General features: G+C 58.2%; 53 protein-coding genes (1 of these 53 cut by a window edge). 41 read left to right on the forward strand and 12 right to left on the reverse strand.

Annotation, left to right across the window (positions count from 1 at the left end; genetic code table 11):
• The 14 genes from I6F38_RS17660 to I6F38_RS17725 all read left to right on the forward strand — a co-directional run.
• Positions 1–284: SufD family Fe-S cluster assembly protein (locus I6F38_RS17660; protein WP_225161249.1), on the forward strand; the 284-nt coding region annotated here is incomplete at its 5' end.
• Between the two features lie 69 nt (positions 285–353).
• The gene (sufC, locus tag I6F38_RS17665; RefSeq protein WP_028343124.1) at positions 354–1,106 is read left to right on the forward strand and encodes a Fe-S cluster assembly ATPase SufC; all 753 of its coding nucleotides are present in this window, start codon (positions 354–356) and stop codon (positions 1,104–1,106) included.
• A gap of 19 nt (positions 1,107–1,125) precedes the next feature.
• Positions 1,126–2,445, forward strand: a complete 1,320-nt coding sequence (gene sufD, locus I6F38_RS17670) for a Fe-S cluster assembly protein SufD (RefSeq protein WP_016848149.1) — start codon at positions 1,126–1,128, stop codon at positions 2,443–2,445.
• A complete protein-coding gene (locus I6F38_RS17675) occupies positions 2,442–3,689 on the forward strand; it encodes a cysteine desulfurase (RefSeq protein ID WP_225161250.1) in 1,248 nt (415 codons plus the stop codon). Before sufD ends, I6F38_RS17675 begins: the two co-directional genes overlap by 4 nt.
• A 476-nt stretch (positions 3,690–4,165) precedes the next feature.
• Positions 4,166–5,668 carry a nitrogenase molybdenum-iron protein alpha chain gene (gene nifD, locus I6F38_RS17680; protein ID WP_026192298.1) on the forward strand — a complete coding sequence of 501 codons (1,503 nt, stop codon included), beginning with the start codon at positions 4,166–4,168 and terminating at the stop codon, positions 5,666–5,668.
• A gap of 87 nt (positions 5,669–5,755) precedes the next feature.
• Complete coding sequence (gene nifK, locus I6F38_RS17685) at positions 5,756–7,312, forward strand: nitrogenase molybdenum-iron protein subunit beta (protein WP_018269909.1); 1,557 nt, start codon at positions 5,756–5,758, stop codon at positions 7,310–7,312.
• A gap of 96 nt (positions 7,313–7,408) precedes the next feature.
• Positions 7,409–9,055 (forward strand): nitrogenase iron-molybdenum cofactor biosynthesis protein NifE, encoded by a 1,647-nt coding sequence (nifE, locus tag I6F38_RS17690; RefSeq protein WP_225161285.1) that lies wholly within the window; start codon positions 7,409–7,411, stop codon positions 9,053–9,055.
• 9 nt (positions 9,056–9,064) lie between these two features.
• Positions 9,065–10,465, forward strand: a complete 1,401-nt coding sequence (gene nifN, locus I6F38_RS17695; RefSeq protein ID WP_225161251.1) for a nitrogenase iron-molybdenum cofactor biosynthesis protein NifN — start codon at positions 9,065–9,067, stop codon at positions 10,463–10,465.
• Positions 10,462–10,857 (forward strand): nitrogen fixation protein NifX, encoded by a 396-nt coding sequence (gene nifX, locus I6F38_RS17700; RefSeq protein WP_018269911.1) that lies wholly within the window; start codon positions 10,462–10,464, stop codon positions 10,855–10,857. Before nifN ends, nifX begins: the two co-directional genes overlap by 4 nt.
• A 6-nt stretch (positions 10,858–10,863) precedes the next feature.
• The gene (locus I6F38_RS17705) at positions 10,864–11,334 is read left to right on the forward strand and encodes a NifX-associated nitrogen fixation protein (protein WP_225161252.1); all 471 of its coding nucleotides are present in this window, start codon (positions 10,864–10,866) and stop codon (positions 11,332–11,334) included.
• Between the two features lie 8 nt (positions 11,335–11,342).
• Complete coding sequence (locus I6F38_RS17710; protein WP_016848159.1) at positions 11,343–11,543, forward strand: CCE_0567 family metalloprotein; 201 nt, start codon at positions 11,343–11,345, stop codon at positions 11,541–11,543.
• A gap of 13 nt (positions 11,544–11,556) precedes the next feature.
• The gene (gene fdxB, locus I6F38_RS17715) at positions 11,557–11,856 is read left to right on the forward strand and encodes a ferredoxin III, nif-specific (protein WP_018269913.1); all 300 of its coding nucleotides are present in this window, start codon (positions 11,557–11,559) and stop codon (positions 11,854–11,856) included.
• A gap of 595 nt (positions 11,857–12,451) precedes the next feature.
• Positions 12,452–13,303, forward strand: coding sequence for a host specificity protein (locus tag I6F38_RS17720; RefSeq protein WP_225161253.1), 852 nt, complete (start codon positions 12,452–12,454; stop codon positions 13,301–13,303).
• A gap of 649 nt (positions 13,304–13,952) precedes the next feature.
• Positions 13,953–14,348, forward strand: coding sequence for a Rieske 2Fe-2S domain-containing protein (locus tag I6F38_RS17725; RefSeq protein ID WP_026192300.1), 396 nt, complete (start codon positions 13,953–13,955; stop codon positions 14,346–14,348).
• A 9-nt stretch (positions 14,349–14,357) separates the two neighbouring features.
• On the opposite strand, the gene I6F38_RS17730 is transcribed toward I6F38_RS17725, so the two are convergent.
• Positions 14,358–14,948, reverse strand: a complete 591-nt coding sequence (locus I6F38_RS17730) for a hypothetical protein (protein WP_016848163.1) — start codon at positions 14,946–14,948, stop codon at positions 14,358–14,360.
• Between the two features lie 276 nt (positions 14,949–15,224).
• On the opposite strand from I6F38_RS17730, the gene I6F38_RS17735 reads away from it, so the two are divergent.
• From I6F38_RS17735 to I6F38_RS17805, 15 genes are all read left to right on the forward strand, one after another.
• Positions 15,225–15,545 carry an iron-sulfur cluster assembly accessory protein gene (locus I6F38_RS17735; RefSeq protein ID WP_018269916.1) on the forward strand — a complete coding sequence of 107 codons (321 nt, stop codon included), beginning with the start codon at positions 15,225–15,227 and terminating at the stop codon, positions 15,543–15,545.
• A gap of 19 nt (positions 15,546–15,564) precedes the next feature.
• Positions 15,565–15,843, forward strand: coding sequence for a hypothetical protein (locus tag I6F38_RS17740; protein ID WP_026192301.1), 279 nt, complete (start codon positions 15,565–15,567; stop codon positions 15,841–15,843).
• Positions 15,844–15,861: 18 nt separating this feature from the next.
• On the forward strand, positions 15,862–17,055 hold the full coding sequence (gene nifS / locus I6F38_RS17745) for a cysteine desulfurase NifS (protein ID WP_225161254.1): 1,194 nt from the start codon (positions 15,862–15,864) through the stop codon (positions 17,053–17,055).
• A complete protein-coding gene (nifT, locus tag I6F38_RS17750) occupies positions 17,052–17,276 on the forward strand; it encodes a putative nitrogen fixation protein NifT (protein ID WP_018269919.1) in 225 nt (74 codons plus the stop codon). The genes nifS and nifT overlap by 4 nt, the downstream gene beginning before the upstream one ends.
• Positions 17,273–18,136, forward strand: a complete 864-nt coding sequence (locus I6F38_RS17755) for an SIR2 family protein (RefSeq protein WP_225161255.1) — start codon at positions 17,273–17,275, stop codon at positions 18,134–18,136. The genes nifT and I6F38_RS17755 overlap by 4 nt, the downstream gene beginning before the upstream one ends.
• 340 nt (positions 18,137–18,476) lie before the next feature.
• Positions 18,477–20,033, forward strand: coding sequence for a nitrogenase cofactor biosynthesis protein NifB (gene nifB, locus I6F38_RS17760; RefSeq protein ID WP_225161256.1), 1,557 nt, complete (start codon positions 18,477–18,479; stop codon positions 20,031–20,033).
• An 8-nt stretch (positions 20,034–20,041) separates the two neighbouring features.
• Positions 20,042–20,266, forward strand: a complete 225-nt coding sequence (locus tag I6F38_RS17765; RefSeq protein WP_075968411.1) for a 4Fe-4S binding protein — start codon at positions 20,042–20,044, stop codon at positions 20,264–20,266.
• 517 nt (positions 20,267–20,783) lie between these two features.
• Entirely contained in the window at positions 20,784–21,104 is a 321-nt protein-coding gene (locus tag I6F38_RS17770; protein WP_026192302.1) for a nitrogen fixation protein NifZ, read from the forward strand.
• Positions 21,101–21,340 carry a nitrogen fixation protein NifZ gene (locus I6F38_RS17775; RefSeq protein WP_016848172.1) on the forward strand — a complete coding sequence of 80 codons (240 nt, stop codon included), beginning with the start codon at positions 21,101–21,103 and terminating at the stop codon, positions 21,338–21,340. The genes I6F38_RS17770 and I6F38_RS17775 overlap by 4 nt, the downstream gene beginning before the upstream one ends.
• Positions 21,341–21,355: 15 nt before the next feature.
• Entirely contained in the window at positions 21,356–21,715 is a 360-nt protein-coding gene (locus tag I6F38_RS17780; protein ID WP_016848173.1) for a DUF3024 domain-containing protein, read from the forward strand.
• Positions 21,716–21,747: 32 nt separating this feature from the next.
• Entirely contained in the window at positions 21,748–22,017 is a 270-nt protein-coding gene (locus I6F38_RS17785) for a hypothetical protein (protein ID WP_016848174.1), read from the forward strand.
• A 44-nt stretch (positions 22,018–22,061) separates the two neighbouring features.
• Positions 22,062–23,216: a DegT/DnrJ/EryC1/StrS family aminotransferase gene (locus I6F38_RS17790; RefSeq protein WP_225161286.1), complete on the forward strand. Its 1,155-nt coding sequence runs from the start codon at positions 22,062–22,064 to the stop codon at positions 23,214–23,216.
• 245 nt (positions 23,217–23,461) lie between these two features.
• Complete coding sequence (locus I6F38_RS17795; RefSeq protein WP_075968410.1) at positions 23,462–23,683, forward strand: hypothetical protein; 222 nt, start codon at positions 23,462–23,464, stop codon at positions 23,681–23,683.
• Between the two features lie 8 nt (positions 23,684–23,691).
• Entirely contained in the window at positions 23,692–24,150 is a 459-nt protein-coding gene (locus tag I6F38_RS17800; RefSeq protein WP_016848177.1) for a Rieske 2Fe-2S domain-containing protein, read from the forward strand.
• 961 nt (positions 24,151–25,111) lie between these two features.
• Positions 25,112–25,459 (forward strand): (2Fe-2S) ferredoxin domain-containing protein, encoded by a 348-nt coding sequence (locus tag I6F38_RS17805; RefSeq protein ID WP_035632565.1) that lies wholly within the window; start codon positions 25,112–25,114, stop codon positions 25,457–25,459.
• A 549-nt stretch (positions 25,460–26,008) separates the two neighbouring features.
• Here the strand turns inward: I6F38_RS17805 and I6F38_RS17810 are convergent.
• Both I6F38_RS17810 and I6F38_RS17815 read right to left on the reverse strand, forming a co-directional pair.
• Positions 26,009–26,752, reverse strand: coding sequence for an OmpW family outer membrane protein (locus tag I6F38_RS17810; RefSeq protein WP_016848180.1), 744 nt, complete (start codon positions 26,750–26,752; stop codon positions 26,009–26,011).
• A 453-nt stretch (positions 26,753–27,205) separates the two neighbouring features.
• Positions 27,206–27,619 carry an ArsC/Spx/MgsR family protein gene (locus tag I6F38_RS17815; RefSeq protein ID WP_018269929.1) on the reverse strand — a complete coding sequence of 138 codons (414 nt, stop codon included), beginning with the start codon at positions 27,617–27,619 and terminating at the stop codon, positions 27,206–27,208.
• A 788-nt stretch (positions 27,620–28,407) separates the two neighbouring features.
• Between I6F38_RS17815 and nifH the strand changes: the two genes are divergently transcribed.
• From nifH to I6F38_RS17850, 7 genes are all read left to right on the forward strand, one after another.
• A complete protein-coding gene (gene nifH / locus I6F38_RS17820; protein WP_026192307.1) occupies positions 28,408–29,292 on the forward strand; it encodes a nitrogenase iron protein in 885 nt (294 codons plus the stop codon).
• Between the two features lie 136 nt (positions 29,293–29,428).
• Complete coding sequence (locus I6F38_RS17825) at positions 29,429–30,142, forward strand: nitrogen fixation protein NifQ (protein ID WP_210291207.1); 714 nt, start codon at positions 29,429–29,431, stop codon at positions 30,140–30,142.
• Positions 30,143–30,520: 378 nt separating this feature from the next.
• Entirely contained in the window at positions 30,521–31,708 is a 1,188-nt protein-coding gene (nifV, locus tag I6F38_RS17830) for a homocitrate synthase (RefSeq protein WP_016848184.1), read from the forward strand.
• A gap of 191 nt (positions 31,709–31,899) precedes the next feature.
• Positions 31,900–32,241, forward strand: coding sequence for a nitrogenase stabilizing/protective protein NifW (gene nifW, locus I6F38_RS17835; protein WP_016848185.1), 342 nt, complete (start codon positions 31,900–31,902; stop codon positions 32,239–32,241).
• A 986-nt stretch (positions 32,242–33,227) separates the two neighbouring features.
• The gene (locus tag I6F38_RS17840) at positions 33,228–34,334 is read left to right on the forward strand and encodes an electron transfer flavoprotein subunit alpha/FixB family protein (RefSeq protein WP_016848186.1); all 1,107 of its coding nucleotides are present in this window, start codon (positions 33,228–33,230) and stop codon (positions 34,332–34,334) included.
• A 13-nt stretch (positions 34,335–34,347) separates the two neighbouring features.
• Positions 34,348–35,655 (forward strand): FAD-dependent oxidoreductase, encoded by a 1,308-nt coding sequence (locus tag I6F38_RS17845; protein WP_016848187.1) that lies wholly within the window; start codon positions 34,348–34,350, stop codon positions 35,653–35,655.
• Between the two features lie 39 nt (positions 35,656–35,694).
• Complete coding sequence (locus I6F38_RS17850) at positions 35,695–35,991, forward strand: ferredoxin family protein (RefSeq protein ID WP_016848188.1); 297 nt, start codon at positions 35,695–35,697, stop codon at positions 35,989–35,991.
• A 233-nt stretch (positions 35,992–36,224) separates the two neighbouring features.
• On the opposite strand, the gene I6F38_RS17855 is transcribed toward I6F38_RS17850, so the two are convergent.
• From I6F38_RS17855 to I6F38_RS17875, 5 genes are all read right to left on the reverse strand, one after another.
• A complete protein-coding gene (locus I6F38_RS17855; RefSeq protein WP_016848189.1) occupies positions 36,225–36,773 on the reverse strand; it encodes a carboxymuconolactone decarboxylase family protein in 549 nt (182 codons plus the stop codon).
• A gap of 6 nt (positions 36,774–36,779) precedes the next feature.
• Positions 36,780–37,334, reverse strand: a complete 555-nt coding sequence (locus tag I6F38_RS17860) for a peroxiredoxin (protein ID WP_225161257.1) — start codon at positions 37,332–37,334, stop codon at positions 36,780–36,782.
• Between the two features lie 370 nt (positions 37,335–37,704).
• Positions 37,705–38,382, reverse strand: coding sequence for a DUF2478 domain-containing protein (locus I6F38_RS17865; RefSeq protein ID WP_016848191.1), 678 nt, complete (start codon positions 38,380–38,382; stop codon positions 37,705–37,707).
• The gene (modC, locus tag I6F38_RS17870; RefSeq protein ID WP_077230995.1) at positions 38,366–39,562 is read right to left on the reverse strand and encodes a molybdenum ABC transporter ATP-binding protein; all 1,197 of its coding nucleotides are present in this window, start codon (positions 39,560–39,562) and stop codon (positions 38,366–38,368) included. Before modC ends, I6F38_RS17865 begins: the two co-directional genes overlap by 17 nt.
• A 28-nt stretch (positions 39,563–39,590) precedes the next feature.
• Positions 39,591–40,073 (reverse strand): hypothetical protein, encoded by a 483-nt coding sequence (locus tag I6F38_RS17875; RefSeq protein ID WP_225161258.1) that lies wholly within the window; start codon positions 40,071–40,073, stop codon positions 39,591–39,593.
• A 1,813-nt stretch (positions 40,074–41,886) separates the two neighbouring features.
• On the opposite strand from I6F38_RS17875, the gene I6F38_RS17880 reads away from it, so the two are divergent.
• Positions 41,887–44,214: a S9 family peptidase gene (locus I6F38_RS17880; RefSeq protein WP_225161259.1), complete on the forward strand. Its 2,328-nt coding sequence runs from the start codon at positions 41,887–41,889 to the stop codon at positions 44,212–44,214.
• Between the two features lie 432 nt (positions 44,215–44,646).
• On the opposite strand, the gene I6F38_RS17885 is transcribed toward I6F38_RS17880, so the two are convergent.
• Entirely contained in the window at positions 44,647–45,789 is a 1,143-nt protein-coding gene (locus I6F38_RS17885) for a cytochrome-c peroxidase (RefSeq protein ID WP_016848196.1), read from the reverse strand.
• A gap of 1,319 nt (positions 45,790–47,108) precedes the next feature.
• Here I6F38_RS17885 and I6F38_RS17890 point away from each other — a divergent pair.
• The 4 genes from I6F38_RS17890 (at position 47,109) to I6F38_RS17905 (ending at position 53,093) form a co-directional block, all read left to right on the forward strand.
• A complete protein-coding gene (locus I6F38_RS17890; protein ID WP_155258682.1) occupies positions 47,109–47,531 on the forward strand; it encodes a hypothetical protein in 423 nt (140 codons plus the stop codon).
• A gap of 867 nt (positions 47,532–48,398) precedes the next feature.
• Complete coding sequence (locus I6F38_RS17895; RefSeq protein WP_018269934.1) at positions 48,399–50,060, forward strand: hypothetical protein; 1,662 nt, start codon at positions 48,399–48,401, stop codon at positions 50,058–50,060.
• A gap of 124 nt (positions 50,061–50,184) precedes the next feature.
• Positions 50,185–50,430, forward strand: a complete 246-nt coding sequence (locus tag I6F38_RS17900) for a hypothetical protein (RefSeq protein WP_225161260.1) — start codon at positions 50,185–50,187, stop codon at positions 50,428–50,430.
• An 830-nt stretch (positions 50,431–51,260) separates the two neighbouring features.
• Entirely contained in the window at positions 51,261–53,093 is a 1,833-nt protein-coding gene (locus tag I6F38_RS17905) for an NEL-type E3 ubiquitin ligase domain-containing protein (protein ID WP_016848203.1), read from the forward strand.
• Positions 53,094–53,296: 203 nt separating this feature from the next.
• Here the strand turns inward: I6F38_RS17905 and I6F38_RS17910 are convergent, their stop codons facing one another.
• The 3 genes from I6F38_RS17910 to I6F38_RS17920 form a co-directional block, all read right to left on the reverse strand.
• The gene (locus I6F38_RS17910) at positions 53,297–54,052 is read right to left on the reverse strand and encodes a hypothetical protein (RefSeq protein WP_018269935.1); all 756 of its coding nucleotides are present in this window, start codon (positions 54,050–54,052) and stop codon (positions 53,297–53,299) included.
• A 60-nt stretch (positions 54,053–54,112) separates the two neighbouring features.
• Positions 54,113–54,862, reverse strand: coding sequence for a hypothetical protein (locus I6F38_RS17915; RefSeq protein WP_018269936.1), 750 nt, complete (start codon positions 54,860–54,862; stop codon positions 54,113–54,115).
• Positions 54,863–56,220: 1,358 nt separating this feature from the next.
• Positions 56,221–57,550 carry the 3' portion of a pitrilysin family protein gene (locus I6F38_RS17920; protein ID WP_016847909.1) on the reverse strand. It continues 56 nt past the right edge of the window, so only the last 1,330 of its 1,386 coding nucleotides appear in the window; its start codon lies beyond the right edge, outside the window; it ends in the stop codon at positions 56,221–56,223.

Genomic DNA, 57,550 nt, shown 5'->3' on the forward strand with positions numbered 1-57,550 from the left:
ACACCGCCTGCGACTCGCTTCTGATCGGCGACAAATGCGGCGCGCACACCGTGCCCTATGTCGAGGCCAAGAATTCCTCGGCGACGTTCGAGCATGAAGCGACGACGTCGAAGATTTCCGAGGACGTGCTGTTCTACTGCGTGCAGAGAGGCTTGAGCGAGCAACAGGCCACTGGCCTCGTCGTCAACGGTTTCGCGAAAGACGTGCTGCAAAAGTTGCCGATGGAATTTGCGGTGGAGGCGCAGAAGTTGATCTCTATCTCGCTCGAGGGATCCGTCGGGTAACTAAACGTTTCCGCGAGCCCTTGCGATTGCGGCTTGCGTTCTGGATGACGCATTTCAGGGGCAGGTTAAATGGCGCTACTCGAAGTCCGAGATTTGCATGTTGGTATCGAGGGCTGCGAAATTCTTCGCGGCCTCGATCTTGCGGTCAATGCGGGTGAGGTGCATGCAATCATGGGGCCGAACGGCTCCGGAAAGTCCACACTCAGTCACGTTATCTCCGGCAAGCCCGGCTATCAAGTTAGCGCTGGCCAAATCCTATTCAACGGTGAGGACCTGCTCGCGATGGAGGCAAGCGAGCGCGCGACTAGGGGCGTATTTCTTGCCTTCCAATATCCGGTGGAAATTCCCGGGGCGACCACCATGAACTTCCTGCGCGCGGCGCTGAACGCGCAGCGCAAGGCGCGAGCACAAACGGAATTCTCCACCCCCGATTTTATAAAACGCGTTCGCGAGGTTGCTAATTCGCTCAATATACCGCAAGGCATGCTCAAGCGCGGCCTCAATGTCGGATTTTCCGGCGGCGAGAAGAAACGCAACGAGATTCTGCAGATGGCGCTGCTCGAACCGAGCCTGTGCATCCTGGACGAGATAGATTCCGGTCTCGACATTGACGCGCTGCGGATTGTCGCGGGTGGCATCAACGCTCTGCGTTCGTCGGAGCGCGCGATGATTGTAATCAGCCACTATCGGCGGCTTCTCGACTACATCGTGCCGGACGTTATCCACGTGATGTCGAAAGGGCAGATAAGAAAGAGCGGCGGAAAAGAACTCGCGCTGGAGCTTGAGGCTTGTGGCTACGCACAATTCGAAGACGCGGCGTGACCGCGCACGAGATTTCCCGATGAAGCAGGTTGTGACCAAAACCGCCGCCGGGCGCGCAACGGACAATGTCTTTGCCGCGGCGCATGGACGGTTGCCTGGCTCCGGGCTCGTCGCTCATATCCGTGCGAGGGCGTTCGAAGCCTACGAGCGTGCCGGCCTCCCGCAACGCATCGAGGCCTGGAAATACACCGATCTGCGCGCGCTGATGGGCGCGGTCCTGCCGCTCGCTCCGCGACCCGATGCGGCTGCGCTGGTGCGCGCAGCGGCGTCGGTTAAGCAAACAGCAGTCGATCGGGCGGTCAAACTCGTCTTGGTGGATGGTGTATTCGTACCGGAGCTTTCTGATGTGGACAGTCTGGAAGACGGGGTCGCTGTGCGGTCGCTCCGAGAGGTCCTGGAAGATACGACCGACAGTGCGATGGCCGGCCTGGTGCTGTCGACGACGACTGATGCGGTGATCTCGCTCAATGCGGCAATGGCGACCGATGGCTTCGTGATTACGATCGCTGACGGCGAAGCGGTGAAGCGTCCGATTCAGATCGTTCACGTCACGACCGGATCGTTGGTGTCCAACTTCACGCGTTCCTATCTGCAACTTGGCCAAGGCGCGCATGCGGCCTTAGTGGAGAGTTTCGTCTCGGCTGAAGGCGCGAGCGGCTATCAGACCAACGATGCGACAATTGCCCTGGTTGGTGACGAGGCGAACCTGTCGCATATCCGACTGGCGGCCGACGCCGCTGACGCCGTGCATATCTCATCAAGCATCATCGCGGTCGGCGCAAAAGCGAAGCTCGATTTCTTCAGCATGACTTGTAGCGGCTCCGTCAGTCGCTACCAGGGATTCGTCACGCTGACTGGCGAGGGATCCAAGCTCTCGGCGAACGCCGTCAATCTCATCAGGCACAAGCAGCATGTCGACACGACAATGGTCGTCGATCACGCCGTGCCACATTGCACCAGTCGGGAGAAGTTCCGTGCGGTGATCGACGAATGCGGCCGTTCGGTGCTCCAAGGCCGGATTGTCGTTCGTCCTGGCGCGCAGAAGACGGACGCCACGCTGACGACGCGGGCGCTGCTTCTGTCCGACGAGGCCCGGGCCGACAACAAGCCCGAACTCGAAATCTTGGCCGACGACGTGACTTGCGGCCACGGATCGACGTCAGGTGCGCTGGACGGTGCACTCGTATTTTATCTGCGTGCTCGCGGTCTATCCGAAAAGGACGCGCAGGCGTTGCTGATTGGAGCATTCCTGGGCGAGGCGATTGAGGAAATCGTCCCCGAGAGCCTGCGCGATTTTGTGACCGCGCAAACTGAACACTGGATGCAGGCGCGGAGATGAGCGTGCATCCCGCGATGAGCAATGGCAGGTACGAGGTCAACCGTCTGCGTGCGGACTTTCCTGCGCTGAGCATGACGGTTTATGGCAGGCCGCTGGTCTATCTCGACAATGCCGCCTCGGCTCAGAAGCCGAAGGCGGTACTTGACCGCATGATGCAGGTCTACTCAAGCGAATATGCCAACGTTCATCGCGGTTTGCACTACCTCGCTAACGCTGCGACCGAGGCGTATGAAGGCGCGCGTGCCAAGCTGGCGCAATTTGTGAACGCCCGTCTAAACGAAGAGATCATCTTCACCCGCAGCGCCACCGAGGCAATCAATCTGGTCGCCCAGACCTTCGGCCGTGAACGCGTCACCCCGGGGGATGAGATCGTTCTCTCGATGATGGAACATCATTCCAACATCGTGCCGTGGCATTTTCTCAGAGAGCGCCTCGGCGCGGTGATCAAATGGGCACCAGTGGATGATGACGGCAACTTCCTGCTGGATGCCTTTGAGCAGCTCCTGACCCGGCGCACCAAGATGGTTGCGATCACACAAATGTCGAATGCTCTGGGGACCGTCTTACCGGTAAAGGAGGTGGTGAGGATCGCTCATGCTCGCGGTATCCCGGTGCTGATCGATGGTTCGCAAGGATGCGTCCATCTGAACGCCGACGTCTGCGACATCGATTGCGATTTCTACGTGATGACGGGCCACAAACTCTATGGTCCGACCGGCATCGGCGTGCTCTACGGCAAATCTGAGCATCTGGCGTTGATGCCACCCTTCAATGGCGGGGGCGAAATGATCCGTGAGGTCTCACGTACCGGCGTCATCTATGGTGATCCGCCGCACCGCTTCGAGGCGGGTACGCCACCGATCGTCGAGGCGGTCGGTCTGGGGGCGGCTGTGGACTACATCAATTCAATAGGCAAGAAGCAGATCCGCGAGCACGAAAGCGCACTGCTTGCTTACGCTCAGCAGCAGCTGGCGGACATCAACTCCGTGCGCTTGATCGGCACACCAGCCGAGAAGGGGCCGATCATCTCCTTTGATATGAAGGGTGCGCATGCGCATGATATTGCCACCGTCATCGACCGCGCAGGTGTGGCGGTGCGGGCAGGGGCCCATTGCGCGATGCCGCTGCTCAAGCGCTTCGGTGTTCTGGCGACATGCCGTGCGTCCTTCGGCCTCTACAACACACGTGAAGAGATCGATACGCTCGTCGGTGCGCTCATCAAGGCGCGGCAGCTGTTCTCGTGAGACGGCGAGTGGGCCACGTCTAAGTGGCTAGGGAGCTTGCATCGAACTCGGCGGGCGATGACGTCATGCACAAGACCATCATCGTCTTCGCTGAAGGTAAGCATCCGTCGTGCCCGGCAGCATAGATGGTATTGGCAAGCCGGAGCCGCCAGCCACCCACTCGTCCATGTTAGCGGCCGTCCCGCCGCGCGCGATCGCAAAATCTTGCAATCGGCGGCAACTGCGCGTCTTCGAGAACTGCGCGGCGCAACTTCGCGCATAGCCGGCACTTGTTCCATTTCGAACAGGGTCAACGAAGAAGTCTCCGCGCAAAGCGCGATGTCGCGTTCGCAACAACAACCAGCCTCATCGGACGGGCCGCGCTAACTGTGTCTATTTGTTCTGGTTTTTGCGCTCCCGACGGACTGGCATGCTCGTTGCAAAAGTCTTGGTCAGCAAGAAGCACTTCCAACCGCTAACCCTTGAAGGACATCAGCATGAGTCTCGCCACGACCCAGAGCATTGCAGAAATCAGGGCTCGTAACAAACAGCTGATCGACGAGGTGCTGAAGGTCTATCCAGAGAAGACCGCGAAGCGGCGTGCCAAGCATCTCAACGTTCACCAGTCCGGGAAGTCCGATTGCGGAGTCAAGTCCAACATAAAATCCATACCTGGTGTGATGACAATCAGAGGCTGCGCCTATGCAGGATCCAAGGGGGTGGTCTGGGGGCCGATCAAGGACATGGTCCATATCAGCCACGGCCCGGTTGGCTGCGGCCAGTATTCGTGGGGCTCGCGTCGTAACTATTACGTTGGCACAACGGGCATCGATAGTTTTGTAACCCTGCAATTCACCTCCGATTTCCAGGAGAAGGACATCGTATTCGGTGGCGACAAGAAGCTGGTCAAAGTCCTTGACGAAATCCAGGAGCTTTTCCCGCTCAACCACGGCATCACCATCCAATCGGAATGCCCGATCGGATTGATCGGGGACGACATCGAGGCCGTGTCAAGGTCGAAATCCAAGGAATATGGTGGCAAGACCATCGTGCCTGTCCGCTGTGAGGGCTTTCGCGGCGTGTCGCAGTCGCTTGGCCACCACATCGCCAACGACGCGGTGCGCGATTGGATTTTCGACAAGCTCGACCCCGACGGCAAACCAAAGTTCGAGCCGACGCCCTACGATGTTGCGATCATTGGTGACTACAATATCGGCGGCGACGCCTGGTCATCGCGAATTCTGCTGGAGGAAATGGGCCTGCGGGTGATTGCACAGTGGTCCGGCGACGGTTCACTCGCCGAGCTCGAAGCAACGCCGAAGGCGAAGCTCAACATTCTGCATTGCTACCGTTCGATGAACTACATCTCGCGTCATATGGAGGAGAAGTTCGGTATCCCCTGGTGCGAGTACAACTTCTTCGGACCTTCAAAGATCGCAGAATCGCTGCGCAAGATTGCCGGCTATTTCGACGACAAGATCAAGGAGGGTGCCGAGCGGGTGATCGAAAAGTACCAGCCGCTGGTGAACGCCGTGATCGCAAAATATCGCCCGCGCCTGCAGGGCAAGACGGTGATGCTGTACGTCGGCGGGCTTCGTCCGCGTCATGTGATTGGCGCCTACGAGGACCTCGGCATGGAAGTCGTGGGAACCGGATACGAGTTCGGTCATAACGACGACTATCAGCGCACCGCACAGCATTATGTAAAGGACAGCACGCTCATCTACGACGATGTCAACGGCTATGAGTTCGAGCGCTTCGTGGAAAAGCTCCAGCCTGATCTGGTCGGCTCGGGCATCAAGGAAAAGTACGTTTTCCAAAAGATGGGTGTGCCGTTCCGGCAGATGCATTCCTGGGACTATTCGGGCCCATATCACGGCTATGACGGCTTTGCGATCTTTGCGCGCGACATGGACATGGCTGTCAACTCGCCGATCTGGAAGAAGATGAAGGCACCTTGGAAGGAAGCCTCGAAAGCCAAGCTCTTGGCTGCAGAGTAACAAGCACTTGGTTTCACAATAGAGCAACCGATCCCGCTCTCTGCGGAGAGTTGGGCGATATCAATTTCGATAGTGAAGGATCCTAACATGGCGCAGAGTGCAGAACATGTGCTCGATCATCTCGAACTGTTCCGCGGTCCAGAATACCAACAAATGCTGGCCGACAAGAAGTTGTTCGAAAATCCCCGCGATCCTGCCGAGGTCGAACGTATCAAGGAATGGACGAAAACCCCCGAATATCGCGAAAAGAATTTCGCGCGGGAGGCGCTTGCGGTAAATCCGGCCAAAGCCTGCCAGCCGCTTGGCGCCGTTTTCGTCTCAGTCGGTTTTGAGGGCACGCTGCCCTTCGTCCATGGCTCGCAAGGCTGCGTGGCCTATTACCGCAGCCATCTGTCGCGGCACTTTAAGGAGCCGAGCTCCTGCGTGTCTTCGTCGATGACGGAAGACGCCGCTGTGTTCGGGGGGCTGAACAATATGATCGACGGCCTCGCCAACAGCTATAACATGTACAAACCCAAGATGATTGCGGTCTCGACGACCTGCATGGCTGAGGTAATCGGCGATGACCTCAACGCCTTCATCAAGACGTCGAAGGAAAAAGGCTCGGTTCCGGCAGAGTTCGACGTGCCGTTCGCACATACGCCGGCGTTCGTCGGCAGCCACGTCACGGGCTACGACAACGCACTCAAGGGCATTCTCGAGCATTTTTGGGACGGCAAGGCCGGAACGGCGCCGAAGCTGGAGCGCAAGCCAAATGAGGCAATCAACATCATCGGCGGCTTTGATGGCAATACCGTTGGAAATCTTCGCGAGATCAAGCGAATCTTGGCATTGATGGGCATCGAACATACGATTCTCGCCGATAACTCTGAAGTCTTCGATACCCCGACCGACGGCGAGTTCCGGATGTATGACGGCGGCACCACGCTGGAAGACGCGGCGAACGCGATTCACGCCAAGGCGACAATCTCCATGCAGCAATGGTGTACGGAAAAAACGCTGCCGTTCGTGTCCGAGCATGGCCAGGACGTCGTGTCTTTCAATTACCCGGTCGGTGTGTCCGCAACAGATGATTTTCTCGTGGCGTTATCACGCATCAGCGGCAAGGAGATTCCGGAGGAGCTCGCGCGAGAGCGTGGCCGCTTGGTTGATGCCATCGCGGACTCCAGCGCGCATATCCATGGCAAGAAGTTCGCGATCTATGGCGATCCTGATCTCTGCTATGGGTTGGCTGCCTTTCTGCTCGAACTCGGCGCCGAACCGACCCATGTGCTGTCCACCAATGGCAACAAGGCGTGGCAGGAAAAAATGCAGGCGCTGTTTGCAAGCTCGCCATTTGGTCAGGCCTGCCAAGCCTATCCGGGGCGGGACCTCTGGCACATGCGCTCGCTCTTGTTCACGGAGCCGGTTGACTTTCTGATTGGCAATACACACGGCAAGTACCTGGAACGGGACACGGGAACGCCACTAATCCGCATCGGGTTTCCAATTTTTGATCGGCATCACCATCACCGCTCCCCCGTGTGGGGCTATCAGGGCGGCCTGAATGTACTGGTGAAGATCCTCGACAAGATCTTCGACGAAATCGACAAGAAGACCAATGTTCTTGGCAAGACTGACTATAGCTTCGACATCATTCGTTGATGGCGGAGAGTGCGCGTGCCATCGCCGGAACACTCGCCGATGGCGCGCGTGCAAGATGGTCGGCAGAGAGTTGCTTTCGCAGAGAGGAAAAAGCTGATGAGTTCGCTAGCGGCCACGGTCCAGGATATCTTCAGCGAGCCGGGCTGCGCCAAGAATGGCAATAAGTCGGAGGCTGAGCGCAAGAAGGGTTGCACCAAGCAACTGCAGCCGGGCGGCGCTGCGGGCGGGTGTGCCTTCGACGGCGCCAAGATTGCGCTGCAGCCCTTTACCGACGTCGCTCACCTCGTGCATGGTCCGATCGCATGCGAAGGCAATTCTTGGGACAATCGCGGCGCGGCGTCCTCCGGCTCTAGTCTGTGGCGCACGGCATTCACAACCGATATGAGCGAAACCGATATCGTATTTGGGGGCGAGAAGCGGCTCTGCAAAGCGATCAAAGAGATCATCGACAAGCGCGACCCGCCCGCAATCTTCGTCTATCAGACCTGCATCCCGGCCATGATCGGCGACGATATCAACGCGGTCTGCAAGGCGGCGTCTCAAAGGTTCGGCAAGCCGGTGATTCCGATCAATTCCCCGGGGTTCGTTGGTTCCAAGAACCTCGGTAACAAGCTCGCCGGCGAGGCCTTGCTCGACTATGTAATCGGAACGCAGGAGCCGGACTACGCCACGCCGTACGATGTAAACCTGATCGGAGAATTTAATCTCTCGGGAGAGCTCTGGCAGGTAAAGCCGTTGTTCGAAGAGCTTGGCATCCGGATTCTGTCTTGCATCTCGGGCGATGGCAAATATCGCGAAGTCGCTTCATCCCATCGCGCACGGGCAGCGATGCTGGTGTGCTCGAAGGCCATGGTCAACGTCGCACGCAAGATGGAGGAACGCTACGGGATCCCGTTCTTCGAAGGGTCATTCTACGGTATTCAGGATTCGAGCTATTCGCTGCGCCAGATCGCCCGCTTATTGGTTGAACGTGGCGCGCCGCAAGAGCTGCTCGGGCGCACCGAAGCGGTGATCGCACGCGAGGAGGCGAGAGCGTGGGCTGCGATCGAGCCGTACAAGCCACGCTTCAAAGGCAAGAAGGCTTTATTGATTACCGGCGGCGTCAAGTCATGGTCGGTCGTTGCGGCGCTACAGGAAGCCGGCCTCGAAATGGTCGGAACCAGCGTGAAGAAGTCGACGAGCGAAGACAAGGAACGCATCAAGCTGCTCATGGGGCAAGATGCCCACATGATCGAGGATATGACGCCGCGCGAAATGTACAGAATGCTGAAGGACGCCAAGGCGGACATCATGCTCTCGGGCGGCAAATCGCAGTTCGTTGCACTGAAGGCGGCGATGCCCTGGCTCGATGTCAACCAGGAGCGTTGCCACGCCTATATGGGCTATGTCGGAATGGTCAAGCTGGTGGAGGAGATCGATAAGTCGCTCTCTAACCCGATGTGGGACCAGCTACGTCGACCGGCGCCATGGGAGGCCTTGGCCAAGGCGATGGTGCATATGCAATCGCCGGTGGCGGCGATCGCGCGCGATCCGGCGCTCGCCGAAGCGGCGCGGCGCGCGAGAAAGATCTGCTCCTGCAACACGGTCGATCTCGGCACGATCGAAGATGCGATCTACGCGCATGGCCTGAAGAGCGTCGAGGCAGTCAGAAATCACACTAATGCCGTCGGTGGCTGCTGCAAGCGACGCATCGAGGACGTCCTGGCGTCCGCGCCGCCCGCCGGGCTGCAGGCCGCCGAATAGGAAGGTGTCATGGCCATCGCGACGTTGCCGACAAAAGCATGCGCGGTTAACCCGTTGAAGATGAGCCAGCCGATCGGCGGCGCATTTGCGTTCATGGGGCTAAGCGGGGCGATGCCGCTTTTGCACGGCTCACAAGGTTGCACCTCCTTCGGGCTCACCCTCTTTGTGCGGCATTTCAAGGAGGCTGTACCGCTGCAGACCACTGCGATGAGCGAGGTCGCGACCGTGCTCGGCGGCTATGAGAATCTCGAGCAGGCGATACTCAATATCTACAATCGTACCAAGCCAAAGATCATCGGAATCTGCTCGACCGGTGTCACCGAGACCAATGGAGACGATGTCGATGCCTACCTCAAGCTGATCCGGGACAAGCATCCGCAGCTTGCGAAATTACCGCTGGTTTATGTCTCGACGCCTGATTTCAAGGGGGCGTTCCAGAACGGCTGGGAGAAGGCCGTGGCGAGCATTGTGGAGTTGCTGGTGGAAGGGCCAAACGTCAATGGCCTGCGCGATCCATCGAGGGTGAATGTTCTTCCAGGATGCCACCTCACGCCGGGTGATCTTGATGAACTTCGTGCCATCCTGGAGGATTTTGGGTTGCGGCCGTCCTTCCTGCCTGATCTGGCGGGGTCGCTCGATGGGCATATCCCTGATGACTTTACCCCAACGACCATCGGCGGCATCGGCGTGGACGAAATCGCGAGCATGGGCCGCGCAGGGTGGACTATCGCGATAGGCGGGCAGATGCGGCGAGCAGCAGAGGTCATGCAGGCCAGGACCGGCGTGCCATTTCGCCTGTTCGAACGGTTATGCGGTCTCGGTCCGAACGACGAATTCGTGACTTTTCTGAGCGAGATCAGCGGCCGCCCCGTGCCATCGAAATATCGGCGCCAGCGCGGCCAGCTCACTGACGCAATGCTGGACGCGCACTTCCATATTGGTGGTCGCAAACTTGCAATCGCGGCCGAGCCAGACCTGCTGTTCGACCTGTCCAGTATGCTGCACGAGATGGGCGCGCAGGTGAGCGCGGCGGTGACGACCACGCAGTCGGCGGTGATCGAGCGGATCAAGACCAAGGAGGTGCTGATCGGCGATCTTGAGGATCTGGAAGAGCTAGCCAGAACAAAGCATTGCGACCTGCTGATCACGCATTCGCATGGCAGGCAAGCGGCGGCTCGGCTGAAAATCCCGTTCTATCGAGCCGGTTTTCCGATATTCGATCGGCTTGGTGCAGGGCACCAGCTATCCGTCGGCTATCGTGGTACGCGCGATCTGATCTTTGATATCGCCAATCTTGTGATCGCGGACCGCGAGGAGAATCATCAGCCGACGCCCGATAGGTGGAGGCCTTCGGCGGCACAGCCGCCAATGTCGGGCCACCGCAGTGCAGCTGAGAGGTCGACTGCATGAAGGTCGCATTCGCCACACAAGACCTAAGACGCGTCGATGCCCATTTTGGTTGGGCAAAGAATATCGCCATCTACGATGTCGCGCCAAACGGGCACGTGTTTCTCAAAGCGGTTGAGTTCGAGGGAGATCTCAAGGAAGACGGTGACGACGATAAGCTGGCGCCGAAGATCGAGGCAATCAAGGATTGTGCAATCCTGTATGTTGCCGCCATCGGCGGTGCCGGTGCTGCGCGGGTGGTGGCCAACAACATCCATCCTATCAAGGTGAATAAGCCAGAGAACATCCTGGCGCTGCTCGAAAAGCTCGAGCGCGTATTGAAGGGCACGCCGCCGCCGTGGCTACGCAAGGCCTTGGCGAAGGACCAACGGCGCACATTCGAGTTCGACGAATGAGGTGAGATGACCGAGGCCACAGAAATGGCGCAGCAGGGCGACCCCCTCGATTCCCCGTTCCTCAAGGAACTGGTCAAGATATGGCGTGCTCAGGATACCAACGGAGCCTGGGAGGCCAAGAGCGATTTCGAGCTGCTTGAACCCTATATCTTGGACAAGGAGAAGCGACGGGCACTGCCGATTGTCGGCGATCCTGATCCCGACACGCTGTGGCGGCTGGAGCTGTTCTTCAATGCAGTCGCACTCTCGATCGAGAGAGCTACCGGCGTGATGATCCAGCCGATGCTGAAGATGCACCATGAAGGTTTTGGCCGCATGGTGCTGATCGGGGGGCGGCTGATCGCCGTGAACAGGCAGCTGCGCGATATGCATCGCTTCGGCTTCGATAACCTCGCAAAGCTCGCGCAGGAGGGTGACAAATATGTCGGGGCCGGAATTGACTTGATTCGGAAATTTCCGGACGTGGCAAACTATTGAGGGCATTCATGAGCGATCGTGAACTACTGAAGGCGGAGCTAAAGAAACTTTCGGCCAAAGCGCTCCAAGCCAAAATGGATCTGCACGACCTCTCGGAAGAACTTCCCATCAACTGGACATCGATCATGGTGGTGGCGCAGAAGGCGCATGATGCCTATGCCGAACTCGAACGCAAGAGCCATGATTTGAAGGCGCTGGAAGTTAATTAGAGGAGGCCGATTCATGTCATTTGCAACGCGTGATGGCCGCGACTGGACGCCGGACTACTTGATTTCGATAGATGCCAACAAGTGCATCGGCTGTGGCCGGTGTTTCAAGGTGTGCGGTCGAGATGTCATGACGTTGAGGGGGATCAACGAAAGTGGCGAACTTGTCGACCTCGACAATGACGATGACGATGAAATTGAAAAGAAGATCATGGTTTTGAATGATCAGGGCGCCTGCATCGGCTGCGGAGCCTGCGCCAGAGTTTGCCCGGCCAGTTGTCAGACCCACGGATCAGCCGCAACCGAAGCTGCGTAAGCCGAAGGCCGGGTCTGTCCCTACGGCAGGCGTGCGGCATGTAGCGGGCGAGAGCCATTGCTGGTCGCGTGCAACACGGGCGTGAAGATCAGGCCGGCCTGCGCTGATAGTCTCGATGGCCTAGACGACCTGCCGCGGCCCGACGATGCCGCTGCACCGAACGGCGGGGACAGCGCAACAGCGCGTCACGAAATGGTCGATATCGGCAGCACACGACTAAAACGCACAGAACTGGAAAACGAGAGCGTAAGGGCGGGCCGGTCCTCGATAGACGTGTGCATTTGTTCAAGTATCTGATCAAACCCCCAGCCTGCAAGTGCTCTAATGAAAGGCGATCGTGCGTGTGGCGATGAGTGGCCAGTCCTTGAGGGATGGACCATCGTCATATGACGTAATGTGCACTCACCGAATGCAATTCGATGAGTAGCGAGTGCGGCGAATGCGCGCGGAGCGCCTGGTCGTAGCGTGCGAGGCGGACAGAGGCTTTGCGCTATCTGGGTCAGCTTGCGGTAAGCTAGGCTGTGTATTCTAGTCGGCAGAGCTTGCGCGGCACGAGCTCAACAGCGTGCAAATTTGCCGATAGGAGAGCGATCTGATGTATGGCAGAATCGTTGGCTCATCGAGCCCGTCCACAGGCGCCAGCCAAGCTGATGAAGCGGGAGAGGCGGGGGACAGCTCGCATTTTGCGGAAATGGTTGCAGGCGTCGGTTCAAGTGGGGCGTCGCCGGCGCGATACTCTCTGGAATCCAATCCGCCCATTTCCGAGATCGATCGCTCTTCCTTCAATGACGGACTGTGGAGATTTCTGGGTTCTGATATCCAGAGCATCGCAAGTAGCCGGGAAGAGTACTCGGATTTCGTATCCAAGAAAGCTGAGCGCGCAGCAACGGTCGCTGGAAGCTATCTCCACACCTACGATGATCTGTCCAGGCCAGCGAAATTTTTCAGCTATAAATTGGGTGACGAAACGGTCGGCCTCTTAAGAGTGGGAGGTCCGGTTCGGATCAAAGGAGACGCCTTCCGGAACCAGTTTGGCCGCAACGATCTGACGTCTGTGGTAGACCTTCGGGTGACACATCCCCTGGTCGAGAATGCGGGCGATATTCTGCTGGAACATCAACTGAGAATTGATGCGCGCAACGGCGCTGAGCCGCTGATCTTGTCAAAACCAGCCTTAGGCGGGATGGAACCCCGCCTGGCGGAAATGGGTTTTGTTCACGTGGGGCGAAACCACTGGGTGCTTGATCCTCACCAGCATCCGGAAGTGTGGACCAAGAATGAGAACGACGAGTGGCAGCGAGTAGGCAAGCCTACAAAGTACCTCGCCAGGGCAGGGGATGGTGATAGCACGACCCAAGCGCCTCGCCAGTTTGACTCTTCTGACGAAGATGATTCGACAGAATACTACTACTTGGAGCGCGCCCTTGCGGGGCTGCACACAGAGTAGAGCAGCTGTAAGTCGCGGGAGCCGGCAGGAAATGGCTGGCGTTTCGTGGATTGCGCGCGCCAGCGAAGGCTATGGCCTGATGAGGCGCACGCTCCCGGTGTGCGCCCAAGGATGATTTTGGCGGTGACCGCGGTTACCGCCAACAGCGGGCACGCCGACTTTAAGGCGTGCCTCGCGGCGAGCTATTAGATCGACTGCAGCAACGACGCGTGCGGCGTTGTTAGCTGGCGGTCAATGCGGCGTCTGCGGAGCATTCAGCAGTCCCTGCATTTTCGCCAGTCTTGGTTGAAATGCATCATTCTCATCAGTCAAGCTGCGCAGGCCCGCAAACGCAAGCACATCTATGCACATGCGAAGATCGAGAATACAAAGAGACGGTGTGCTTCGTCACATACCGTAGACAGCCACACCATTCCGCAGTGCGATGCGACTCGCCTGACTGTGGACGAAAGCGGAACCTTCGAAAGGCTAGAAGATCAATGCTTGCGCGGGATTCGTCTCATCATGCACCAACGCGAGTGAGTTGTTGTACAGGCGAGCTTTTACGTCTCGAGTGCTACAATGCGGAGCCAATCTGGCGAGCTCCTACGGTTGTCGCATTGTTGACACAGGTGATATGAAGCGTGTCGTCGTATTCGACGAGCAATGAATGCAGTCAGACGCCATTTACGCGATTTGCGGTCTTAGCGACATTCCAAGCCGCCGGGCCATGGGATTCCGTCTTATGATCGTCGATCACGACGGCAATCAGCGGCCGTGGTCTATCGTTGTGGTGCGCTGGGGCAAGACGGTGCTCGGTTATCTCAATAGATGCCCGCACAACGGCGTTAATTTGGACTGGGAGCGGAACGAGTTCCTCGATCCATACGGCGTCCGGCTGATGTGCGGTAAACACGGATCGACCTTCGAACTTGGCACTGGCCGGTGCGTCGAAGGTCCGTGCAAGGGCAGAGCGCTCACGCCGATCGCCTTGACAGTTCTGGATGGTGATATCTGTGTCGTCGGCGTGCGTCTTGTCGAAGACGATACGCCTTTTGATGAATGAAGCCAGCGCTCAGACCGGCCGATTTTCGTTTCGATTCTTCACGGGTTCCATCCTCTTCAGCCCATCTTCGTACGAGATCTCATCACAGGACAGATCCAGATTCTTTGCCGCATCGAGCAGGTAATCCAGCTTGCCACCTGAATCGAGCTTCTTGATGTCGTCCTTGTTGATTCCGACCAGGTCCATCATCTCCTTCCAAACTGTGGACTCGTCGCACGGAAGGACGTGGAAAGTGGCATCGCCAAGCCTGACTCGGTATTTCGCCAGCAGATCTATGTTGTTGCAGAACATGAAGTAGCTGCCGTCGGGGCTTAACGCGCCGTCCAGCACGCCTGCAACGTCGGCAAGATAGGCGAAGGAATGCAGATAGCCGGCTAGCACCGGAATGGTTCGCTCTCCATCATGGGCGATGGTCAAAACTTGTTCGATCGAATAGTCCGGCGGCCGCTTCTCGTCCGCGACCTGGGTTTGGAATTTCAGTGCGACGTCACCGCGAAAGCCGAACCGCCCAGGCTTAATGGTCCCGCCTTTGAATACGGCATTGAGCAGGCGACCCTCCTTCTCAAGTCTGCCGAGTGCGGTGTTCTCGATTGCAGTCATTAGAACGTTCCTCGATCTAAGCGTTTCACCAACGCTTCGGCGTCGGTGCGAGATGCAATGCAAATTGCTTGCCGCCCATGTGCAGCGGTCTGCGGCATAGCCGGGAAGGAAAAGGCGTGAAATGGGCACCGACAGCCTGAAGCAGCCTTGTCCGAAATTCGACACGAGTACCAAAGTCAACAGGCGTGGCCCGAAAAGGCAAGCATCATCAAATGTCTGCGCGCTGGCACATGACTTGCCAAGAGCACGCAGTCCTAAGCAGATGAAGGATAAGCCATGATCAACCTGACGGATAGCGCGGTGAATGCGGTCAAGAGTGCGATTTCATCATCGACACAGCCAGCTGGCGGCCTGCGCATTATGGTCGAGGCAGGCGGCTGCAACGGGTTCAAATACACGATGGGTCTGGTTGAGGAACCGAAGCCCGACGACAAAGTGATTGAGTGCGGTGACCTGAAGGTGTTTGTCGACGACAAGAGCCATCAACATCTGGTCGGAACAACCATCGACTTCGTGATGGCGCTGGAGAGCGCAGGCTTCACCTTTCACAACCCGAACGCCACCTCGAGCTGCTCCTGCGGAAAATCGTTCAGCTGATATGGAAGAGACATCGAGCATGTCGGCCGAATCAGAGCAACTCAGGCAATTGCAGGCCGCCGTGAACGGCCGAAGACCGCGCATTCGCGCCGTACTCGAGAAGATCCGATCCATTCTGCAACGGGGTGACAGCAGTCGAGTGATCCGGATCGGTGGCAGCAGGAACATGGTCTGCGTTGGTGGCAGCGCGTTTTGCGAGCTTTTGAGCGGATCGTTGGAAGGCGTTCAGGCGCGGCTTGTCGAGAGACTCGGCGAATTCGTCCGTTTCATCCCGGTTGCTGCAGCAGCCAAGGCGTGAGATTGAGCAGGGAATCAGGTGCCGATTTATCTCGATAACAACGCGACGACGCGGACTGATCCTTCCGTCGTGCAAGCCATGTTGCCTTACTTCACCGAGCGATTCGGCAATGCCTCATCCAGCCACGCCTTTGGCGGCGAGGCCGCAATCGCGCTGAAGCAGGCGCGCCGTAGCTTGCAGGATCTGTTGGGGAATGCCCACGATCATGAGATCGTTTTTACCTCCGGTGGGACCGAGGCAAATAGTGCTGCCATCCTCTCGGCGCTTGCGAACCAGGAAGGCCGTGACGAGATCGTTACCACCTCGGTTGAGCACTCCGCCATCCTTTCGCTGGTCGAGCAATTGGCGCCGAAAGGCGTCAAGACACATATCATACCGGTAGATTCCCGCGGCCGGCTCGACATCGAGGCGTTTCGCTGCGCGCTCGGGCCCCGCACGGCGATCGTCTCGACCATGTGGGCCAATAACGAGACCGGTACGATTTTTCCCGTGGAGTTTCTGGCCGGGTTGACCCGTGAGGCAGGCGCGCTGTTTCACACAGATGCGGTCCAGGCCGTCGGTAAGGTACGCGTCGACCTGAAGGACAGTGCGATCGACATGCTGTCGCTTTCGGCGCACAAGCTGCATGGCCCAAAAGGGATTGGCGCGCTCTATCTGCGCAAAGGGACAAAATTCCGGCCGCTGATTTGGGGCGGATCACAGGAACGTCGGCGCCGCGGCGGTACTGAGAATATCCCTGGCATCGTTGGTCTTGGAAAAGCTGCGGAGCTGGCGGTGGAGCGGCTCGAGCCGGAGCGTGTTCGCATTGGTGCGTTGCGCGACCGCCTGGAGCAGGGGATTTTGCACAGCGGCGAGTGCGCGGTGCTCGGCGATACTAGCAACCGGCTAACCAACACGGCCAACATCGCGTTCGATGATCTTGAAAGCGAAGCAATCGTCCATCATCTCGATCGTGCGGGCATTGCAGTGTCGCTGGGGGCAGCCTGCAAGTCCGGCTCAATGGAGCCATCGCATGTTCTGCGCGCCATGCGGGTGCCGGAGCGGAGTATGCGCGGCGCGGTGCGCTTTTCTCTGTCGCGTGAAACCTCTGTTGCGGAGGTCGATGAGGTCGTGTGCGTACTATGCGACATCGTGGCTCGCCTGCGCGCCAATTTGCGGGGATCGGCCAGTCTGGCCAGCTATGCGCGGCAGTCGAGGGAGTTGAGCTCGTGAAGATCATGATTCGCCGCGCTCCGGACTCGGGCCTGTCGATCTACGTGCCGAAAAAGGATCTCGAACAGTCGATCGTGGAATCCGAGCACGAGACGCTATGGGGCGGCTGGATCAAAATAGCCAATGGCTGGGTGCTCGATTTGCCGCAGATGGCGACCGATACGCGCTTACCGGTGACAATCAATGCCAAGAAACGAGGCGAAAACGGTGACGATCCGTGAATGCGCCCGTGCAAATCGATTTTGTCAACGCAACCGATGCTAAGGCCATTCTCGCGGACGTTGCTGCCGGGCTGAGGGCCGCGAGCATTGTTCCCTATATCGGTCCTGGCCTTGCTGAACTGTCCAGACCCGATGTGCCGACGACGCCTGAGGCGTTATCTGCTTTCTTCGCCAGCAAGGTCGCGCTGCCGCGACGGGCCAACAGCAATGCATGGGCCGCGGCGCAGCACATCGAAATCAGCAAACATCGCTCCACCGTGACGGCATTGATGGCGCAGGCCTTCGCTCGGCCGGTCGAGCCGACCGCCTTGCACGATCATCTTGCGTCTCTGTCGCTGCCCATCATAGTCGATACATGGTATGATGGCGCGATGCGCGGGGCGTTGGATAAGCGCGATGGATGGGGCGAAGTGCAGGGTATCACCCGCGCCAGCATTGGCGAGAATCGCTGGTATCGCTTTTATGACTCGATTGGCCAAGCGGTCGACGGTGTCGTGGCGGATGGCTGGGCGACGGTGCTGTACAAGCCGCATGGCGGTGTGCAGCCGGCAAAGAACTTCCTGATCTCCGACGCGGACTATGTCGAGGTGCTGACCGAAATCGACATCCAGACACCGATTCCGGACATCATCAAAGAAAGGCGGATCGGACAGAGCTTTCTCTTCATCGGCTGTCGGTTCAACGACCAGCTGTTGCGTAGCTATGCCCGGCAAATCATCAAGCGTACAGCCAAAACCCACTATGCGATCGTTGATCTAGATGCGCTCTCACGCAATGAGCTCCGCTTTCTGCGCGAGCAGGGCCTGACGCCGCTTGCGATTGGATTGCCTCGCGCAGTCGAGATACTGCTCACCCATTAGGGCGTTGCGAAGCCGGACCACCAGGTCGCATCGGCCTATTGTCAGATGCCGCATCGCATCAAGGTCAACGGGGAAGGAGCCGGGATCGCGCATGCGTGGCGTTTGAATGAATGCACCCGCCGTGGAGCTCGGCGGCAGGAACATGACGTGCTTGTTGGCTTTCAAACACGCGCATGGTTGCTGTTCTTGCATTCGGTTGCGTTGCTGTTCCAGCTAACTGTTTGGCGCATGGCTACAATCGCATCGACTCTACCATGGCATATGAGTTGCTACTGCTCTTGCTGAGGCTCTCGGGGCTGGTCCTGAGAAACCGATCATTGCCTGCAGGGAGACATGGGAAATGAACGCGGTCGTCGGGCGCGGAAAATGTGCCAAAGCTGCGGTAGGTGCCAGCAAGATGGTGCAGGCCGCCGAGCATAAGGGCTGCCGCACCTCGTCCAACTCCGGGCAGGCGAGTTGCGGCTCGCGGGCAGGGCAAGGCGATCTGCCGACCGAGATCTGGGAAAAAGTGAAGAGCCATCCCTGCTACAGCGAAGAGGCGCATCATCATTACGCGCGCATGCACGTCGCAGTAGCGCCAGCCTGCAACATCCAGTGCAACTACTGCAACCGCAAATACGACTGCGCCAACGAATCACGTCCGGGCGTGGTGAGCGAGAAGCTCACGCCGGAGCAGGCGGTAAAGAAAGCGCTTGCGGTCGCGGCCACTATTCCCCAGATGACCGTGCTTGGCATCGCCGGTCCCGGCGATCCGCTGGCCAATCCAGAAAAGACGTTCAAGACGTTCGAACTCGTCGCCAAAGCGGCTCCGGACATCAAGCTGTGTCTATCAACCAATGGGCTGAGCCTGCCAGATTATGTTGACGTCATCGCCAAGTCCAAGGTTGACCATGTCACGATCACCATCAACATGATCGACCCCGAAATCGGCGCCAAGATCTATCCTTGGATCTTCTTCAACCACAGGCGCTACACCGGCCTCGACGCGGCAAGGGTACTTGCCGATCGCCAGCTGCTAGGCTTGGAGATGCTTAGCGAACGGGGGATCCTGTGTAAGGTCAACTCTGTGATGATCCCGCATATCAACGACGGTCACTTGGTCGAAGTGAACAAGGCGGTGAAGTCGCGCGGCGCCTTCCTCCACAATATCATGCCGCTGATCTCCGCACCCGAGTACGGCACGGTGTTTGGCCTCAACGGTCAACGCGGGCCGACAGCGCAGGAATTGAAGGCGCTGCAAGATGCTTGCGAAGGGGAGATGAACATGATGCGTCACTGCCGTCAGTGCCGTGCCGATGCTGTGGGTCTACTCGGAGAAGATCGCAGCGCAGAGTTTACGACCGACCGAGTCATGAAGATGGACGTCAAATACGATCTCGAGATGCGCAAGGCTTACCAAGACCGGGTAGAGGATGAGCGTGCTGCCAAGGCCGCGGCCAGCAAAGAAGAGCTCGGGGAATTGGGCGGAGCGGCGAGCGAGATCTCGCTTCTGGTGGCAGTCGCAACCAAAGGCTCCGGCCTGATCAACGAGCACTTTGGACATGCGAGGGAATTCCAAGTCTACGAACTTTCCACATCCGGCACTAAATTCGTCGGCCACCGCCGCGTAGACGTCTACTGCCAAGGCGGTGATGGGGAGAAGGATAGGCTTTCGACTATCATTCGCGGCATCAATGACTGCCACGCGGTGTTCGTGGCCAAAATCGGCGGCAGCCCGAAAAGCAACCTGATCAAGGCCGGAATCGAGCCGGTTGATCAATACGCGCATGAGTTGTTTGAGAAGTCGGTGATCTCCTGGTTCCGATCTTATCTCGACCGGGTGAAAAGCGGTGAGATCCAGCACGTGAAGCGCGGCGACGCGTCGATTCGGCAGAAAGCCGTGATCTCTGCGGCGTAGGGGGGGATGTGCCATTCAAGATCATTGCTTCGCAGTGTACGAGCTGCTCAGCCTGCGAACCCTTGTGCCCGAACGTTGCAATCTCTGAGAAGGCGGGGAGCTTCGTCATTGAACCGGCAAAATGTACCGAATGCATTGGCTATTTCGACGAGCCGCAATGCGTCGCCGCCTGTCCAGTCGACAATACCTGCGTTGTTGACACATCCTTGGCGCGATACCAGGCGCCAGCCTAAAGGTGAGCCCAGTGAACGGATTGCCGCCGCTTGATGATGCGAACCGTGCCCAGGAATGAGCCCATGCGCCTGCTCCTGCGAAGCGAGCCCCATCGCAGCCTCGCCGTCTGGCCCGGATCTTCGCTTGATGTGCGAGGAATGGCGCCGATGCTGGCCGGCCAGCACAATGAAGTTGATCGCGCCGTTGCGCGCCGCATCGCTGCAGCTGTTCTACCGATTGATGAGTCATGCGGAGGTCGAGTGCCGCCACTCTCTGGCATGGGTTGTCCGCGATGAGTGGCCGTTAGCCATGGCGAACGACCCGAACGCCTCCGTGCGATTCGAGAATATGCAGGGACTGTTGCCGAGGGTGCGAACTGCACCGCAGCACGGTCCTGACCGGTATCTCCGCCTTGAAATGGCGTGCGGCATTGCCGCTGGTGAATCGCGGGATGTCTTCGAGAATGAGGACAAATCGATGCAGGACCTCGCTTGCGCTGGTATGGCGGCGGCCCTGCGTGTCCATGAGGAGCGCTGCATGAATAAAATCGTTCGCGATAGCGACGTCGTCGAGCTCAGCGGGCCGCCTTTCTTCAGCTTTAGCGAAAAGGTACGGGCCAATCGCACCATCCGTAATGATGGCACCTTTCGCGGCAAAGAGATTGGCGAGGTGTTGGTCAAGAAGGGAGAGGTCGGTTACGTCGTTTCGATCGGAACGTTCCTGCAGCAATTCTACATCTACGGCGTCGAGTTTCTCGAACGTGGCTACCGCGTTGGCATGAAGCGCAAGGAGCTTGAGTCGGTGGACGCGTGCGAGGAGATCGATGATTTGCCATTGCCGGAAGAGGCTGTGTCATGACTGAGGACCGCTTTCCGAAATATCGGCGGGGCCAACGCGTTAAAGCGGCGGTCGACCTCATCAACGATGGCTCTTTTCCCAATACGGAACCCGACGGGATCGTGCTCGGCGCCGGAGCAACCGGCGAGATCGTCAGAGTCGCTATCCATACCGAAGCCGACGTGCCGATCTATACTGTCGATTTTGGTGTGCAACGGCTCATTGGCTGTTTTGAAGAAGAAATCACGGTGCTCTGAAGGGGGGCTTTCGCGATGACTGCCGCGCTGATGAGGAAGGTAAAAACCGGGTTGGTTCCTCACCCAAACGAGCTCGATCGCATGCGGATCGAGCGCGGCTTGAGCTCGCGCAAGCGCTATCTGTATGTCTCGCCGAACGTGACGCCAGTGAGGGGTGGTTATCTGATCGAGAGTCCCTGTTGCTCGCGCAATATCGACCAGGATGGTGGTCTCATTGATGTCGCGCTGATTCTTTACGACACCGTCAGTGGGATCTGGAAGCTGTTTTGCAAGAACCACGCGCAAGGGATCTGGGAATTTTACAGCCTTTACCACCACTTGACTTCAGCAATCGATGAGTTGAACGCGGATCCGGAGCGCCTGTTCTGGCAATGATGACCACCTTAGGGAGTCCTAGAGGAGCCACGATGGCGCTTACTGCGGAGGAATTGATTGAAATCGAAGGGCTGCTTGCTGTCGACGGCGCGGACATGGGCCCCCTTGTCGAGCTGCGGCGCCGCTTTCCGCAGCTTGCATGCGTTCGCTGCGATGCGTCGGATGTGACGGATCAGCCGTTCCGGCGGTTCCCTCGTTTCGACCTGCATTTGCTCGACGGGTCGGATCACTGCGTGCAGATTACGGCCGATCCGAAGCGGGCGACCGGCATCGTGTTGGCAAGAAGGAATGTTGCGCGGTGAGCGGGATTGAACTGGCAGCGCATCGGCCTGATGGTGCGGACAGGATGGAGGCAAATACGTCCTTCATTCCATTGTCCGATCCCGATATCACCTTCGCCGAGCTCTCCGCCGTGGAAACGATTCTGTGCTCGCCGCAGATCTCCAATGGGTCGGTCACTGAGGCGTTCGAGCACGCTTTTGCAGCCTATCTTGGCCGCAAATATGCCGTTGCGGTCTCGAGCGGCACCATTGGGCTCGTGCTTGCGCTCAAGGCGGTCGGCATCGGGCCAGGGCAGGAAGTCATCGCTTCGCCCTATTCCCTCCGCGAGACCGTCCATGCGATCGGTCTTGCAGGCGCGCGGGCGGTATTTGCCGACATCGACTATTGGTCGGGAACATTGGTCCCAGATAAAGCCGAAGAGCGCATCACGGCCCACACGCGGGCGATTGTCACCGGCAATCCCAACGGCCATCCCGCGCCGTGGTCGGAATTGCGGGCGATCGCGCAGCGCCACCATCTGGCGCTTCTAGAGGATTCCACCGAAGCAATCGGATCGCGCTACAAGGGCGAACTCGTCGGCCGGTTTGGCGACCTGGCGGTCTTCGACTTTGCCCAGCCCTTGGCCCTAAGTTGTGGCGAAGGCGCAATGGTGGTAACGGACGATATCGACATCGCGGTTGGCTTGCGTCGCTATCGCGCCCACCGCCTGGACGAACGCTCCTCCGTGATCGTCGGTGCCGCAGCACCATACCAAGCCGGCATGAGCGATCTCACGGCAGCCTTGGGTCTGGCGCAGCTTAAGCGTCTCGATGAAATCCTGGAGCGTCGTCGGCTGGTGGAGCAGCTCTACAACGCGCATATGCAATCATTTGAGGGCATCAAGCCGCCTTACGTCGGTCCCCATGTGACCGAGGTGAATTGGTTGCTCTATCTCGTCCATCTTGGAACACGCTTCACGCGATCCGGCCGCGATGCCATCGTCGATGATCTGCGAGTCGCCCAAATTGAAGCCGTCGCTTATAGCCATCCGCTGCACTTGCAACGCCACTACTTCGAACTCGGCTATCGACGTGGCGATTTCCTTGTTGCCGAAAAGATCGCCGATCGCGCCCTGGCGCTGCCGTTTCACACCCATCTCACGAACGACAGGATCGAGTTCATTGTCGAAGCCGTAAAGGATGCCTCGATCAACGTGGGCGCAGGGGCAGCGATCTACTGAGATGCGCGTCATCCACCACATCGAAGGACCACGATTGAATGCGATGATCCCACTTGCGACGTCGCGCGAGATGAGCGGGGCGACCGAGGGGGGCCGTGGGCACGAAGAAGACCTGCTCGAAAGTAGCGAGGCGCGGTCTCCAAGCCGCGGCTGGAGGCCACGCAAGCTGCCGGAAACGGAGCACGTCGCAACAGAGATCCTCAGTTTCGGCTCGGGTCTTTAAAGTCGGCCAAATAGGGGTTGCCATGACTTCTCAACAGGTCATCATTCACGTCCGCTTCGCTCCAAACGGGAGAGTGATCCAAATCAGCGAGCGCCCGGCGAAGCTCACGCCGAACCAATGGTTTGATGTCCTCAATACCCGTGCCGGCTCGACCTATCGGCCGCTCGCTCGTGGCCGCGGCGTTTTTCGGCTGGCCCGGGCTGCAGTCGAAGCTTTCAAGCAGGAAACTGCGAGGCCTGGATAAGCAAAGGGATGATCGGCCCGATGTGTGATCAGATCGAGGTGTTCGCCGTCTGTCCGGTCGATGCCATCGAGCGGTGTGGCGCCAAGGCCTTTAGCTTGTCGCAGGTAGACGACAGCGGCGAGAGCCGGCCGTTTCCAATTGTTGTGGTTCGCACTTTTGACGATGACTATCTAGGCTACGTCAATCGTTGTCCGCATGACAGCTTATGGCTCAACATCGGCTCCGGCGAGTTCTTCTCCTCCGATCGCTCCTTTCTCAGATGCGCACGGCACGGTGCGAAATTTGAGATCGACACCGGGCTGTGCATCGATGGTCCCTGCACTGGACAAACACTTGAGCCGATCGCACTCGCCGTCATCGAAGGTGACGTCTGCCTGTGTGGCATCAAGCTACTTGAGGATGATCGGTTTTCCGAGCCGTTCGAGGACAGCGACGAAACCATGGATATAACGATCCATCCCGATTAGCAGGCGTCACTTGGCTGTTGCTCAACACGTCTCCGGCGTGTTGTCGCCGAATAATGCCATCGTACCAGCGAGTGCTGGGCGCGGACGCGCGTCAATGCTTTGGCGTTGAGAGGCGAACAGCCGAACCTCGTGCGACCGCGACCTTCGCGGCACCTAGGAGGTGCTTTGGCGCTAGCGCACCAAATCGAGCCAGCAGGCCATTGCCGCCGCTGGATACGATGTCTTTGAGAAGGAAATGCCCTCGGCGGTTACGCCGAGGGCACCGTCTGGGCTGGTTGAAATGGGGGGACCCAGACTGACAGGACCGTTTGGTCTGGAGGAATGACGATCCTGTGTCACAATTCTTGGACGACCGCCGAAGCGGGCGTAGCAATTGCAATGCCAAGCTTTCGTTCATGCGATGCCCTTAGCGAGTGCCGCACCATAGTCAGCCGGTGGCGGCCGCCAAGGTCGAATGCACGAACGGGCGCGTTGGCGTGGTCCGGCTATTGTGCGTGCGAACGGTGCGCAACGCGAAATGCTGAAGCGGGAGCGTATCAAACGCGATGTGCCATATGTCACGCATGGAACAAGGGAGGGCGACAATGTTGCAACCTCGGCATAATTGTCAGTCGCGCCGGATAATCGTCAATCGCGCCGGAGCATAGAATGAGATCGCTGAAGAAATGATCGCTACGCATCTGGTGCGGAACTTGCTTGGAAAAGTTGGATGGTTGCGTAAGTAATGCGGAGGGAGACACCGCGAGGTTGAAGCTGATCAAGGAGGATATTCTAGATGTCGAGTATCGCTGATCGTCAGCGATCATCATCGGCATGTCGCCCGCTTTCGCAAGCTGGAGTGGGAATTAGTAGGATCAATTGGTCGATGCGGCGTTCGACTGAGGAGCAGGTTGTTCGGGCGGATGCGCTCGGATCTTGTCTCTTTTCAGATGACGGAGGCCGTTGATTTCAGGATAGGCGCATGAACGCAGAAACCGAATTCGAGCTTCCTCAACTTTATAGGCATCACGTCTTTGCCTGCAACACGCAGCGTCCGCCGAATCATCCGCACGGCAGTTGCGGCGCTTCTGGGGCGCAGGCCCTCTGGGATCGGATGGGCAAGGCGATCGAAGCGCAAGACCTCACTGATGTCGGTTTCACGGTGACGGGCTGCCTTGGCTTTTGTAACTCCGGTCCTTTGATGGTCGTCTATCCAGACGGAATCTGGTATCGCGCCACCACGCCTGAGGACGTTGATGAAATCGTAGACTCTCATCTCAAGCAGGGCAAACGTGTCGATCGCCTCGTGATGGTGCTGAGGCGAAGCTAAAGGCGTCGCTTGAGCGCCGCTCGCCCTTTGTATCGAACATCGCAGGCCTATCCGCCCAGTAGCTAGCATCTTGGAACGTTCGACAATGATCGGGTGCCCTAACGCTTCCAGTACGTGCCCAACACGGGACTGCTTACTTGTCGCTATGGCGTTGGTTTCAAGAACATGCGCTACAAGGTAAGCCTTGATCGGATTCTACTCATGATCGGGGCCGAAGAGCCCTGAGCTCATGTCCTTGCAAGTGCGGTCGTTCTCTCGCAGGGGGCGACCGCCTTGAATTCTCGGCGCCGATAGGCAGGCGGCCGCTTCTGCTAATGCCGGGAAGCACGAGCAGGAGCCTATCACTAGTGGCTCGATTTGATTGTTTTCCACCACTTACCGACACATCCGTGACGCACAGCGCGAGCAATGCTGGGAGTGGCTCCTGGTCACCGGCGAGACGACGCGTCTTTACGCATCATCTCGCTGGCGTTTGTACTGTATTATAACGGAGAGACGCGTCCGGCGACCCGGCGCGTCCGGGAAGTTCACTGAAGCGTGTTTCCAGCCTCAGAACTTGTAGGTGATGCCACCGCTGACGAGCCATGGGTCGATATTGGCGCGACCAGTGACGGCAATCGCATTGTTCACGGTCGCCGAATAATCCGGCCGCAACCACAACTTCTTCACGTCGAAGTTGAGGCCCCAATGGCGGTCAAGCATATAATCGAAGCCGAATTGGACCGCGGCGCCGAACTGGTTGGCGATGTGCAAATCCGTCACGGCAAGGCCGGCGAGCGACGTATTGGCAGCCGATTGGTTGAAGAATACGGTGTAGTTGATGCCCGCGCCGATGTAAGGCTTGAGCGGGCCGAAATCGGTGAAGTGATATTGCAGAGTCAGCGTTGGCGGCAACAGCCAAGCCTTGCCGATATCTAGTCCATTTAGCTTACCTGTGCCGCTGATGTGATGGCGGCTCACACCGAGAATGAGTTCGGCGGCAACGTTTCTTGTGAAGAAATAGGTGATATCGAGCTCCGGTACCGCTTGGTCGCTGATCGATAGCCCGGAGGCTGGCGAGGATAGCGGCGACGCCCCGGCGACATTGACGGAGCTGCCTGCGGTATCCGGTAAAACGCCGAGAACGCGCAGGCGGATCATCCACGGATTGAAGGGTTCGATTGGGGGGGCTTTGTAGTAGATAGGGGCCTGCGCCAGATCGGCGGCCTGAACCGACATGCTGGCCAACGAGCTCGCGAGCGCGAGCAGCGATGTCGTCGTCAGAATTGCTTTGATCCTCATCGAATTCTCCATTCCAAAGTTCGCGCGAAGAGTCGCGCGAGACCTCTGTCACACATGGGAGACGGCGATTGATTTGATGCTGATCAAAATGGCGGCGCACGTAGCGCAATTATGCAGCCACGTTGCATAAGGATCACGACCACGAAGCTCCGTGGTTCTGTCCGTATCGTTTATTCAGTTTAACATTCCGTCTGAGCCGAATCTATTCAATAACCGTGTCTCGGCTCAAAGCTCTGATCAAATCCGGGCTGCAGGAATCTTGTGCGCGATAGAACTGCGGTGGTTTCCCACACCGCAGGCGACGACATGTCTTATTCAAACCGAGCAATCTGAGCGCCGCTGGTTACGAAGAGCCACGCACGTCGGCCGTCTCGCCGAACATGCCGTCGGCCATCCTGACCAAGCGATAAGGCAGGATCGTTGTTCGCATTGGTTGGCGGCGCAGTCGTATGATCGATCGTATCCTCACATCTGCGGGCAGTGCGTGCCCTGTTGTTCGTGGGAGCATCCCTCAAGGTCACCTTGCGCGTCCCGGCCAAGCAACGACAGCACGGCTTCATGATCGAATCCGGCGCATCTTGCACCATCGACGTCGATCAGCGGACGTCTGATCAGGAGCGGATCTGCCAGCATTAACGTCAGTGCGCTCGCTGCGTCGATTGCGTCAGGATTAACTTCGCCTGACCTGATACGAGGCGCGGCTCGGTTGAACCAGGATGCAATCGGCGTCCTGCCGAAGAAGTGTCGCAATTCCTCCGCAGCCCACGGTTCCTTCAATATATCCTTGGCTATCACGTCATGGCCAGCGGCCTTCAGCGCCAGCATCTGACGTGCATTGGTGACGCAGCCGGGTTTTTGATAAAAGACGATTGTCGCCATGGTCTGCCTATGTGGCTTCGCTGAGCTGAACGATCGGCGACGGGTTCCGCTATGTCGGAGAGCGCATTTGACGCTCGTGCGAATGATCACACATAAGCGGCTTGAGCACCGTACCGTGCTTGCGCCCCTTCTTAATGTCTTCGTTGGACGATTAACTCATCAACGAGAATTGGCCTTTCATGTCTCGCAAACGAAGCGCGGAGCAGAACCGCAGCTAGTTTCGATCCGAGGCACCCTTGTAAGTGCCTTCAGGCTCAGGCGCGTCGTTCTGATCAGTTGGATCAATTGGTCGGTGAGCCGCACAATTTACCTCGCATCATCGACCACGAACCCCATCGCCGGTCACATGCCTTAGAGATGCCAACCTCGACTGCATCTCGCTCTGCCCAAATTGCCGACCACTGGCTTGCAAGAAGAGGAGCAAGTCCCGTTCCATTTGAGAGCATTGGATCTGGTCATGCCAAGCTGCCGTTTTCCAGCCTGATTGGTTGGCCGGTGTTCGTTTTCTGACAGCCGAGCGGATCCTGTCCGGTGCAAAACACTCCGGGGTTGTTCAACGGCTCGTTGGCTTTTTAGAATGCAATCAGAAGCTTAATGAGCGCGGACAGTGTTGGCACGACGGTTGCTATTAAGCGGCAGCAACACTGAGTGAGGGCTGAGTGCACGCCGACGCGTAAGGCGAGCGATGCGCTCCTTCCCTTGAACCCGTGTGCCCCGTTTCTGAGAGAGAAACAAGCTCGCGTGTAGGAAGCGCGCAACTTTTGGCAAATCGGTTGATGGAGAACAACATGTCTTCACTGAGACAAATCGCGTTCTACGGAAAAGGCGGCATCGGCAAGTCGACCACTTCCCAGAATACGTTGGCGGCACTGGCCGAGATGGGTCAGAAAATCCTGATCGTGGGATGCGATCCTAAGGCGGACTCGACCCGCCTGATCCTGCATGCCAAGGCGCAGGACACGATTTTGAGCCTTGCAGCGAGCGCCGGCAGCGTGGAGGACCTCGAACTCGAGGACGTGATGAAGGTCGGCTACAAGGACATCCGCTGCGTGGAGTCCGGCGGTCCTGAGCCGGGTGTCGGCTGCGCCGGCCGCGGCGTCATCACCTCGATCAATTTCCTGGAGGAAAACGGCGCTTATGAGGACATTGACTATGTGTCCTACGACGTGCTCGGTGACGTGGTTTGTGGTGGCTTTGCGATGCCGATCCGGGAAAACAAGGCGCAGGAGATCTATATCGTCATGTCCGGAGAAATGATGGCAATGTATGCCGCAAACAATATCTCCAAAGGCATCCTGAAATACGCCAACTCTGGCGGCGTGCGGCTGGGCGGCCTGATCTGCAACGAGCGGCAGACCGACAAAGAGCTGGAACTGGCGGAGGCGCTGGCCAAGAAGTTGGGCACCCAGCTGATCTACTTTGTGCCGCGCGACAATGTGGTGCAACATGCCGAGTTGCGCCGCATGACGGTGCTGGAGTATGCGCCCGAGTCGAAGCAGGCCGATCACTATCGCAATCTTGCGACCAAGGTTCACAACAATGGCGGCAAGGGCATCATTCCGACCCCGATCTCCATGGACGAGCTCGAGGACATGCTGATGGAGCATGGCATAATGAAGCCCGTCGACGAATCCATCGTCGGCAAGACCGCCGCCGAGCTCGCGGCCTCGTAAGGTCGCGGGTCGCGGCCTTGTGAAGGCGCGCGACGGATGCCGGTCTCCCTCACCCCCCATCCGGGGAGACCGGCATTCTGACGATCACCCGGCCAGCTAGAATGGGACGGGGCAAACGTGACGCTGTAAAAGATTCATGCCCAAAGCGAACTTCCATCCGTTTGCAGCTGTTTGCGCTGACGCGGGCAGCGAGGTGCAAAGAGGAATTGCGACCTATCGAGCGCTCACTGGTGTGCCTCCCGAAGAGGCCGACATTACGACCGACAGCAATTTCGATTGCCATGTCCTGGCGTCAATTCTGGCGGCCGCCTCGATGGATGGTGGCCCGCTTCCCGAGAAGGCCGGCCTGTCCGGCCACGAGCTGGCGGCCCTGCTGGACCACCATTTTCCATCGATCGGGGTCAAGGTGTCGGAGCAGCTCCTGGCTTTCAAGTGCGATGAGAACGACGAAATCGCAATGGTGCGCGATCTCTTGCTCAAGCAACGCTCAACGGAAGGACGTATCGGGGGTTGGCTGGCCGCGATGATCGCACGCCGCGCCATAGAGCCAAACCACTTGTGGGAAGATCTCGGATTACGCAATCGTGGCGAACTCTCTCGGCTGCTAAGTCGCCACTTCGCGCCGCTCGCCGCGCGCAATAACAACAATATGCGCTGGAAGCGCTTCTTCTACCGCTCGCTGTGCGAGGATGAAGGCCTCGTCATGTGTACAACGCCCGTTTGCACGCAATGTAGCGATTTCAATCTCTGCTTCGGCGAAGAAAGCGGCGAGAGCCGGATGGCAGAACGTCGGCGTGACGTTCTGTTGCAGACGGCTCGCCCGGTCATCGGCGTCGACTGGCCCATTTAAGCCGTTGCAAGGCTCGATCGCTCAAGTCAGCTAGAACCCGCGCGCGCTTTGGCGAGTTCAGCAGGAACTGGAGGGCGCGGCCTAACGCCGTTTCGATGCGCGCGCGACCATGGGTCTAAGGCGGGCGGGCCACAAATACTCCGCGACATTCGTGCCTGCCGGCGTGTCGCAATCGCGTTAACATTCGAGCTCGGTGTTGCGAGAGGCAGGATGAGCCGTCCGCTTCATAAGCCTGTCGCGTTTGCGACAATCAATTAGCGAAGGCAAGCTAGCCGCTGAAGTAAGCATATTGTTTTCAACGGGTTAAAAAGCGTGGCGGGCTGGCATGGGGGTTGCTGAAGCGCCTGTGGGTCAAAAGCAATGAGGAGCCCTTTCGTGATGGCCGCTACCAAGACCGCCAAGCCGGCTTGGCCCGAGCAGGCGAGCGCCAAGCCGACCGTGCTCAACGACACGACATTACGCGACGGCGAGCAGGCGCCTGGCGTTGCGTTCACCACAGAGGAAAAGCTGGCGATCGCGCAGGCGCTGGCGCGGGCCGGCGTGACGGAGATCGAGGCGGGAACGCCCGCGATGGGCAACGAGGAGATCACCGCCATCCACGCAATCGTCGAAGCAGAGCTTCCGCTGACCACCATAGGCTGGTGCCGGATGCGCGAAGCCGACATCGACGCGGCGATCGAAGCGAAGGTGTCCATGGTCAATGTGTCGATCCCGAGTTCCGATATCCAGATCGCGGCCAAGCTTGGCGGTCGTCGCGACCTGGCGCTGGAACAAGTGAAGCGAGTCGTAGGTTATGCACGTGAGCGGGGACTTGAGGTTGCCGTCGGCGGCGAGGACTCCTCCCGCGCCGACATCGACTTTCTCATCAGACTGATAGCCGCGGCAAAATCGGCGGGAGCGCGTCGCTTTCGTATTGCCGATACGCTCAGTGTGCTCGACCCGGACACAACCTCCGCTCTGGTCGGAAATTTGCGGGCGACCACCGATCTCGAACTTGAGTTTCATGGTCACGACGATCTCGGCCTCGCAACCGCCAACACGCTCTCCGCCATCAAGGCCGGCGCGAGCCACGCCTCGGTAACCGTTATCGGCCTCGGCGAACGGGCTGGAAATGCACCGCTCGAGGAAGTCGCGGTCGCGCTCAAGCAGCTCTACAGGCGCGAGACCGGCATCATACTTCCGGAACTCGAGAAGGTCGCCGCAGTGGTTGCAGCGGCAGCCGCACGTGCGATTCCTCTGAACAAAGCCATCGTCGGAGAGCATATTTTTACGCATGAATCGGGCATTCACGTGGATGGCCTTTTAAAAGATCAACGTACCTACCAGTCGCTTGATCCGGTTCTGCTTGGGCGCCGCAACAGTTTTGTGATCGGTAAGCATTCCGGGCTGTCGGCGATCACCGCGTTGCTCAATGAATTACAGCTCGTCGCCAGCGCCGACCAAGCCAGACAGATCCTGACGCAAGTCCGCAAGCATGCCATAAAGCACAAGGTGCCGGTCGAGCGCGAAACAGTAGCAGCGATCTGGCGCGATGTGTGCGGATACTTGTCGCCCCACCCGGCCTGAAGAGGCGTACCCAGCAAGATCTGGACAGGCTATTCGAAAACCAAGCGCCGCGAGGACGGTATCGGGCATCGTTAATCGACGGCCACGACGGCCTGCCTCAGCATGGTCGCGCGAGGTTGGCTGCAGCAGGATCACCAGGCGGTGCCGCGCTGTCGCCGATCGTCCACGTGCCAATTCAAAGGGAGTTTTCGATGAGTAACTCGCACCCATCAGCCGGTATCCTGGATCGGCTCAACAAAGCCTCGTCCGCGGAAGAGTTTTTTTCACTGCTAGGCGTCGAATACGACCCCGGAATCGTCAATGTCGCGCGCCTTCACATCCTAAAGCGCATGGGACAATATCTTGCCAAGGAGCAATTCGCTGGTGCCGCAGAACCGGACATCAGAGCTCGTTGCAAAGCGATGCTGGAACAGGCCTATGCCGACTTCGTGGCATCGTCGCCAATCGACCAGCGGGTGTTCAAGGTTTTGAAGGATGCTGTTGCAGACCATGACAAGCCGATGGCCTTTGTCCCATTGAGCGAGCTGAAGTGATCTCGCGCTTTCAAGGTTTGTCACCAAGTGTGGCGTGGTGATGATCCCTCGTGCAACCTTCGTCTTCTTCCGGATCGACTCTCCGCAGCCATGGCTCGCGCGGCGCTGTCGTATTCCCGACCCATGTTCGGAGTGGTCGTGTCCTGGGGATTAGCAGCCCTTCCAAGTGTCCCCTAAGTCATTGCGTTCGCCTAATCTTCCCCGAGTTTTGCAACTGGTACGACACTTGCTGTTGTCGGGTCGATCCGGTCATCGATGCAGACAAATGGTAGCCGTTCGAGATGAGATTTGAAGGAAGACCTTTCACGCTACGTCTACTGCCGGCCGAGTTGTGCGGCATCATCTCGTGGTTCACGCTCGCGCAGTGGCACCCCAAATGGCTTTTGACGCAATTGAAACTGCCATCGAGCCCGCGATGGGAGGCAATGGGTAACTCGCCCGTCAGCGCCACACCTCGGAAACGTATGCATATCATCGTCCAAATCAGGCGGGTGCCCACTTGCGCGCAGATCCACAGCTACCTCAGAGCCGATAGCAACATGCGCCAGGAAAAGAGCCAAACCTCCCCTGCGAGTCGGCGGCGCTGGCGGCCGAGCACTCATCGCATGAAAGTGCGGTGGCATCGACCGAGTCGTCACGGCCGATGCGGAGCGCTAGGCCGAAAGCAAGGTGCAGCTATTGCGCAGCAAGCGGACCGGCGTAATCAGCCATGGAGAGAGTCAATTAGAGTGACCGCAGTGGCCAGGCCGCCTTGCTGGCGCTTGTCGAATAGAGCGCGCAATGAACCTGTCTTGGGGCCATCTCGGAACTTGGCCAGCCAGGTACGTTCACCCCGTGCGACGCCTCTCGTTGCGCGGTCGGGCCGCGCCGAGCAAGCGGAAACAACGAGCAGCAAGCCATCTGCTGATCAAAAGTGATCTCCAGCCAGCCGAAGTAGAAACCAATCCTGTGGCGCGGGCGCGCGCATTTTGAGGGGAATTTAAAGCATGAGCAATGTCACCAAAACGGCCGCGCCGGCGGCCGGCCGCGCGGCGGCCAAAAAGGAACTTCCGGAGCACTTCAAGGCCTACAAGCATGTCTGGGTTTTTGTCGAGCAGGAGCGTGGCCAGGTGCATCCGGTTTCCTGGGAGCTCATGGGAGCGGGGCGCAGGCTTGCCGACAGGCTGAAGGTGAATCTCGCCGCGGTCGTTATCGGTCCGGAGGGGCAGCCGACGCGCAACGCCGCGCTGGAGTCATTTTGCTATGGCGCCGATCTGGCCTATCTCGTGAGCGACAATGTATTGTCGGATTACCGCAACGAATCATACACTAAAGCGCTAACCGAACTCGTCAACACCTACAAGCCTGAGATCCTGTTGTTAGGCGCGACGACACTCGGTCGCGATCTTGCAGGTTCGGTGGCGACCACCTTGTCGACGGGACTCACAGCCGACTGTACTGCGCTCGACGTCGACGCCGACGGTTCGCTTGCGGCGACGCGTCCGACCTTTGGCGGCTCGCTGCTGTGCACGATTTATACCTTGAACTATCGTCCACAGATGGCAACCGTCCGCCCGCGCGTCATGCCGATGCCGGAGCGCGTCGTACGCGATGCCGCTCGTATCATCATCCATCCGCTTGGCCTTGTTGAAGACGATATCGTCACGAAGGTGCTGACGTTCATTCCCGACCGGGATTCCGAAACGTCAAATCTAGCCTATGCCGATGTTGTCGTCGCCGGCGGCCTAGGACTGGGATCGCTCGAGAATTTTCGGCTGGTGCGCGAGCTAGCAACTCTGCTTGGCGCCGAGTATGGCTGCTCGCGTCCTCTGGTGCAGAAGGGATGGGTGACGTCTGACCGGCAGATCGGCCAGACCGGCAAGACCATTCGGCCAAAGCTCTATATTGCGGCCGGCATTTCCGGCGCGATCCAGCACAGGGTCGGCGTGGAGGGGGCGGACCTGATCGTCGCCATCAATACCGACAAAAACGCGCCGATCTTCGACTTCGCCCATGTCGCGATCATCAGCGACGCCATGCAGTTGCTCCCGTCGCTGACGGCCGCATTTCGCGCCAGGCTTTTGCCGGATTCGCGCGCCCGGCTCGCGGTCTAGAGGAGATGCCGTGATGATCGAAGAGAGGTTTGATGCGATCGTGGTCGGAGCCGGTATGGCTGGAAACGCAGCGGCGTTGACCATGGCCAAGCGCGGCATGAAGGTGCTGCAGCTCGAGCGAGGCGAATATCCGGGATCGAAGAATGTGCAGGGCGCAATTCTCTATGCCGACATGATGGAAAAGCTGATCCCCGAGTTTCGCGGGGAGGCGCCGCTCGAGCGCCATCTGGTCGAACAGCGGTTCTGGATGATGGACGATCGCTCGCATGTTGGCATGCACTACCGCTCGGATGACTTCAACGAGGAGCGGCCGAACAGATACACGATCATACGCGCGCAGTTTGACAAATGGTTCTCCTCGAAGGTGCGGGAGGCCGGCGCGACCGTGCTGTGCGAGACGACAGTCACCGAGCTCGTACGGGACGACCGCGAGAGGATCGTCGGGGTTCGTACTGATCGCCGCGACGGCGAAATACACGCCGACGTCGTCGTGCTGGCCGAGGGTGTCAATGGCCTGCTCGGGACGCGCGCGGGCCTGCGGTCGCGGCCGAAACCCGATAATGTGGCACTCGCGGTGAAGGAAATGCACTTTTTGCCTCGCGAGACTATCGAGGCCCGTTTCAATCTCAAGGGCGACGAAGGCGTTGTGATCGAGGCGGCCGGTACCATTTCTCGCGGCATGACCGGAATGGGTTTCATCTATGCCAACAAGGAGTGCATTTCGCTCGGCATCGGCTGTCTCGTCGCTGATTTCCAGCGCACCGCCCAGACGCCCTACGGCATGCTCGATCATTTCAAGCAGCATCCGTCCGTGGCGCCGCTCATCGCAGGTTCCGAAGTCAAGGAATACGCGGCGCATCTCATTCCTGAAGGCGGCTACAAGGCAATCCCGCAGCTCTACGGCGAGGGCTGGGTGGTGGTCGGGGACGCGGCGCAGCTCAACAATGCCATTCATCGCGAAGGTTCCAATCTTGCGATGACTTCAGGCCGCATCGCGGCCGAAGCGATCGCCCAGGTAAAATCGCGCCGCGAGCCGATGACCGCGACAAATCTGTCGCTCTACAAGAAGATGCTCGACGAGTCCTTTGTCATCAAAGATCTAAAGAAGTACAAGGATATGCCGATGCTGATGCACACCCATTCGCAAAACTTCTTCCTTACCTATCCGCAGCTTATTTCCAAGGCGCTGCAGAACTTTGTACGTGTCGATGGCACGCCGAAGGTTGAGAAGGAGAAGGCGACCTTGAAATCCTTCGTCAAGGCGCGGTCATGGACAGGTCTGTTCGGCGATGCGTGTCGTTTTACCCGGGCCTGGCGCTGACCGGCAACAGTGTGAAGTCCAGCAATGGAAGATCAAAGCATGAATGTCGAGCCTACAGTACGCGTCGAAGACAAGCTGTACTACAACCGCTATCTTGTCGACGTCGGTCGCCCTCACGTCACGGTGCGCGCGCACACGACGCCGTCGCCACAGCTACTTGCGCTTTTGAGCGCCTGTCCCGCGCGATGCTACGAACTCAACGACAACGGCCAAGTTGAGATAACCGTCGACGGCTGCATTGAGTGCGGCACCTGCCGTGTGATCGCCGAACCCACCGGTGACATCAAGTGGAGTTATCCGCGCGGCGGTTACGGCGTGCTGTTCAAGTTTGGGTGAAGTGCAACAAAGGGCCGCGATGTGATCGCCATGAGACGGGGGATTTCACCGCCTTTGCGGGCATTCTGGCTCATCTGCACTGCAGGTGGATTCGAACGAGGCGCGCAGCCGTGGGGGACGCCCGGCGAGGCACAGCTTGAGGATATTACACCCGCTCTGGACCGGCGAAGGACTGGTTGTGGCACCATTGAGTGGTGCCACAAACGGAGTCGATTCGACGGCGCAAAGGATATTCAGCCCATCGCCGTGGAAGGAGCCGGGCCGGCGGCCTCGATCGCAACCGCCACTGATTGCACAATCGCAGCAAAGCGCACGGCAGTCTGGATCACTCCGGAACTGACGCCCTCAGCCCGCAGCGTCTTCTCGTGAGCGTCGACACAGGCACCGCAGCCGTTTATGGCCGAGACTGCTAGCGACCACAGCTCGAAATCGGACTTATCCACGCCGGGATTGCCGATCACGTTCATGCGCAGCCGTGGCGGCATGGTCTTGTATTCCGGATTGGATACGAGATGAACGAATCGGTAGTAGACGTTGTTCATCGCCATCACAGAGGCTGCAGATTTCGCTGCGGCGATCGCCGCAGGCGTCATCACGGCGGTGGCTGCCGCTTCAATCGCGGTAATCAGGGCTGCATTGCGAGTGGCAATGGCGCTCGCCAGCAGCAGGCCGTATTGTCGCTGCGGCGACAGCGTATCATCGGCCAGCAATGACGCAAGGTTAAGCCTGACGTCCTTGGCGAAATTGGGAATCGTCTCATTCAACTGCTCAATCGACGACATGCCGCCTCACGCAACCTTCAGTGTTTCGCCGCCGACTTCGCGGTTACAGGGACAAAGTTCGTCGGTTTGTAGCGCGTCCAGAACGCGGAGCGTGTCCTTGGGGCTACGCCCGACATTGAGATTGGTCGCATAGATGTGTTGGATTGTGTTCTCGGGATCGACGATAAAGGTGTAGCGATAGGCGACGCCCTCGGGCGAACGCACGCCAAGGCCATCGACTAAGGTCCCTTTTGTGTCGGCAAACTGCCAAATCGGTAAATTGTGCAGGTCTGCATGCGAGCGCCGCCAGGCAAGCTTGCAGAACTCATTGTCAGTCGAACCACCCATTACGACAGCATCGCGATCGGCGAATTCCTTGGATAGCCGGCCGAACTCGGCGATCTCGGTCGGACAGACGAACGTGAAATCTTTGGGATAGAAAAAGATGATCTTCCATTTGTCGGGGAAGCTCGTTTCGGTCAGCGTCTCGAACGCGCTGTGTCCTTCTTCTTCATGCGCCTGAAAGCCGGGCTTCACGCCAGTGATTTCGAACGGCGGCAACTGACTTCCAATTCCGAGCATGCTGACCTCACAAGTTTGCTTTGCGTTTGTGCCATCACTGGTGAAGCAAGCTATATGCCATCCGTTCTCAAGATCGGATTGTCGCAACGAAGCTAACCAGCGGCCCGGGCGCAGGCATCTGATCGTGAGGTCCGATGGCTCTCACATCCGCCTCCATTGCGCCGCGTGGAAACGCGATGCTCGATCGCTTGGAACCGTCGGTGAGCGCGTGCGTATATCACGAGTGGGGTACCGCAGTTAAAAAGTCGCAGCCAGATTCCTCGACCAGCGATTGAACCGCTGGTCGAAACGGCTACTTGCCTACCGAGAATGGACCTCGGCGCTGGCGGCACAGCATCCGGATATCTCACGGTGTGAAACGGCTGCGAAGCTAGGGTTGTTTTTGTAAGCCGTGAAGGAGCGCAACCGGCGATTCCGGAGCCGACCTTGGCATTATTCTCGCAACCGTCATCAAGCTGTCCGGTATCATAGTCCCCAAATAGCTCCAGCTGGGATTGAAAGCGCGGCGTCGCGCCGGGCGCGTGGCGACGTCGCGCCACCATTCCTCTACGGCTTGACGATCGCAAGGGAGCAGCATGCCAACATCACCCGTAAAAGCGCTCCAATCGACAAGGGAATTTCTTGGAACAGCTGTCAGGAGCGGCACACCCCGAGTGATCGCGTCAACAAATTCAGCTCGCAGGCCGCGGCCAACCGCTTCTTGTTTGGCGAATTTGCTGATCACGAGGAGATCGACTTTGTCGCGAAGCGCTTGGGAAACGACAACTGCGGCCTCAGCTAGTCCGTTTGTATCGAGCGTACAGGACGCTGCCCCGCTGCCGAGTAGCTGGGAAATCGAGATCTCTCGCCCTGTCGCAACGTCGACGGCGAGCATAACGTGCGTGCCGTTTGTATTTATAAAGTGTCGCTGGACGATGCCGCCGACGCGTACGTCATGCCGCGCGAGATCCTGGACGAAATCGGCAATCAGCCTATCGGCATCGTCCTTTGGCTGGTAGAGAATCGCCGCCAAAGCTGTCGGATCGACGTTGTCAAAATTGTCGATCATGGCCGTGATCCGAGTTCTGTTCGTTTCGGGTGTCGGCGCGCCGCTGTAGAGCATCTCCGAGTGGTATCGCAGGCGTTATGAGCAACCGCTCGGGGGTTGAGACCGGCAAGGCTCGCGCGACCTCGGCGAATACGTCCATTCCGTTGCTGAGCCCTAGCGTATCATAGGAGCGGCGTGTGATGCGGGACAAAAGCGGCACGCCCGAACGGCCAGTTTCGAGCGATAGAACCAACGTGATCTCCGATTCGTCGAACGGAAGGGAGGCTTTGATGCGTGCCGGAAAGACATTCAGGAAGGAGCTTGCGCGTGGAGCCTCGCGCACGATGCTGACATCGGCGGCTGCAATGCGCAGCCGTAGCTGCGCGCCAGGTCTGAGCGGCGGTCCAGGTATTAGCAGACGCGCGCCTCTGAGGCGGACGATGATGAGTCCATAGCGCCCGTCGTAGCCGCCGACCACGGTATCAACGCAAACCGCCGCTTCGCCACGCGCGGCAAGCGCTGGATGACTCTGAACGACTTGAAGCGGTCCGGCCGCAGTCACGATGCCATCTTTCATCATGACGAGATGATCGGCAAAGCGCTCGATGTCAGCCATGTCATGGCAGACATAGATCATCGGCAACCTGAGCTCTTCACGCATGCGCTCGATAAATGGCAGAATCTCGCGCTTGGCGGGACGGTCGAGCACAATGAGCGGGTCATCCAGCAAAAGTAGCCGCGGTTGGGCTAGTAGCGCGCTGCCTAGGGCAACTCGCTGTCGCTCGGCGCCAGAAAGATGTGACGGAGAACAGTCAAGCAGTGACGCTAAGTCGAGCAACTTGACCACACCTTCAAAGTCGATCAGTGTCACCCTCGATTTCGATGCATTGTACAGAAGGGTGCGCTTGACAGACAAATGAGAAAAAAGAATGGGTCGCTGAAATACATATGCGACAGGGCGCAGATGAGGCGGTCGAAACGTCGTCTCGTTCTGCCAAATTTCACCATCAACGCCGCAGAATCCACTCGGTAGAGGCTGGATGCCGGCGATGCAACGCGCGAGTGTGGTCTTGCCGCACCCCGGAGGACCGAAAATCGCCGTGACACCTTTGGCCGGTACGATGAATTGCGCATCCAGCGGGATGCCTGCGGGAGCACCGTTGAAGGCGACTTCGATATAACCCGGCCTTGCTTCTCTCACCTGCCCGCGCCTATGCTGTATCTTTCCATCAAATCACGAGGAGAATGGCCGCAAAGGCGATGATCACCATGCCGCCGACAATCCATTCTGCTTGGCTCCAGCGCGGCGTCGCCGCCCCGAGGAAGCCAAAAGGCGCGGGGGCAGCATTGCAGATCGACGGTGTTACGACAGCCGGCATCTTGAGCGTCTCCGCGCCATTGAGGATCGTGGCAATCGAACGCTGCCGGGCGCGCATACCAATCACACACGCAAGGCGGGAATCCAATACCGCGGAATCCTCAGGCGGCTTGGCTGGACGCCGATTGTCCGCTGGCTGAACTGGCAAGGCTTGCGTCGTTTGGCTGTAGAGGTGTCGGCTACCGCCAGAGCTTGATGCCGCCTCGGGGCCAGCAATCGGCTTGAAAGTCGCCAGAGCTTTGGTGACCAATATGAAGTGTGCGCCGGTGCCCTCATTCATGGCTTCCGCAACGTCAGGCGCAAGCAGCATCAAAGCCAGATCGAATAGGATCAACCGGATAAACCTTATTGGGGCCCTGAAGATGGATCGCCACGACTGCTTTCGTCGCGGTAGCTCCTTGCTGCTCACCCAGCAATCTGCGTGCCGGTTCGAAAAAATGGCGCACGGCCCGCTTGGCTCATGTGAAACTCTTATATGTCCCACCCAGCGTGTGGAATGGCCTCATCGTCTCGTCCGGTTTCGGACGTTTGCGTCGCCAATCGGCCACGCAGGACGCATGAGATAGATACCTGAAGATGATGCCGTCGGCTCTTGCATCGAGAACGATGTTGGAGGCGTCGCTACAATCTGTCGTCCGTCGGATCTGCGTCGACAAAAGGGGCGCTCTTCGGCTGCATTGGACCATTTAGCAAGATCTCTTGGAGGACATTCGAAAATCCGCCTTACCCTGAGCTTATCAGCATCACGATCTAGCTCTCGTCCACCCCCTAGCGCGATCTCCCTTGCGACCCTCAGGACGACGCCTCACGCGCGAACTCACGAATAATCTCCTGATCTCATCACCAGCACGCAGGTGGTTTCGCCTGCGAACAATCGCGTGCGCCCGCTGCCTGGACCGCTCTCGCGTCCTGCTGCGGACGCATAGGAGAACGAAAGAAGCCATGACTATCGCCCGACTTCGCATTCGCGCTCCGCAGTCACCGTATCGAGTGTGCGACATCGCAGTCCTGGAGGCGGACCCGACGACACCCATTAGGGTCATCTGTACTGATGCCGCCACTGAGTTGATCGTTGGAAGCCCGTCAATTGCGGCGGGCCGCCGCGATAGTCAACGAAGTGTCAGCGGAGGTGAAATGATCCATCTGATCGGCGACACCTACCGCCTGGTCTCGATAGCCGTTGAGATGGGAGCACGCGATCTGGCGAGGCAGAGCCGCTCGGATATCTAATGAATTACGGCCACACCGGCGCTTGTGGAGGAAGCGGCGAGCGTCGCGTTGTTAGGTCGTACGGCACATTCATTTTGACATGCGGTACTCGCTGGCGGACTGGCCGCGCGAGCAGCGGCACGGTTAGAGGCGTTCAGAAAAGTCCTCACGCTTGACGCCGATAAGCGCCCGATTTGCTTCGGGCTGTTCCAAGTGCGCGCGTTAGTTCGTCAGAATTCGCCTCGAAAGCCTGCAATATATACTACGATATCACCACATGCCAGAAGCTCTCAGCGCGTTCATTTCGTTGGCGACCGGCGGCCAAGGTGTCGAGGATGATCTGCGATGGATTGCCGCGAATGTCTCCACGGCTCATCGCGTGAGTTTTCGTCGCATTGACCCCGCGTCGATCTATAGCCCGGTGCGGTCCGTGTTGCCCGAAGTCCCAGGGGCTACTTATTCGAGTGGTTGCCGAGGCGGGACAAATAGCTCCCCACAAAATGGCGTTCCTTGGAGTCATTCGCCACAGGTGACCACGCGCAGCATGCGTGTTTTGTTTGGCCTCAAACGCCCACCTCGTTTCGGCATAATCGGCAAACTTGTGCGCAGAGGAAGCCGCAGCGATATACATCAGTTGGCATAGATTCTGCTCAGCATAAGGAGCACGGAAGTAATGCGACAATGTCGGCGCTGCAGCGCTCGTTGCAAAATGGCGCGCGGCGTTTGCTCATGTTGCTGTGTGAGGATTGTTGGCGGCACTTGCGGCTGCTGGCGAGCCGCCGAGCCGAATGTTCGTCAGGTACGAATCCACCCGAGGCTGAGCCGAAGGGGCATGTCGCCTAAAGTAGCAAGAAGGCCAGCCGCACCGAAGAGCCGCGCATCAATCGCGAAGTGACCTCGCATCGGGGTCCGCGCACTAAGAGGGGACGCGAATCATAATGTACAGATTGGTTGCCTTAATGCTTGCGCTGTTGGCTTGCAAAGCAGCGCAGGCGCACGCGGCGGAGGATGTCGTGAATGCGCCCCTCGCGCGGTCGGATTACGAGCGTGCACTGACGACCGCAGACCGATATGGCCGGCTTACCGTCAATGTCCCCGACGTGCCGTTTTGGCTCGGCGAGCGCGAGGCGTTCATCTATCGGCGGACGACCCATGGCAAGCACCAGTTTATCCTGGTTGATGCCGAAAAAGGCGTAAAGGAGCCCGCTTTTGATCAAGCCGGACTCGCGGCTGCTCTGAACAGAGCGAGCCACAAGAACTATCAGCCCGAGAATCTTCCCTTCGACCATTTCGAGCTGACCGACAAGGGTGGCAGGATGAGCTTCGACCTCGAGCATACGCATTGGAGCTGCGAGCTTGCAAGCTATGCCTGCACCGGCAATGCAATGCACTCGGGCGCCAATCAGCAGAGCCCCTACGACGACACGCCACCGGCAGAGAACGATCCAAACAAGACAAGCGCATCACCTGATGGCAAATGGCTGGCCTATATTCGAAACTACAATCTCTTCCTGCGCAGCCAAGACGGTTTGCAGGACATCCAGTTGACCTGGGACGGAGCTGAGAGTGACTATTATGCTCTCTCGACACTAAGATGGTCTCCAGCCTCAACTCACCTGGCCGTCTACCGAATCCGTCCAGCCCAACAACGGGAAGTCCATTACCTCGAATCGTCGCCGGCGCACCAGCGTCAACCCAGACATCTGACCATGGTGTATCCAAAACCCGGTGATGCCTTGGCATTGCTCCAACCCGTGCTGTTTGATGTCAGCAGCCGACGCGCGGTCACAATCGATAATGCCGCGTTTCAGAATCCTTACGGTCTTTCGGCGATCCGATGGTGGAAGGACGGACGGGGCTTTACCTTCGAATACAATCAGCGTGGCCATCAGCTCTATCGCCTGGTGGAGGTCGACGCCGCCACGGGCAAAGCGCGCGCGTTGATTGATGAGGCAAGCAAGACCTTCGTCGACTACCAGGCACTGGTGATGAAGCAGCTGAATAGTGGAAAAACGTTTCGCTATGACGTCGATGATGGAAAGGAGATCATCTGGGCCTCGGAGCGCGATGGTTACGAGCACCTCTATTTGTTCGACGGCCGAACAGGCGAGCTCAAGAACCAGATCACCAAAGGAGATTGGGTGGTCCGTGCGGTGTATTGTGTCGATCCAGTGAAGCGTGAGATTTGGTTTGGCGCCAGCGGAATGAACCCTGATGAGGATCCCTATTTCGTCCATGCCTATCGCATTGGCTTTGATGGAAAAGGACTCACGCCGCTGACGCCCGAGCCAGCCAATCATCACATCGAGTTCTCGCCTAGCGGTCGCTACTATGTCGACCTGTGGTCACGCATCGGCGTTCCGCCTCGCATGGTGCTGTATCGCGCCAGTGATAATGCCGAACTGATGCAGGTTGAGAGCGCGGAGATCTCCGAGCTCATAGCCGCTGGCTGGCAGCCGCCGCTCAGCTTCAACGCCAAGGGACGCGACGGCAAGACGGACATATGGGGCGTTATTCACTTGCCGACCAATTTCGATCAGCGCAAGAGATATCCGGTGGTGGAGCACATCTATGCAGGCCCCACCGGTTCCTTCGTTCCCAAGTCCTTCTCAGCTTCAATCGAGCCGCTCACACAACTCGGCTTTATCGTTGTTCAGATTGATGGAATGGGTACCAACCATCGCTCGCGCGCGTTCCACGACGTTGCCTGGAAAAATCTGAAGGACGCTGGCTTTGCGGACCGGATCCTATGGCACAAGGCGGCGAGTGCGAAGTATTCCTGGTATGATATATCCAACGTCGGCATTTTTGGCGCTTCCGCCGGTGGGCAAAACGCGGTGAGCGCGTTACTTTTCCATCCCGATTTCTATAAGGTCGCGGTCGCGAACAGTGGCTGCTACGACAACCGGCCGGACAAGATCTGGTGGAACGAACAGTGGATGGGGTGGCCCGTCGGCATCGAATATTCGCAATCCTCCGCCATCGACAATGCCGCCAAACTGCAAGGTAGATTGCTTCTCATAGTCGGCGAAATGGACCGCAACGTCGATCCTTCCGCCACGTTCCAGCTTGCCGATCGGCTTATCAAGGCGGGAAAATACTTCGACATGCTGTATGTGCCAGGCGCAGACCACGGAACGCCGGGCAGTTATGCCCAGCTCAAACTCCTGGAGTTCTTGGTCCGTAACATTCTCGAGCAAACAGCGCCAAACTGGAACACGGGCTCGATTGAACTGCCGAAGAGCAAATCAGGCCATGATGGCTGACCATCCATCGAGGATCCAGGCCTCGATGCGTGGGGCGCCACGATCGCGTTCTCGAAATTGAGAAACGCTCGTTGCGATCTACTACGAGGTCTCTCGCACATGCTGTCATGCGTACCTCCATCCTGATCGGCGCACGCAGCTGCTGATGCCTACAACGGCCTCATCAATTCGCCGCAAATCAGGGCGCGAACGCTGCGCGCGGCGGTCGGCTGCGAACCCCGCGACGTCGCGCCCGGTCCTCGCTCCAAATGAGAGTCGAGAAGCCGGGGGCGCTCAGGCAAGCCGGAAGAACTCAGCGCCGAATTCGTTTGATTGTGAGCTCCGGCTCGACACGGTGCTCTTTGACGTCGCTGCGGGAAGCTTGGGTGCCCGCACCTTCCTCCCTTGGCAAGTTTGACGAGCCTGGCTCTGTAAGCCGACAGCCTATTTGCCCTATTGTTCCATAGAGGGCTTTGGCGTTGTGTCGGTGCGCGCGGGTAATATCGGATAATCGATCTTAGGCAACTGCCCGGTAAGTGAATTTAGAAACGCGACGATGTCGTCTGTTTCTCTATCGTTGAGCTTCGCGCCGAGTTGTATTTCACTCATCACGCCAACAGCTTGCTTGAGGCTCCAAACTTGGCCCGAATGGAAGTAGGGAGGACGCAATGCGACATTGCGCAACGGCGCGGAGCGAAAAACATACTCGTCGCTGGGGACCTTGGTGACGGCGAAACGGCCCTTGTCGTCCCTCGGCAGCAGGCTTGCGGTTGGCCGTTCCGTCACGCCGAACGGGAAGTAGTCCTGGCCGCCGACGTTGATACCATTGTGGCATGACGAGCATCCCTTTTCTATGAACAGCTTTAATCCTGCTTTCTGCTGAGTACTGAGAGCATACGCATCGCCCTCGAGGTATTGATCGAAGGGAGCGGCGGGCGTGATCAAGGTCGCCTCGAATGCCTCGATGGCCTTGGCGAAATTGTCAAAGGTAATGGGCGTCGCGTCGTTCGGGAACGCCTTGCTGAACATGACAATATAATCAGTCATTGAATTCAACGTATTAAGAAGGCGAGCAGGCGTTGCATTCATTTCCGCACTGGCCTGGACAGGGCCTACGGCTTGTGCCTTGAGGTCAGCCGCGCGTCCGTCCCAGAACTGTGCCACATTGAAGACCGCGTTATAGACCGTTGGCGCTCGACGTGAACCTAGCTGCCAGCGATGACCAAGCGACCTCGGGCCGGCATCTGCTCCGCCGGTCCCAAGATTGTGACATGTATTGCAGCTGATGACCCCGCTCGCCGATAGCCTCGGATCGAAGAACAGGATCTTGCCGAGTGCAACCTTTTCGTGGGTAATAGGGTTGTTCTTGACCGCAGGAACAATAGAGGGGATCGGCTTGAAAATCTGCCTCGCCGCACTCATCAAATCATCATCGGCGCCCGCCGTTGACGATGCCAGAATCCCAGCGGCCAGAACGCACAGCTTGGCTGCGATGTAAAGCGTTCGTGCCGCTGATTTCCTCATCCCAAGCCTGCCTTTGTCGTAATTCGTGGAAGTCGCGAGCAGGGTGCGGGTCGCAGCTAGCCTGCCTATCATCGAAATGACTCCCAGCGATCAAAGACGAGCGACATCCATTGGGGTACTCATCCAAGTCTGATCCGCTGTTGCTGCGTAGTAGCAACCGCCGTGCCAATGGAGGTCAAGGGGGGCCGTTGATTTGGTCTTGAACAATTGCAGGAATGCCAGCAGTCGGCTCGAACCTTTGGGATCAACCGGCGTTCCACACGCGACGATGGCCATGCTGACGAAGTATATTTCGGCCTACTATCTCAACCGATAGGCAAGCCATAAAGCTGTCGGTTGCGCGATTTTAGACGCGTAGGCTTACAACTAGATCGGACGCTGAGCAAAAACGCGGAGCATCGACGCAATTCGTCGCGTCATTTGACGCGACGAAATCGTGTGACCTTGCGAATCCATCAACTATGCGTTGCGTTCCAGCGTGGCCGAGCAGTTATCGGCCGTCGTTGGATAAGGCTTCGTATACGCTGCGTCCAGTGAAGCGTGCAATTGCCGAGGAACTCTCCTTGCGAGCTCCCGCCAAGATATGGATGTGCTGTTTTGCTGCGTATTGACACTTGTTCGACGATCAAAGTGCTTGAATCGACCGTAGCGTCAGGTTGTAGGCAGTGCCAAGCAGGATCTGCCGCCTTTGCAGAAATGTCATGTTGGGGACTACGTCGCGAATGTCACAAGCTTAAACACAATACCTAAATTGGGCTCCGTCCGCTGCAAATGTAGCCAGCCTGTGTTGCGTTTTGATCGTGGCAGCAAGGCCTGACACCCGATGCAACGATGAGTCGGAAGTCCCGCAAATGACGCCGGCCGCTCGTGTCGATGCGGGCGACCTACTTTCCTAAACAGACAATACTTGCGAGGCAAAGAACAATAGTGAAGGTTATGCAGCTTAAGAGAGTTCTGTTGAGCCAAAAGCGACGAACGGGTTGGGCTTACCGCGCGCCTCGCCATGCCACCGCCCTTGTTGCGATCGCAGCCACGTGGGTCACGGGATACGCTAGCGCGCGAGAACGAAGATTGGAAGAGATCTTGACGTCTTGCAGACCAGACGTGATGCGATTCTGTGACCGTTTTACGGGGCGTAGCGATATGGACGCGGCCATGTTTTGTCTTAGGGACAATTTCAAAGGCTTGCGTGTCGAATGTCGCCGCGTGATGCCAACCGCGGCGGAGAGAAACGTTGGGCCGAAAAAACGAGGCGTCAACAACGTTCCGATCCTGCATCGAGAGTGAGGCATCGGAGCGGGGGTGTTTCTCCAAAATGCTCGCATTAACTGCCGATCGAGATCCGGAAGGAATCGGTTGATGCCGTTGCGGCGTTCTCAACGAGCGTTTCAGTGGATTCACTTGAACTGATGGGACTGCTTTTGGTTGAGTTCACTGAAGGGCTCAAGACCAGAGGAAATGCGGTCGTCAAGAGCCGTTCAAAGGCGGAAAGCTGCTCAAGCAGACGCTTCTCAACGGCAGCACTCTCCTCGCGAGGCAGTTCCGTCTTAAGCAATCTACGACAGCGCCAGATCTCGTTTCGTACCCATCTGATTTCACTTAATCTATCATCAATCGAAGTCATCACAGATGCAGTTCACTTGGGCATTGAAGGTACAACGCGTACGCGTCAGCACTGCGTAGTCGCTCCGTCGGCATTCATGCCGACGGAGTTGTACCTGTGCGATTCGTCGCCATTGCTTGGCGGATGTGGCGAGCGGTTCGATGTATTCAAGACTGTTATCAACCGATATCACCTTACGCTGGGGGCGTGACCGGAATTTGCTGCGGATTGCTGCGGGTTTTCGGCGCTACGATCGTCCGGGTTGAGGAATTCCTGCGTTCCAGGGGCGATCGATGTTGCCCCCCAGCGGCGTGTGCAGCGTCATTGCACTCTCGCGGTTTCCTTGACTGGTCAGTGTCGTTGGCCGTCGCACCATTACAAGCGTTTCCCAACGAGCATGTCTATGGGTAAGGTGCGCGCGCTCACCAACATCCCGGAAAGGGCATGGCGGCAATGTTTTCTTCCATAGATAAAACGAGCGTTACCGCGATATCCGGGGCGCGCCCCGATAGAACGAAGCGCGGGAGCGAGCGCAGGACCTCACTGGGTGAATGTCACTCGAAATCGTGTCGAACTGAATGGACGCCCCATTGCTAGCCGCTGCGATAGTCGGCTGGGCAACGCCACGCTTCGATACCAATTTAGTAGCTTGAACCCCACGCTGCGTCAGGTTGTAGTCTCGCAAAGACAAACGCAGGCAGGACGGGCGTCGAATGGTTCAGCATGATCGGACAGGGATGGCTTCCTAATTGCCGACATTGTCGCTTGCGGGCCATGGGCAGGACCTTGGGTCCATCGGCGGGGAGGGGGCTGCTGTGCTGGCCGTTGTCAATCGCGCTGCAACAACCGGAGCCGTGATATGTCATGAGGTGATGGAGTGATGCGCGCAGCAGGATGTCTCTGACAACTGCTTTAATCACGTTTCCTCGCTGTGCAGTGAGGGCCCGCCGAGTGAACAGCCGGCCCTCGCAAGAGATGCTTCAACTGCGTAGGCGGTAAACATTCAGCCATAAGCGGTGACTAGTCGCATTGAGCTTGTGGCTGGACAAGGCGCCGCGGTGAAAGCTCGGAAGATCCCATGTCTACTCAAGCCAATCTGACGACGGCGCTAAGCGAGATCGATTGTGCTCGCGACATCGTTGAATTCTCAACTGTGGTGGTTGCGCGCGACAAGCAGCTGCGCAAGGCGGACCATCCGGTCTTTCTGCAAAAGGCTGCGCTTGAGTTTCAGTCTAGATTCCTGCCGAATTTCGAGGAAAGCATCCGTGCCGGGAGATCGTGGGGATATGCCACGACATGCAATGCGGTGAGCCGGAAGGCCGGAGGTCAGGTCGGCCGGGACGTTTGCGAAAGAATAGCTTCTCGCGTGTCGCTGCTTGACCATGCGCTGATTGGAAAAATCGGGATAAGAGCCCTTTCCATATTCGCCGCATCATTCGGTCGGCATTCCAACAGAGCAGAATGTCGCAAAGGGGCGATCAGAATAGCGAAGTTTTGTCGCGAGGAAAGCAGGCCGCTTCAAGAGTTGAACAATCTGAGCCTGGCGGCGCTGATAAACGGCTTCAGCAAATGGCCGGAAGAAGCAGACTTTCGCCAGGCGGCGGTTGCAATTGCGGGCGATGTCATTCGGCGCGCAGGCCGCCATCACCAACTCTCCGACTTTACACAGCAAGGATTGGTGAGCCTGGTCAACGGATTCAGCAAGTGGCCGGATGAGGCGGCTTCGCGCCAAGCAGCAGCCACGCTTGCACTCGAAATTCTGCATCGTTCCGGCAGGCTCTGCGAGTTTCCTCAGCAGGGATTGGCCATCCTGGTGAACGGTTTCAGCAAGTGGCCGGAAGAGCTGGCGTGTGGTCAAGTCACGATTGCGATCGCAGGCGAAGTTCTTCGTCGGGTCGCCCGGTTTCATGAGTTTGGCGAGCAGGATCTGGCAAATTTGGTGAATGGCTTTAGTAAATGGCCGGATGAGGCAGTCTCTCGTCAAGCCACAATCGCGATCGCAAGTGAGCTCCTGCACCGTGCTGACCAACTTCCTCACTATAGCCAACAAGGACTGGCAAACTTGGTGAACGGGTTTTGCAAATGGCCTGAAGATGCGACCTGTCGTAAAGCTGCAATTGCGATCGCTGGTGAGGTACTTTGGCGTGCTGTCCAGCTCCCCGATCTTACCCAACAGGGCCTGGCGAACCTGGTGAATGGCTTCAGCAAGTGGCCGGAAGAGCCGGCGTTTCGCCGAGCAGCCGTCGCACTCGCTCGTGAGGTTCTGCGCCGCGCCACTCAGCTCTACGATTTTTCACAGCAGGGGCTCGCGAACCTAGTGAACGGCTTCAGCAATTGGCCGGAGGAGCTGCCGTGTGGTCAAGTGACCGTTGTGCTCGCGGACGAGGTCCTTCGCCGTGCCGGCCGCAGGACGGGACTCTCAGACTTCACTGCCCAGGATCTCAGGGGCCTGGTGATCGGTTTCAATAGATGGCCGCTGCAGAGCGCCGCTCGCCAAGCCACGATCGCGATCGTCAATGAGGTCCTAGGCCGCGGTATCCGGTTCTTTGACTTTACCAAACCGGAATCGGAGAGTCTGATGGATGGCTTCAATAGGTGGCCGCAAGGCGAAGCAGGGCATGAGGCGATAGCGAAGATCATCGAGGAGCTGCAACTGATACAAAGTGAAGCCACTCAGCTCCGGTCAGGGGAGAAGTGGTCCCACCAAACAAGGCAATCGGCCAAAGAAGCCTCTTCCTAGCGGTGTTCATGCGTAGTATGCGGCGAGGTCACAACACGACAATCCCACGCAGCGACCCTCTTGGGATGCAGTCGGAGGCGTGCACAGCCACAGAATTGAGTAAACAATCGGAAGGACGTAGTTGTTGATCCAGGCTGAGAAGGATGTCGTCGAGCAGATGCTCTCATCATTGGCGATCAGCTTGTTGCAGAATCGTGTTGCGCCCTCCTACGAACAGGTGATGCATCATTTCGGATTAGCCTGCGAAAGAGCGGGGCTGATCGCGACGGAAGAGGTGGCAGTTCGGATATTGAAGCGCGTTTCAAGCGAAATCAACGAGGCGCAGTCGGTGCTCGAGTTTATCGGACGCGGGGCGGATCTAATGCATTGATCTCGAAGTTAAGAAACTTCCATCGAATCAGTGTCAGATGCAGCCGGGCGCGCGTTGTTCGACTGAGAAAGCGCCCCGGCAAGGGCCGAGTCGTCCGCTTTTGCTGGCCGAAACCTGCGGCAGTCTGAACCGATCTGGCAAGATCGATCCTTGCCGCCGATGTCAGAATAGGTGGGGACTCGCCATCTAGGAGGTTATCAGCCAGCCTTTGCCGATTGCGCCGGGGCGTACCGCCTCGCAGTGAAGCGTGAGCGGTGCTACATGGGATCGCGGGCTTTCAAGCTAGCGTCCCAACGTGGCCATCTGAATGAGCAGGGGGCGGTTTGTTGCCTCGGGAGTAGGAGCCGCAACTCGCCGGCTATCAGCGCCGCGCCGCCGAGGCGCCGTAAACAGCGAGCATTTTGCCAAGCTTAAAACTCGGTTGATCCTCGTCTGCTTTTCGTCGGTCCGCTATCTACGCCTAAGCTTCGGGAGAGGCTGATGGCCAGCCGTCCGCCCATTGTTCGTCGCTCTGAAGCCCGTCAGCTTATCGACAGCTACGTCTCGTAGCAGGAACATCTTTACTGGCTGGTCCGGCTTGATGTTCTCAGATCTGGCAAGAGAATTGGATGGTATCCATCAAGGGATTTACCGCCGAGGCTTTGGCTGTGCTGCGGTGAGCTGCAGTTGCTCGCCTGCAGGCCGGCAGGTGTGCGCGCCAGCCGTGGGCGGTGATTGCGCCGTATGACCGCCAGCTTTGTCATCAGCCGATCAGCGCGCCAACCCTGGTGAGGCTGACGGCTTAAAGGTGCGGCTGCGGACGCGCTTGGTTTGGATACGGAGAGACGGCGATGAATACAGAGCAGCTTGGCTCAGGCACTCCTTCGGGAACTTCCGATTCGGAAACCTCCGAGCCGGCATCTCCGGCTGCCACGCAGTGGGGCGAAGCCCTGACGGATGCGCTGGCGTCCGCTGGCGAGGCGTCCAGCTCGCAGCTCGAGGTCTTGTCGACCTGGGCCGCCGAAGGCGGGCAGGGGCAACACGAGGACCGTCGAGAAGCGGTAAGTCGTACGAGGGCTTGGCAGGACAGAGGCGATGTTAATGAGGCCCTAGATTTGTCGTCCCTGTCCCTGACCGGCTTGCCTGCGTCGACCCTGGCCGGGCTGCGTCGCCTGAATGTCGACGACAATCAGCTGAACAGCCTTCCTGGGAACCTTCCGGTCAGTCTCCAGTGGCTCTCTGCCAGCAATAATCGGCTGACCGGCCTGCCCGAGCTTCCAAATGGCCTGCTGCAGCTCGATGTCATCAGCAACGGGCTCACCAACCTGCCCGCACAGCTACCGCCCGGGTTGCTGCGGCTGAGGGTCGATAACAATCAGCTAACCAGTCTGCCTGATCGCCTTCCGGCGACGCTTGAGGAACTGGACGCCAGCGGCAACCGCTTGACCAATCTGCCCGACCTTCCATCCCGGCTCCAGCGCCTCAACGTCGACCACAATCAGCTGACGGACTTGCCCGAGCCTCTTCCGGGCGGGCTCCAATGGCTCAGCGCTAGCCACAACGAACTGACCAGTCTGCCCGAAACGGCGCTTCCCGACCTAATTTGGCTCGGCGCCAGCAACAACCAGCTGACCAGCGTACCCGAGACCCTGCTGACACAGCTAAGCGGTTATTCTAGCGTTAATCTGGAGAATAATCCGCTCCCCGATTTGGTGCAGGCTGGCCTGACGGCAACGATACATGCAGCGGGCTATGCAGGCCCGCAGGTCTTTTTATCGACGGCCGAAGGCGCGCTGGAAGTCCAGCCGCGCTCGCTGCAAGAGGTTGTGGCGCACTGGCTCGAGGCCGAGCCGTCGGTAATGGCCACTTGGCAGCGCTTCGCCCAAGAACCGGGTGCGCAAGACTATGCACGCTTCCTCGACCGGCTCGGGGGTACCGTGAACTATGGCAACGAAGCGTTCCGGCAGGCGGTCGTCGAGGATCTGCGGCAAGCAGCCGTCAGGCCGCGTTTGCGTGAACAGTTTTTCCAACTGGCCTCGGGAGCGAGCGAGCGCTGCGAAGATCGGGTTACCTTGACCTGGAACGGCATGCAGAGCGCACGGCTGAACGCTGACGTTGAAGACGGCGTCTATGACGGCCGGTTAACCGAGCTGCTCCAGCAGGGCCGGGTCCTGTTTCGTCTGGAGGCGCTGGACAGGATCGCACGCGAGACGGTCAATTCCCTTCGTCGTGCCGATCCTGACGCCGACGTCGACGAGATCGAGGTCTACCTTGCCTACCAGACCCAGCTGCGCAACCCGCTGCAGCTGCTGCACATCGCTCCGGATATGCGCTTCTTGAATGTCTCTAACGTGACCGAGGACGATATTGTCAGAGCCGAGGCGTCGGTGCGCAATCAGGAGGCAGCGGAATTTCCGGACTACCTGGCAACGCGCTGGCACCCATGGGAAAGCGTGTTGAGGCGCATCGCACCCGAAGACCATGTTGCAATGGAGAGGCGGCTCGTCGACGCGATGGGCGATGAATTCCAAGCCCGCTTGGATCGGCGACTGGCCGAGAATGGTCTGACGGGCGATGCCGATGCAGAGCGAGTGCTTGGCGCCCAGATTCGCAAAGAGATCGCCCTCGAGATCAAAGGCCCGGTCATGCATCAGGTCCTCGAGAGATTCGGACTTGAGCTTTGAAGCGCCCTCGAGCGGGAGCCGTCGATCCGGCCAGCTGCGCGCAATCTCAGGCGTCTATCGATCCTTATCGAGGAACGAATGGAGAAGTTTCGTCGAGCGAATGAGTTGCCGGCAGGTCTCGGTCGCTAGGTTGTGCGGACGATCAAGAGAAATCGTTCTATCGACTACTCGACCAGGCGAGCACTCTGTCGAATATCACTCGTTCATCTCTGATAGCGAAATGGATAGTGAACCGGTCCCACAGTCGCCCTTGTGCCTCGTAGGCTCTCGATATTCGTTGCGCGAGATCGATAGGACCCTCGCTGCATCACGCTCGACTCCAAATCACGAAGCATGGTGTAGTTTCGCCGGATCCACTGATGCAGTTCGGTGGTCCAGTCCTTTTCGTCGCGCAGATACCCGGTGAAGGAAAAACTCAGCCGATCGATATATCTCTTTAGAAACAACGGGAGCGCGGAAATCCGGAGCACTCGCTCACAATCCATCGCGTCAGGTAGTCCTTCGCGCAGCACGAATTCATTGTGGACGGTGACCAGCGCCGCCGGTGGAATCTGCCGCCGCAGCATTTGATAACCACGGAAGGAATGGCGGTCAGCGCCCGCGACGAAGAGGATGACAGGCGCGACACAGCAGCGTGCTGTTTCCTTGATGAAGCCGATCTCCTCGCACATCTTGAAGAACTCGTCGAAGGCGTGGAAGCCGAGGTCGATCACCTTGGCTACCCGATCGTGTATGATCAGTGGGTCCATCAGTTGCATCTTACCGTAAGTGTCAATTACATCTGCGGTCTCCGTGATGTTGGGGAGATAATCGAGCAATGACGGTTCCTTGAGATTTACATCGAAGGAGAGCGCCGTACCATTTTTCAGCAGCAAGTACTCGCTCACGAGGCGAGCGACGAGAGTTTTGCCGACCTGCGGGCTAGGAGAGCAGATGATGTAGATAGGAGTCGCTAACATAGCCAGCAGATCAATCTCACTTCGTCCCTGGGCTCAACCCGTCGCTCGCCGATAATGCGACTACTTATCGTCGCTCCGAGTCGCTGACTTGGCGCCGGCCAATTCCGTCAAGTTGATGCGATCAAACTCGCTCCAGACATTTGCCAGCCAGTGCCGTACATAGCCGCGCAGAACGAAGGAATTGTTCGCCGGCTCATCGTTCCGGCCCTTGTTTGCGACAAAATCGACGAATGGGACAGAAGCGACTTCGACCTGCTCGTAGGCCATCTCGTTGAGCTTCGGGATGGTCAACTCGGTCGCATGCTTGATGCGGTGAAAATAAGAATTATAGGTCGACTGGTCCCACTGGAAGAATTGAGTATCGTTGATGAAGTTCTTCACCAGATAGTACTTTGCGCCGGCCATGTAGGTCGCGGTCTCGGCGATCTCGTCCAGCGAAGCGATGGATGATCCCAGAATATGGAATACGGCAAAAGTGATCTGGCCGGATCGCGCCGAATCCAAAAAGCCGATGTCGCGCAAGGAGGCCAGTGCTGTGGATAGTAAGCCGGCGCGAGCATCGATAACGGTGACGGATAGCCCTGAGTTCAGGGTATCGAAGATCTTCATCTGGTCCGCCGTCGTCGCCATATCGACGATCTCGGTGATTGCGGGATAGAATCGCTTCAACGTTCCCCGCGGCGACTCCGTGTCGAATGCGCGTGTTTGCACGTTATTGACGTTGAAGTAGTCCAGAAGCGTTCGTGATACGGTCGTCTTGCCGACGCCTCCTTTGTCCGCGCCCACCACAATCACAACCGGCTTCACCATGGAATTCTCCTGAGACACTCGCTATTGCCGCGCGCGACGTGCGCAATCGGCGTGTCTTTGCTTTGGATGCGAACATGGCAGAAAGAAGGGGCTATTGAATCTTCGACGCGGGTGCGGCCCGATTGATGAGGTTTTCCAGTGCCGAGCCATCGGAGCTCTTTGATTGCGACGACGATGCAATTCGATGACAATAACTAATCTCTCGTGATCGCGTTTCACGTGAGGTTTGTGGTGAGCTGAAAGGACAAATTATTCGAGCAGTCGACCATGCGCGCTGATGATCGCGATCACCATCATGCTAATTCAATTTGATCGTTGATCAGCGCAAACAATTCGAGAGTCTCACGTACGTCAGGAAAGTTGGGCTTTGGCGTGGGCATGACCGGGGTGTTCCGCCCCGGTGCTTAAGACGCTTTCGGCGCGTTGGGTCGCACGGCCGTGCTGATCCGGTTGATCGTCAGACATCTAACTCGACAATCATGGCGGCCGTCTCATCCGGCAGGCAACGTGACGAGCGAACACAACAAGAAAACTATCGAGCAGCGGCCTGTTTAAAGCCTCGTTGCACATTCGAATGTCAGAGCGCCGAGCTGAGAGCTCGGCCCGGGACCTCGGCTCTGTGGACCTGTTCGACGGCGGGAAGCGGTATCCGACGGGCCCTTCTGCAGTTGCTTGATCGGCGAGCCTGATGACCATCTCAATTAGGGATCTTCACTTTGGGCATGAGCGTCACCGACCATCCCCCATACTTGCATCTAGCGACACGGAGGTTGGTCGCTCGGAGAGTCGCCCGTTCCGCGACATGTCGAAAGCGATAATTTTCTCGTGCATATAATCAGGTCCGCCACAATGCGGCCGATCAGGTGGCATCCCAGGCGGCGCCGTCGAGGGAACCCGCCGTTATTGTGGGGCTGCCGCTGCCACGATGGGCCGCTGCTGATCATCGTCACAGGTATTCAGGATCGGGCCGCGTGACACCACAGAACATAACGCCAGTTCGCCAGGGTCGCAGTAACTGAGCACACCTGTAAAGCGCAAGGCAGCTAAAAGCACATATTTGCTAGCAAATCGGGTAAGGAGCGGAAACAAGAAGCGTCGACTTCATAGCTCCTGCTTCTCTGCCCCGGAGTCCGCCGACAGGAGCAAACTCTAGCTCTGCGAAGGCCCCAGGGCCAAGAATTCCGCTTGGGCCAGCAGTGAGAGATTAGCAACGATCGGCAAGCGGTTAATGTGTGATTACGCCGCTAGTGCGAGAATTTGAGCGCAATTTTTTTGCTCCGCCGCAGCAAACTGCCGGTTCTTTACCGGAGGACGTGGAGAGCGAGTCTCGTGCCTGCGGCGCTGAGGTTGCCTGAGAGTTAATTGGGTTTCCTCGGTAAAGCGGGTGATGGTGTGGCGCCTAGCTGCTCGGCGTGTGACGGGGTCGTCGTGGCGGAGGGAACAGGTGCCGACTCGGCCGCGACCGGTGGGGAGCGGCCGACGATAACGGTGAGCAGACCCTGGCCCCACAGCCGCTGCGCGACCTTCCTGGCGTCTTCCAACGTCACCGCATCGACGATGGTATTGTAGTTTTCGATATAGTCGATAGGTAGCTTGTCAAGCTGATGCTGCAGCAGCGTTCGCGCTAGCTTTGATGAAGAATTGAGAGCCAGCATCTTCGAGCCCTTCAGGTAAGATTTTGCATCGTCGAGTTCTTGTCGGGTCGGGCCCTCGTCGGCGATACGGCGGACCTGCTTCTCAATCTCTTCAAGCGTCTCGCCGGCACGATTGGCGCGGGTGCCGCTGTTGCCTACGAACACGGCGGAATGATTCATCCAGACCAGCTGCTGACGGACGGAATAGGCCAGCCCGCGCTTTTCGCGAACTTCGCGAAACAGCCGTGACGACAGACCGTCGCCGCCGAGAACGTGGTTGACGATATTGGCGGCCATGAAATCGGGCTTACTGCGGCGGACGCCGGGACCACCGAAAGTCACAGCCGTCTGGGCCACATCGAGCGGAATGAAGACGCGCTGCGGCGGCTTTGCTGCGACGACGTCGCGAATCGGCACCGAGTCCGCCTTGGCCGGCAGGCCGCCAAACGCCTTGTCGAGCAGTCCGCAGAGGACGTCTGGCTGAATGTCACCGACCACAGCGATCTTGAGGGTGTCTTTTGCGATCACGCGCCGGACATAGCCCTTGAGATCGGTGACGCCAATCTTCGGGACGCTCTCGAGCGTGCCTCCGGCTGGCCGAGCATAGGGATGATCGTTAAAGGCGACTTCGAGGAACTTGCGATTGGCGAGCGATGAAGGATTGTTTGAATCATTCCTAAGATTCGCGAGCAGGCTGGCACGGATCCGTTCGACATCGGCCGCGTCGAAACGGGGTAAGGTTAGTGCCATCCGTAAAAGGTCGAAGGCCTCATCCGCGTTTTCCTCGAGCGTGCGTAAGGCACCGCGGAACTGATCGCGCGTCGATCCAAAACTCAGCTCAATGGCGCGACGGTCGAGCCGCTCGTGAAAGCTCTTGGAGTCGAGATCGCCGGAGCCTTCATCGAGCAAGTCAGCGACCATGTGGCCGACGCCGGCTTTGTCGGCGGGGTCCTGTGTCGCGCCGCCGTTGAAAGCGAATTCCATCGCAATAAACGGGACAGTTGCGTCTTTGACGAACCAGGCTTCTACCCCACAGGGCGAGACCAGGCGCTGG

Origin of the sequence: Bradyrhizobium sp. BRP56 (assembly GCF_020194035.1) — a bacterium.
Classification (GTDB): domain Bacteria; phylum Pseudomonadota; class Alphaproteobacteria; order Rhizobiales; family Xanthobacteraceae; genus Bradyrhizobium; species Bradyrhizobium australafricanum.

What these genes read in the sequence shown, in the direction of transcription:
- I6F38_RS17800 (WP_016848177.1), top strand. Translation starts at nt 23,692, where the DNA reads ATGATCGGCCCGATGTGTGATCAGATCGAGGTGTTCGCCGTCTGTCCG.
- I6F38_RS17815 (WP_018269929.1), bottom strand. Translation starts at nt 27,619, where the DNA reads ATGGCGACAATCGTCTTTTATCAAAAACCCGGCTGCGTCACCAATGCA.
- sufD (WP_016848149.1), top strand. Translation starts at nt 1,126, where the DNA reads ATGAAGCAGGTTGTGACCAAAACCGCCGCCGGGCGCGCAACGGACAAT.
- nifH (WP_026192307.1), top strand. Translation starts at nt 28,408, where the DNA reads ATGTCTTCACTGAGACAAATCGCGTTCTACGGAAAAGGCGGCATCGGC.
- I6F38_RS17845 (WP_016848187.1), top strand. Translation starts at nt 34,348, where the DNA reads ATGATCGAAGAGAGGTTTGATGCGATCGTGGTCGGAGCCGGTATGGCT.
- nifX (WP_018269911.1), top strand. Translation starts at nt 10,462, where the DNA reads ATGAAGGTCGCATTCGCCACACAAGACCTAAGACGCGTCGATGCCCAT.
- I6F38_RS17785 (WP_016848174.1), top strand. Translation starts at nt 21,748, where the DNA reads ATGGCGCTTACTGCGGAGGAATTGATTGAAATCGAAGGGCTGCTTGCT.
- I6F38_RS17705 (WP_225161252.1), top strand. Translation starts at nt 10,864, where the DNA reads ATGACCGAGGCCACAGAAATGGCGCAGCAGGGCGACCCCCTCGATTCC.
- I6F38_RS17825 (WP_210291207.1), top strand. Translation starts at nt 29,429, where the DNA reads ATGCCCAAAGCGAACTTCCATCCGTTTGCAGCTGTTTGCGCTGACGCG.
- nifB (WP_225161256.1), top strand. Translation starts at nt 18,477, where the DNA reads ATGAACGCGGTCGTCGGGCGCGGAAAATGTGCCAAAGCTGCGGTAGGT.
- nifW (WP_016848185.1), top strand. Translation starts at nt 31,900, where the DNA reads ATGAGTAACTCGCACCCATCAGCCGGTATCCTGGATCGGCTCAACAAA.
- I6F38_RS17885 (WP_016848196.1), bottom strand. Translation starts at nt 45,789, where the DNA reads ATGATAGGCAGGCTAGCTGCGACCCGCACCCTGCTCGCGACTTCCACG.
- I6F38_RS17810 (WP_016848180.1), bottom strand. Translation starts at nt 26,752, where the DNA reads ATGGAGAATTCGATGAGGATCAAAGCAATTCTGACGACGACATCGCTG.
- I6F38_RS17865 (WP_016848191.1), bottom strand. Translation starts at nt 38,382, where the DNA reads ATGATCGACAATTTTGACAACGTCGATCCGACAGCTTTGGCGGCGATT.
- fdxB (WP_018269913.1), top strand. Translation starts at nt 11,557, where the DNA reads ATGTCATTTGCAACGCGTGATGGCCGCGACTGGACGCCGGACTACTTG.
- nifE (WP_225161285.1), top strand. Translation starts at nt 7,409, where the DNA reads ATGAGTTCGCTAGCGGCCACGGTCCAGGATATCTTCAGCGAGCCGGGC.
- I6F38_RS17855 (WP_016848189.1), bottom strand. Translation starts at nt 36,773, where the DNA reads ATGTCGTCGATTGAGCAGTTGAATGAGACGATTCCCAATTTCGCCAAG.
- I6F38_RS17915 (WP_018269936.1), bottom strand. Translation starts at nt 54,862, where the DNA reads ATGGTGAAGCCGGTTGTGATTGTGGTGGGCGCGGACAAAGGAGGCGTC.
- nifN (WP_225161251.1), top strand. Translation starts at nt 9,065, where the DNA reads ATGGCCATCGCGACGTTGCCGACAAAAGCATGCGCGGTTAACCCGTTG.
- I6F38_RS17775 (WP_016848172.1), top strand. Translation starts at nt 21,101, where the DNA reads ATGACTGAGGACCGCTTTCCGAAATATCGGCGGGGCCAACGCGTTAAA.
- nifV (WP_016848184.1), top strand. Translation starts at nt 30,521, where the DNA reads ATGGCCGCTACCAAGACCGCCAAGCCGGCTTGGCCCGAGCAGGCGAGC.
- I6F38_RS17795 (WP_075968410.1), top strand. Translation starts at nt 23,462, where the DNA reads ATGACTTCTCAACAGGTCATCATTCACGTCCGCTTCGCTCCAAACGGG.
- I6F38_RS17905 (WP_016848203.1), top strand. Translation starts at nt 51,261, where the DNA reads ATGAATACAGAGCAGCTTGGCTCAGGCACTCCTTCGGGAACTTCCGAT.
- I6F38_RS17805 (WP_035632565.1), top strand. Translation starts at nt 25,112, where the DNA reads ATGAACGCAGAAACCGAATTCGAGCTTCCTCAACTTTATAGGCATCAC.
- I6F38_RS17710 (WP_016848159.1), top strand. Translation starts at nt 11,343, where the DNA reads ATGAGCGATCGTGAACTACTGAAGGCGGAGCTAAAGAAACTTTCGGCC.
- nifD (WP_026192298.1), top strand. Translation starts at nt 4,166, where the DNA reads ATGAGTCTCGCCACGACCCAGAGCATTGCAGAAATCAGGGCTCGTAAC.
- I6F38_RS17910 (WP_018269935.1), bottom strand. Translation starts at nt 54,052, where the DNA reads ATGTTAGCGACTCCTATCTACATCATCTGCTCTCCTAGCCCGCAGGTC.
- I6F38_RS17735 (WP_018269916.1), top strand. Translation starts at nt 15,225, where the DNA reads ATGATCAACCTGACGGATAGCGCGGTGAATGCGGTCAAGAGTGCGATT.
- I6F38_RS17895 (WP_018269934.1), top strand. Translation starts at nt 48,399, where the DNA reads ATGTCTACTCAAGCCAATCTGACGACGGCGCTAAGCGAGATCGATTGT.
- I6F38_RS17880 (WP_225161259.1), top strand. Translation starts at nt 41,887, where the DNA reads ATGTACAGATTGGTTGCCTTAATGCTTGCGCTGTTGGCTTGCAAAGCA.
- I6F38_RS17780 (WP_016848173.1), top strand. Translation starts at nt 21,356, where the DNA reads ATGACTGCCGCGCTGATGAGGAAGGTAAAAACCGGGTTGGTTCCTCAC.
- nifK (WP_018269909.1), top strand. Translation starts at nt 5,756, where the DNA reads ATGGCGCAGAGTGCAGAACATGTGCTCGATCATCTCGAACTGTTCCGC.
- sufC (WP_028343124.1), top strand. Translation starts at nt 354, where the DNA reads ATGGCGCTACTCGAAGTCCGAGATTTGCATGTTGGTATCGAGGGCTGC.
- I6F38_RS17790 (WP_225161286.1), top strand. Translation starts at nt 22,062, where the DNA reads ATGGAGGCAAATACGTCCTTCATTCCATTGTCCGATCCCGATATCACC.
- I6F38_RS17730 (WP_016848163.1), bottom strand. Translation starts at nt 14,948, where the DNA reads ATGACTGCAATCGAGAACACCGCACTCGGCAGACTTGAGAAGGAGGGT.
- I6F38_RS17850 (WP_016848188.1), top strand. Translation starts at nt 35,695, where the DNA reads ATGAATGTCGAGCCTACAGTACGCGTCGAAGACAAGCTGTACTACAAC.
- I6F38_RS17720 (WP_225161253.1), top strand. Translation starts at nt 12,452, where the DNA reads ATGTATGGCAGAATCGTTGGCTCATCGAGCCCGTCCACAGGCGCCAGC.
- I6F38_RS17770 (WP_026192302.1), top strand. Translation starts at nt 20,784, where the DNA reads ATGAATAAAATCGTTCGCGATAGCGACGTCGTCGAGCTCAGCGGGCCG.
- I6F38_RS17675 (WP_225161250.1), top strand. Translation starts at nt 2,442, where the DNA reads ATGAGCGTGCATCCCGCGATGAGCAATGGCAGGTACGAGGTCAACCGT.
- I6F38_RS17840 (WP_016848186.1), top strand. Translation starts at nt 33,228, where the DNA reads ATGAGCAATGTCACCAAAACGGCCGCGCCGGCGGCCGGCCGCGCGGCG.
- I6F38_RS17725 (WP_026192300.1), top strand. Translation starts at nt 13,953, where the DNA reads ATGCAGTCAGACGCCATTTACGCGATTTGCGGTCTTAGCGACATTCCA.
- I6F38_RS17860 (WP_225161257.1), bottom strand. Translation starts at nt 37,334, where the DNA reads ATGCTCGGAATTGGAAGTCAGTTGCCGCCGTTCGAAATCACTGGCGTG.
- I6F38_RS17740 (WP_026192301.1), top strand. Translation starts at nt 15,565, where the DNA reads ATGTCGGCCGAATCAGAGCAACTCAGGCAATTGCAGGCCGCCGTGAAC.